The sequence below is a fragment of the Niveibacterium umoris genome (genome assembly GCF_014197015.1).
GTDB classification, from domain to species: domain Bacteria; phylum Pseudomonadota; class Gammaproteobacteria; order Burkholderiales; family Rhodocyclaceae; genus Niveibacterium; species Niveibacterium umoris.
This window is the reverse complement of record NZ_JACIET010000002.1, coordinates 1,076,287-1,132,770: the sequence shown is the minus strand read 5'-3', so window position 1 is coordinate 1,132,770 and position 56,484 is coordinate 1,076,287. Positions and strand designations below refer to the sequence as shown.

Here is a 56,484-nt window from a genome sequence, read left to right as displayed (position 1 = left end):
GGTCGCCGCCCGCATCGCACGCAGCTTCGACCGCTGGCGCAAGTTCGACACCCAGCGCCAATCGCTGGCGCGCATGGCGCTGGTGCGCGTGCAGGGCCATGACAAGCTTTCCCGCGATGTCGCCGAGATCGTCGGCAAGGCGCTGGAAAGCTGATCGACGCCGACGCGTCGCTGCAACACGAAAGCCCCGCCCGGGTCACCGGAGCGGGGCTTTCTCTTTCAGATCGCCAAGGGCGCTTTGGCCCCGCCGTTCACTTTCCGTACCACGCCTTGAGGATGTCCGGCAGGCGCACCGACCACGCAGTCTCGTCGTGAATGCCACCGGCGATGACCTTGCAGGTCGGCGTGAAACCACCGCTCTGCAGCGCCGCACACATCTGGCCTTCGCTGCTGACCATCAGCGCCGGCGTGGTGTAGGACAGCTGTTCCGCGTCGCCGACGTCGACATACACCGTGGTCGTTGACGCAAATGCATTGCCCGGCGCGGCGACGAAATCCCGCAGGTGCTGGCCCTGCATCGGATCATCCAGCGCCACGAGCGAGAAGGCGGCAAGCTTGCCGAACTTCTCCGGGTACTTCGCGCCGGTGTAGAGCGTCATGTAGGCACCCATCGAGCTGCCTGCAAGACCGGTGTTCGCCCGATCGGTGAGCGTGCGGTAGCTGCTGTTCACCAGGGGCATCACCGTACCGACGATCCACGCCGCATGCTGGTCGCCGCGCGCGGTGATGGCGCCAAGGGTCGGGTGGGTCCAGTTCCAGCCGGTGTATTCGGCATAACGGTTCACCGCATCGCCGGCGTTGTCGATACCCACGACGATCACGCCGTCGGTCTGGCCAGCCTTGAACATGGCTTCGAGCGTTTCGTCGACCTGCCATTCCTTGCCGAAGCCGGACGTCTTCTTGTCGTACAGGTTCTGCGCGTCGAACATGTACAGCACCGGGTAGCGCTTGGCGGGCGCGGTCGCATAGTCCGGCGGCAGGTACACGCGCAGCTTGCGCGTCACGCCGGGCGAGACCTCGACGTCCTGGAAGCGCACATCGCCAGTCACAGTCGGTGGGCTGCCCAGGCTGCCGCCTTCCAGATCGGCCCATTTGGCAATCGTGAGCTTTGCAAGCGTGTGCACGCCATCCGAAGTGAGCGTGCGGTTGGGCACGTCGTAGCGATTGGCGTCGACTTCCACCTTCTTCCAGTCACCGCGGGTGAACTTGAATTGCTGGCTGTCACCCACTTTTGCGAAAGGCACCTCGACCTGCAGGGATCCGTCGCAATTGGGCTTCAGTTGCCAGGCGGTGTCGCCGGGCTTCCACCCGTTCATCGTACCGGCGATGAAGACGGCATCGGCTGCGGGCTGATTCGCCGGCAACGAGGTCACGCGCACGATCATGTTGCCCGCTGTGGTCGGCGTATCGCTGACAACACAGGCCGGCGGATCGCTCTTTACCGGCGTCGCGGGGGGCTCCGCTCCGCCCGAACCGCAAGCGCCGACCAGCGCGCTTAGCCCGATCAGGCAGAATGGTCCGGCAATTCTTCTCATGTTTGGCTCCTCATTGGCATCGACATTGTTGTAGTAGTGCAGTCAAGCCCTGCATGCTATTGACCCGCCTACGACGATGACATAGAGGAATTTTGCGGCAACCTTTCCATTCTTCTCATGCGCGAGATCATCGAAGTCGGCCCCGCGTGTCGCGAGCGCTTTCTCGATCAGCAGCAGTTCCCGGAATTCGGGGATGCCGGCATCTGGATCGGCGGGCTCTCGGAACTGCGTGATCACCACCGCATCGATCGCCAGTTCTCTGGTCGCGCGATGCTCAGCTTTGCGCTGGACGGGAGTTCTCGTTTCATGATCGGCGACACCGCCGGACACCTTTGCGCGGGTGAAGCGATCTTCATACCGCCCGAAGTGCGCTTCAGCCTCACGCTCGATGAAGGCGGTTACCGCGACAGCGCCTGGATCATCGTCGAGTGGACGCCAGCCTGGCGTGAGCTCGCAGCGCTGCCGTGCCATTTCAGATGGCCCGACGGCCGCCGCTTCGCAGGCGCACTCGAGGCTCTGCATGCAGAACACTTCACGGCGGCCGGCTCGCGCCTGCGCATGCTGCTGATCGAGCAGTGCCGCGAGTACATGCTGCGCGAGGCGCGACGCATGGCGGGCGGCAAGCGCCGCGACGCGCTGGTCGACACGCTGCTGGTCGAGGTACTTAACGATCTCGCGCGGCCGTGGACGCTCGACACCTTATGCCGTCGTGCCGGCCTCTCGCCGGCGCAGTTGAACCGGCGTTTCCTCGCCCAGTGCGGCGAGCCACCCATGGCACGGATTTCGGCGCTTCGCCTGCAACGTGCTGCGCTGCTGCTGAGCAGTTGTGATCGGGCGATCGGGTCCATTGCCGAGTCGGTTGGATACCCGAACGCGTTCCACTTTTCCACCGCGTTCAAGGCGCGTTTCGGCGAATCGCCGAGTCAATACCGCCACAGGAACAGTGGCGCGTCGGGGCACTGAGCGCGGCCCCGGCCGCGAGCGAGGCGAGCCCTTCAGCGCGGCAACTCGCGACCTTCGATGTGGGCGGCAAGGCGTTTGAGCTGCAGCCCGAGCACGTAATCGACCGGCTTGGCCAGCGCGCCGAGGCCTTCAGGCGCGTAGCCGCCAAAGCGGCTGCGCAGCGTGATCAGCGTCTCGCCGTCTTTCGCCGCGAATTGCCAGTCGATCAGCCCGCTCAGGCCCATGCCCTGCATCGGGCCGAGCGCACCGCTCATGCGCAGCAGCTTCCCCGGCTGGACGAAGATCACACGTGCATGTTCCACCTGCGCGTCGCCGGAAATTTCGCAAAAGCACCCGCCCGCCCGCGCATTGATGCTCAAGGCATCCGCCCTGCCGAACCAGGTGTGCTCCGGGTGCCACCAGCGCCCCACCTCACTGGTCAGCGCTTGCCAGGCCCGATCCGGGCTCGCCGCCACACTGGCGGTCTGCACGACGGTGAAACCGCGCTCGGCGCTGTCGATGATCTCGGCGCGAGCGGGGATCGCCAGCAACACGCCAATCAATGCAAGCAAGCGGATCATGCGGTGCTCCCGCGCGGACGAGGTACACGCAATGTAGGCGCGGAAGCGCTCTACGGCAACCCGCCGCTCGCGCGAATGGCATGCCCGGCGGCGCGCGCCGGAAGAGTGACGAGCGCGCTGCTGTAATGGGCGGCGGCGCGCTGGTGACGGTCTGGATGCTCGTCTAGACTGCAGAGCACGCAGCATCCTCGGGAACGCCCAACCTTGCAGAGCGCGCACCAATCCGTCTTCCTCGTCTTGATGCTGCTCGCCCCGTGCAGTGAGGCCGGCCCGTCGACGCCCGCGCCACTCTACTTTGGCGTTTCAGAGGCCTGGGCGATGCCGTTTGGCGAGATCCAGACTTCAGGCGGGCGTACCGCGCTGGTCGGCGGCATCATGAAGGCGTGGCAGGAAGCGCTCGCCGCTGAACTCGGGCGCAGCGCTGTCCCGGTGATCCTTTCGCGATTGCGCGAGGAACAGCGTGACCCCGGCATCCACATCGATGTGCGCTGTTTCACCACGCCAGAATGGGTCACCGACGCAAAGGCGCGCTATGACTGGCCTTCCCCCTACATGACCATCGAAGAGCGACTGGTGGGCGCAAGCACCAGCCCGACCGTGCAAACGCTGGAAGACCTGCATGGCAAGTCGGTCGGCACCGTGCTGGGCTACCACTATCCGCTGCTCGATCCGCTGTTTGCGAGCGCCCGCATCACCCGCGACGACGCTCCCAACGAAGCCGCGGCCGTACGCAAGCAACTCGCCGGCCGCGTCGACTACACGGTGATGCGAACGATCGACCTGGCTTACCTGCAGCGCATCGATCCGAATGCGCGAGCGCTGCGTGCGTCGTCGCTGCTCATCACGCGCACCTCGGTGTATTGCGCCCGCAGCAAGTCTGCGACGATCTCGCTGGAGCAACTGGAACGGGCGCAAACCCGATTGCTCGGTCGCGGCGCCTTCGAGCGCATCCTTGCCGACTATCGCGTCGCACCCGAAAAGTAAGCCCACGCAGCGCCGCCCACCAGGCGGGCGGGCACTCCCGGTCCGGCGGACACATCAGTATCGAACCGCAATACGCGAACGCTCAAGGAACGCTACGCCGGCGGCAAGGCTCGCCCGACGCCGACAGGTGCGCAAACATCGCAGCGTCCCATTCCTCACGAGCCCGCCATGCATGCCCGCCGCCTAGTTCTGTTGCTGATCCCCTTGCTCTTTGCTCAACTCACCGGATGCGCCAGCCTGTGGCACAACCAGGACACGCACGCGCAGTCCGGCAGCGCGGTCGAGTACCTCTTCCCCGATGCCAAGCAGTCACCCGCCCTCGCCCCGGGAATGACTACGCTGCCGGTGCCGGTCAAGGTCGGCATCGCTTTCGCGCCCCCCGGCCAATGGGGCGCCGGCTTGCCGGAACAGCAGAAGACGCTGTTGCTGGAAAAGGTGAAAGGCAACTTCGCGAGCCTGCCCTATGTCGGCAAGATCGAAGTGATTCCGTCGTCCTACCTGCGCGCCAAGGGCGGCTTCGCCAATCTGGAGCAGGTGGCACGCATGTTCGATGTCGACGTCGTTGCACTGGTCTCGTACGACCAGGTGCAGTTCGTCGACAACGGCGTGCTGTCGATGCTGTACTGGACCATCGTAGGCGCCTACGTGATACAGGGTGATCGCTACGATGTGCAGACGATGGTGGACGCCGCGGTGTTCGATGTCGCCAGCCACAAGCTCTTGTTCCGCGCGCCCGGCACGAGCCGCATCAAGGGCAGTTCGACGCTGGTCAATTTCAGCGAGGCTTCGCGCGATGCGCGCAGCGCCGGCTTCAACGCCGCGGTGGATGACCTGATCCCCAATCTGAAGGGCGAACTGGAACGCTTCCGCGCACGGATCAAGACCGACAGTACGGTGCAAGTCGTCAACCGCCCGGGCTATAGCGGCGGCGGGGGAATCGGCCTCGGCGGCGTACTGATTGCCGCCGGCCTGCTGATCCTGATCGGGCTGAGTCGACGTCCGTGAGCGCTGCAATCCGCCTGCCGTACGTCAGTGTCGCGCTGGCGGGCTGTGCACTCGCCGCCCTTGCGCTGCCCGAAGGCTTGCAAGACGCATTGGCGCTGTCGCGCGCGCCCCTCACCGGCGGCGCATTGTGGCAACTGTGGAGTGGCCACCTCATGCACTTTGGCGCCACCCACGCGTTGACCGACCTGCTCGCGCTCTGCTGTGCCGCGGTGCTTGTCGAAGCCGATCTCGGCAGCCGCCGCACGCTGCTGCTCTACTTCGGCGCAGCGCCGCTGATCTCGCTGACGACACTGCTGGCCGCGCCGCACCTCGTCGCCTATCGCGGCGCCTCAGCCCTGGCGGTGACGCTGTGTTTTGCGGCAGCGGAGCGACTGTGGCGGGACCGCCATCTGCGTGCGCCGCTGCTACTCATTGCAGCGGCGTTCACCGCCAAACTGGCGTGCGACGCCTGGGGTTTGCAGACCGATCTCAGCGGCCTGCCCGCAGGTATTGCCGTTGCCTGGCAGGCGCATGTCGCCGGGGCCGTGATCGGGCTGATCCTCGCCCTCATTCCGCAAGTGCGGCGGCGCGCGCCGAACGCTACGGCATGATTTCGACGTAGTCGTACACCGGGCAGTCGAGAATTTCGCGCTGCAGTGCGTCTGGCAGCGCTGCGTACCACTCGGCGACAGGGTGGCGGTCAATCGCCTGGCCGAGATGTCGCACCAGCTCACAGACCGGGTCGGTGATGCCGCTGCGCCAGGCCTCGTCCTTGCGCACATAGCCCATCCACAGATTCTTCATGCAGTTGCCGCGGCACCACGCCTGCGCTTCGCAGCGACCGCAGGGCATGTCGGGGTGCTGCTGCAGCGGGCTGGGCACGAGCCAGTTCTCGGTGAGGTCCCCCATCTGCATGTCGGGCAGGTGCATCAGATCCGGGCACGGGAAGATGCGACCGTCCGGCATCACGTTGAGGATGTGCGATGAGACGCGACACTGCGCGCGACCATGGTGGCGTTCATCAACGAGTTGCGGGAACAGCTTGTTGCGCACGATGCCCATCAGCGGGATCACCGGCAGCAAGGCGTCGGCATCGCGGAAGAAGCGCGCCACCAGATCGTCGAGCACCGCCTTGCGGCGTATCAGCGCTGCGTCGCCATAGGCGTGATCGGCAACGAACTGGAAGTAGAGGTAGTCGAAACGATCGAGCAGCGCTTCGATCTGCGCGAGGTCGATCTCGTCGCTGGACCAGGTCATGCGGGCGGTCAACGAACCGCCGACCCGTGCATGCACACGCTCGACATTGCGCATCACCTGACGATAGATGCCGCGCCCGCGATAGCCGTCGGTGACCTGTTCGCCACCGTCGATCGAGACCAGGATGTTGTCCAGTCGCCGCAGCACCCATTCGGGCAGATCGTCGAGCAGGGTACCGTTGGTCTGCAGCTGGAAGCGGAAGTGCGGGTATCGCCACATCACCGCTTCCATGAATGCGCGGTTCAGGGTCGGCTCGCCGCCGTAGAAGGTGACGTAGACGTCCTTTGCACCAAGGTGTGTTTCGATGAAACGGTGCAGCGTGTCGATGTCGTACTCGACCTTGCCCTGTGAGCCGAGTACGTCGCCTTCACTGATCGAGCAATAGCTGCACTTGAGGTTGCACTGCAGCGTGGTCAGCAGTTGCAGTTCGACGCGCGCGCCGACGATGGGCGCGGCCGCCACGACACGGTCTGGCCGGCGGACAAGGGAAACAGGCTGGAAGGACATCGCGGGAAACACACGTTCGGAGGGAGCAGGATTCTTGCCGTGCTGTGCCAGCGCCGTATGGAGCAGGGTCAAACACCTTGCAGTTCGTCGTACTCCGGGCAAAGAAAAAGCCGGCCCTCGGGCCGGCTTTCGTGTTGCGAACGCTGCGCTTACTCGACGCCTTGCGCGTGCAGGTATTCGTCGTAAGTGCCACGGTAGTCGACGATCTCGCCGTTCTGCTTGATCTCGATGATGCGCGTCGCCACCGAGCCGACGAACTCGCGGTCGTGCGAGACGAACAGCAGCGTGCCGTTGAAGTCCATCACGCCCGAGTTGAGCGATTCGATGGATTCCATGTCCATGTGGTTGGTCGGTTCGTCGAGCAGCAGCACGTTCTTGCGCTGGAGCATCAGCTTGCCGAAGAGCATGCGGCCCTGTTCGCCGCCCGAGATCACCTTGACCGACTTCTTCACGTCGTCGCCCTTGAAGAGCAGACGGCCAAGCGTGCCGCGGATCAGCGTCACCGCGTCGTCGCCCTCGTAGCCGCCTTCGCGCACGTAGCCGGAGATCCAGTCGGTGAGGTTCTCGCCACCGGCAAAGTCGTCGGCATGGTCCTGCGCGTAGTAGCCGAGCTTGGCCTTTTCCGCCCACTTCACGCTGCCGAACTGCGGCTGCAGCTGGCCCATCAGCAGCTTGAGCAGCGTGGTCTTGCCGACACCGTTCTCGCCGATGATCGCCACCTTGTCGCCAGCGTCGATGGTGATCGTCAGGTCGCGGATGATCGGCTTGCCGGGTTCATAGGCGAAGCTGAGCTTTTCGACCTCGACCGCATGGCGGTGCAGCTTTTCCTTCTCGTCGTAGTCGAAGCGGATCCACGGATACTGGCGGCTCGAGGGCTTGAATTCCTCGATCTTGATCTTCTCGATCTGCTTGGCGCGGCTGGTGGCCTGGCGCGCCTTGGACTTGTTGGCCGAGAAGCGGCGCACGAATTCCTGCAGCTCGGCAACCTTTTCCTTCGCACGGGCGTTGTCCTTGGCCTGCTGCTCGCGCGCCTGCTGCGCCGCTTCCATGTAGTCGTCCCAGTTACCGGGGTAGGTCTGGATACGGCCGTAGTCCAGGTCGGCCATGTGGGTACAGACCTGGTTCAGGAAGTGGCGGTCGTGCGAGATGATGATCATCGTGCTGTTGCGGTTGTTCAGCACGCCTTCCAGCCAGCGGATGGTGTTGATGTCGAGGTTATTGGTCGGCTCGTCGAGCAGCAGGATGTCGGGGTTCGCGAACAGTGCCTGGCACAGCAGCACGCGCAGCTTCCAGCCCGGCGCGACTTCGCTCATCGGCCCGGTGTGCTGCTCGGTCGGGATGCCCACGCCCAGCAGCAGCTCGCCCGCACGCGCCTCGGCGGTGTAGCCGTCGTACTCGGCGAAGTGCGCCTCGAGTTCGGCGGCGTGCATGTAGTCGTCTTCGGTGGCCTCGGGGTTCGCGTAGATCGCGTCCTTTTCCTTCATGCAGGCCCACATCTGCTCATGGCCCTGCATCACGACGTCGATCACGCGCTGGTCTTCGTACGCGAACTGATCCTGGCGCAGGAAAGCCATGCGCTCGCCGGAGTCGAGTGCGACGTTGCCGGACGAGGGCTCCAGCACGCCGGCAAGAATCTTCATGAAGGTCGACTTGCCGGCCCCGTTGGCGCCGATCAGGCCGTAGCGGTTGCCGTCGCCAAACTTGATCGAGACATTCTCGAACAGCGGCTTGGCACCGAACTGCATGGTGATGTTGTTTGCGACGAGCACGGCAGGAATCCTTCGAGCATCGCGGCCGGGAATCGGCCGCGGAAAAAAGCCGGCAATTGTACCCGAAACCGGAAAACATCCACTAGCTCAATGACTTGCGCCCCAAGGACTTGCTGCCGGCGGCGCTGGCGTCGCGACACGTAAATGGGCGGCCACACGGCCGCATGCGTGCGCGGCCCCACGCTTGCCGTGCAGTGACCGATCGGCCCGCGCGCCGCTCAACCGAAAAAGAAAAGGCCCCGCGATGCGGGGCCTGATTCATCGCCCGGGGACAGCGCTTACTTCGCGATCGTGAAGACAACGAAGGACTGGGCCGGCACGGTGGCGCTGAATGTGCCGCCCGTCGTCGCTACGCCGCCAACGCCGCTCGCCGGCCACGCCGCCGCCACGCTCGCGCTGGCCGGCAGACCGGTGAAGTTCACATTCGCCGCCGACGTGCCGTAGTTGATCGCGACCAGGGCCATCTCGTTGGTCGCAGAACGGGTGAAGCTCATCGTCAGCCCGCTCGACTGCGGATTGTCGTAACTGCCCGAAGCCAGCGCCGGATGCGCCTTGCGCATCGCAATCACCGCCTTGTAGAAATTGAGCAGCGAGTTCGCATCCGCCTGCTGGGCCGCGACGTTGTTGGTGGTCGAATTGCTCGACAGTGCGCGGAACGGCGTGCCACTGGTAAAGCCAGCGGTGGCGGAATCGGATGTCCAGCTCATCGGCGTGCGCAGCTTCCAGTCGCCCGACAGGCTGCTGTTGTTCGCCATGCCGATCTCTTCGCCGTAGTAGATGAAGGGCACGCCGGGTTGTAGCAGATAGGTCGCGGCCGCCAGCCGGTATTGTTTCTGGTCCCCATTCACCTGGGTCCACAGCCGGTCGCCGGCGAAGGCATCGTGGTTCGACACCATCGTCGCAATACCCAGCGGGGCGCTCGAGAAGTAATTGGCGACCACCGTTACCGCGCTGGTGCTGCTGCCCTTTGCGGCACTCACGATGTCGTAGTTGTGACCGAACGCGAAGGCGCTGCCGCACGCCGTCGAGGCACTGAAGCCCACCGGGTCGATCGGCGCCTCGCACACCATGTAGCGGTTTGCATAGCCACCCAGCATCGTATGCACGTCACCCATGATCGTGTAGTTCTCGGGTTGGCCCTCCCAGGCGTTGGGCCCGTTCTCGACCAGGTTGCCGACGGCGTCGAAACGGAAACCGTCGACACCGCGGTTGAGCCAGAAGCGCATGCTGTTCTGGTGGTAGGCGATCACGTCCGCGTTACGCAGATTGAAGTCCGGCATCTGGTCCCAGAATCCGGCGAAGTAGTAACCGGTGCTGCTCGACTTCCACGGATCACTGCCGTAGATGCTCCAGCCGCTCGGCTTGGTGCTCTGCCAGATGTACCAGTTGCGCCGCGTGCTGTCGGTCGCGCTGCTCGAATTGATGAAGAGCGGGTTCTTCGCGCCACTGTGATTCATCACGTAGTCGATGATCACGCCGATCCCGCGGTCGTGCGCGGCCTTGATGAAGGCATCGAAATCCGCCAGCGAGCCATACTGCTTTTCGATCGCGCGATAGTCGGTGACCGCGTAGCCATGGTCGTTGTCCTGCGACTGGGTCACCGGCATCAGCCAAATGCCGGTCACGCCCAACTGCTGCAGGTAGTCGAGCTGCTGCGTCAGACCCTTGAGGTCGCCGATGCCGTCGCCGTCGCTGTCCTTGTAGCCGCGCACGTAGATCTCGGCGAACGGGCCCTGTTTCCATGTTGCAGGCAGGGGCGAGCCGGGGTCGTTCTTGGCCACCGCGGAGACGTCGGCATCGCCGGAATTCGTCGTCGTGCCGAGCCCGGCGAAACCGCCGCCGCCGCCACACGCGGCCAGCGCCGCAACCAGGGGAATCAGGGAAAGCCATTGCCTGCGGGACATCACGCACCTCGGACTGGGAACAGGGTAGCCGCACATGCTACGCCTGTCGGCGCGACACGCCGCTGTCTTCGGCGGCCAGACGGCTGTCCCGGGCGACCAGCGGCATCGCGGTAGAATTGGGCCATCGCGCAAACCGGACTGCACCATGACCTTCCGCTCCCGCCTCGCTGCCGCCTGGCAGTCGAACAACTCACTGCTGTGCGTCGGGCTCGACCCTGATCTGAACAAGTTTCCGGCGCACCTGAAGGGCCGCCCGGATGCGGTGTTCGAATTCTGCCGCGCCATCGTCGACGCGACTGCCGACCTCGCGTGCGCGTTCAAGCCCCAGATTGCCTACTTCGCAGCGTTGCGCGCAGAAGATCAGCTCGAAGCGCTGATCGAACACATCCACGCCAGGCACCCGCAAGTACCGGTGGTGCTGGACGCCAAGCGCGGCGACATCGGCGCCACCGCGCAGCAGTACGCGCGCGAAGCCTTCGAGCGCTACCAGGCCGACGCGCTGACGGTGAACCCCTACATGGGTTTCGACTCGGTCGAGCCCTACCTGGAATGGAAGGACCGCGGCCTGATCGTGCTGTGCCGCACCTCCAACCCGGGCGGATCAGACCTGCAGTTCCTCGAAATGGCGGGCGGCCGCAAGCTCTACCAGCATGTTGCCGAACTCGTCGCGACCAAGTGGAACCCGCATGGCCAGGCCGCGCTGGTAGTCGGCGCGACCTTCCCGCAGGAACTCGCGGATGTGCGAGCGATCGTCGGCGATCTACCGCTGCTGGTGCCGGGCATCGGCGCGCAGGGCGGCGATGTGGAGGCCACCGTCAAGGCCGGCCGCACGGCCGATGGCAGCGGGCTGATGATCTCGTCGTCGCGCGCGATCCTCTACGCCGGCCAGGGCGAGGATTTTGCCGAGGCCGCGCGCGCCGTGGCGCTCGCCACCCGCGACGAGGTGAACCGCTACCGCGGCTGATCGGCGGGGTCTTCGAGGCCTCGCGCCCGCAGAAAAGCAAACGGGCCACAGCGTGCAATGCCGCTGTGGCCCGTTTGTTTCTGGCGCGTGGCTCAGGCCGCCTTGGGCATACGACGCGGCCCGCCGACAAGGCGCCGCGCACCGCGCCACAGCATCCGCAATCCCAGCAGGGCCACGATCGCCTCGCCCAGGGTCACGACGAAGGCGAGGAAGGCATTGCCACGCGCTTCACGCTCATGGAACTTGCGCAGCGCCGAATCGCGCTTGATCTCGATCGAGTCGTAGAAGCTCGGAATCACAAGCAGCGTGAGCAGCGTCGAGGTAATCGTGCCGCCAATGATCGCCACCGCCATCGGGCGGTAGAACTCGCCGCCCTCGCCCACGCCGATCGCGACCGGCAGCATGCCGGCAATCAGCGCAAAGGTGGTCATCAGGATCGGGCGCAGACGCTTGCGGCCCGCCATCATCAAGGCCTCTTCGCGGTCGACGCCTTCGCTTTCAAGCTTGCGTGCGGCATCGAGCAGCAGGATCGCGTTCTTTGCCACCAGCCCCATCAACATGATCACGCCGATCAGGCTCATCAGGTTCATCGTGCCGCCGGTGATCAGGAGCGCGAGCACCACGCCGATCAGCGACAAGGGCAGCGACAGCATCACCGGCATCGGCGCAGTGAAGGAGCCGAACTGGATCACCAGCACGAAGTACATCATGCCGATACCCGAGAGCAGCGCGATCAGCATGGCACCGAACACCTCCTGCTGGTCCTTCGACGCGCCGCCCAGCTCCAGCCCGTAGCCGGGCGGGAAGGCGATCGACTTGGCAAGTTTCATCGCGTCTTCGGTCACCTCTCCCGATGAGCGCCCCTGCGCATTGGCCGATACGGTGACCATGCGCTTGCCATCGATGTGCTGGATCTTCGAGGGCCCCTTGCCAACCGTGATCGTCGCGATCTGGTCGAGTGGCACCACGGCGCCACTGCCGGCCACCGCAATCGGCAGGCGTTCGATGTTGGCGGCATCAACCCGGTCTTCCGGCGCGAGCCGCACCGCCACATCGCGCGTTTCGCCGGCCGGGTCGACCCAGTCGCCCACCTCGACCCCGGCAAAAGCCACGCGCAGCGCCTGCGCAGCGTCGTTCGCGGAGATCCCCAGCGCGTTGGCCAGGCCGCGATCGAGTTCGATGCGCAATTCGTCCTGCGGGTCCTGCTCCGACAGGCCGACATCCACCGCCCCCGGCACCTTGCGCAAGCGCGCCATGAAGTCGTTGGTCAGCGCCTGCAGCGTGCGGGCGTCGGCACCGTGGAAGCGGATCTGAACCGGCTTCTGCGCGCCGTTGTTCAGGTCGTCGAGCACCACGTATTCGGCCCCCACGAGTCGCTTGAGCTTGATGCGCAGATCACTCGCGATCTGCTGTGCGGAGCGCTTGCGGTGCGAACTCTTGCCGATGTCGATATAGATGCGGCCGCCGTCGGGCGTGACCTGGCTGTTGGTAGCCACCGCCTCGGGGATCGTGCGCGCCAGCACGGCCGCGCTTTCCAGCTTGCGGCGCGCGTACTCCAGGCTGCTCGAAGCCGGCGTGCGCACATCGACGGCGATCACCGGGTTATCGGACGCCGGCAGGAAGCTCGATCCGCCGAAAGCCACCTGCAACGCGATCGCCGCGACAAAGCTCAGCGCTGCAAACGCGAACATCCAGGCGCGGTGGTGCAGCGCCCAGGCGACCACGCGGCCATAGCGCTCCGACTGATGGTCGAACCACACGTTGAATCGCTCAAGCTTCTTGCCGAGGCCGCGCTTGGGTTGAAGGTGGTGCCCCGCGGGGTCGCCCCAGTAGGCCGACAGCATCGGGTCCAGCGTGAAGCTGATGAACAGGCTCACCAGCACCGAGGTGACGACGGTCAGGCCGAAGGGCCGGAACCACTCGCCCGACATGCCCTGCATGAAGGCCACCGGCACAAACACCGCGACGATCGAGAAGGTAGTCGCCGCCACCGCCGGGCCGATCTCGGCCGTACCGCGCAGCGCGGCCGTCATGCGGTCCTCACCGGCTTCCATGTGCCGCACGATGTTCTCTCGCACCACGATCGCATCGTCGATCAGCACCCCGATCGCAAGCGAGAGCCCGAGCAGGCTCATGAAGTTGAGCGAGAAGCCGCACAGCCACACCGCGATGAACGCCGCGATCACCGAGGTCGGCAGCGACAGCGCGGTGATCAGCGTCGAACGCCAGGAATTGAGGAAGGCGTACACCACCAGCACGGTGAGGCCCGCGCCGAAGATCAGCGCATGCACCACGTTGTTGAGGCTGTCCTGCGCCTCTTCGCCTCCGTCGCGCGTCACCACCAGCGTGGTGCCTTTCGGCAGTTCCTTGCCGACGGTGTCGACCAGCTTGCGCACCTTGTCGGCAATCGTCACCGTCGAGGATTCACGCGAACGGATCACCGACAAACCGACGTTCGGCTGGCCGTTGCGCACCGACATCGAGTCGATGTCGTTGAAGCCGTCGCGCACCGTGGCCACCTGCCCCAGCCGCACGACCTGCTCGCCGCGCCGCTGCACGACGATCTGTTCGAACTCCGCCGGGCGCTCGATGCGGCCGACCAGGCGGATGCTCTGGTCCTGCAGCTCGCCGCGCACCTTGCCCACCGGCGCGGTGGCGTTCTGCGCGCGCAGCGCCGCCACCACTTCCGCCACTGAGATGTTGAAGGCACGCAATTTCTCGGCGTGCAGCAGCACCGACAGTTCGCGCTTCAAGGCGCCGCGCACCTCGACCACCGAGACGCCGGGAATCGCGCGGAAACGATCGGCCAGCTGATCCTCGGCGTAGCGTGAGAGTTCGGCATGCGTCATCGTCGAGGACGAGAGCGCGAGTTGCATGATCGGCTCTGCCGAAGGATCGACGCGCTCAAGCACCGGTTCACGCATTTCCACCGGCAGCTTGTAGCGCACCGAGGCGATCGCGTTACGCACCTCGTCGGCCGCTTCGATCAGGTTCTTGCTGAACTTGAAGATCAGCACGATCGTCGCGTGGCCTTCTGCGGCGGTGGAACGTACCTCGTCGATACCGGCGATGCTCTGCAAGGCCTTCTCGACGCGGTTGATGACCTCGCGCTCGACCGAATCGGGCGAGGCACCAGGGTACGCGATGCTGACCACCAGCACCGGCGGCTGCACATCCGGGATCTGGTTGACGCGCAGCTTGTTGAGCGCCAGCAGGCCGGCGAACATCAAGGCCAGGATGATCACCACCATCGCGATCGGGCGGCGGATACTGAAATCGGACAGGAACATGGCGGGGCGGCTCGAAGTGGTTGTGGTGGGGACGTCTTACTTCGCGACCTTGGCCGCCACGCGCTCAAAGGCCTGACCATCGACCAGCCCGGAACTCGGTGCGCGCAGCACTTCATCGCCTGCCGCAAGCCCGCTGCGCACCACCCACAAGCCACTGCGGGCATCGCGTTCGCCCAGCGTGAGGGCCACCTTCGCCAGCTTGTCGCCATTGATGCGCCAGGCGTACACGTGGTCAGCCTCGCGCACCAGCGATGCCTCCGGCAGCATCGGCACGGCTTCGCCCGACGTCACCACCTGGCCCTCGGCGTACAGGCCGGCCACGCGCGGCACATCGCCTTCCACAGCCACTCGCACTGACACCTGGCGCGTGACCTCATCGGCGCTCGGCGCAATGTGCTGCAGACGACCCGAGAAGGTCGCCCGTTCGGCACCTGCGACACGGAAGTGAACCACCTGGCCGGCCTTCAGATCGGCCACCCGCTCGACCGACACCAGACCTTCAAAGCGCATGCTGGCCGGGTCGATGACCTTGAGCAGCTCCTTGCCCACCTGTGCGGTGTCGCCTGCAGAAACCTTGCGGTCACTCACGACGCCATCGAAGGGGGCGCGCACTTCGGTGCGCTGCAGCTGCTGGCGCGCAGCGACGACCCGCGCACGCGCTGCGGCCAGATCGCTCTGCGCCTGGTTGCGGCGTGCCTCGGCGTCTTCCACCGACTGGGTCGAACTCATGCCCTGCCCCTGCAGCGTGATCAGCCGCTTGAACTGCCGCTCTGACTGATCCACCGAGCGCTCGGCGGCACGCGCCGCCTCCTCGGCCGACGACAGGCTGTCGCGGATCGAGGTGTCGTCCAGCCGCACCAGCAATTCGCCACGGCGCACCACATCACCGTTGTCGCGCAACACCTGCAGCACGGTGGTGGAGACCTCGGCACGCAAGTCGGCGCGGCGCTCGGGCTGCAGCGAGCCGGTCAGCACCGGGCCGCCCGCGTGCAAGGCGCTTTCCACACGGCGCACGTCTTCGGCCGCGATTAGCAGACGCTGCGCCGCCGACTGCTTTGCAGCCGCTGCGGCGTCGTTCTTGTTCGGGCTGCAGGCGGCCAGCGTTGCACCCAACAGGGCTGCAGCAAGGAGGGCAACGAAACGCGACATTGGAAACACTCCGGGGCGTGACTTCATTTCGGATTCAGACTACGGGCAGGATGATCAACCCCGCGAGGATACCGTTACCCCTCGCGGGCTTTATGGCAATTGCCACATAACGATACATTGGCTTTGCAGCGGCCGTCCGCGCCGCGCCGCCAGGCACGTGGCCGGACGATGGCGTTCTGGCGCGCGCCGGCGCACCATCGGGTTTCCGCTTCGCGTCAACTAGGAGTACGCCCATGCGATCACGCTCGATCGGCCTCGCCCTGCTGTTGCTGCTGGGCCTAGCGCCCGCCTTCGCCCACGCGGAGATGAGCCCGAAAGAAAAGGAGAAGGAACGCGCCACGATCCGCAAGGACGTCAAAAGCACCTTGAACAGGCTCTACAGGAGCCAGCCATCATCGAAATCGACGATCGCCGGTGCGGCCGGTTACGCGGTCCTCAACAACTTCGGCATGAAGATCCTGGTCGCTGGCGGCGGATCCGGCAAGGGCATCGCCTACGACAAGTCGGGCAAGGAAGTGTTCCTGAAGATGGTCGAGGTTCAGGCCGGCCTCGGCATGGGCGTCAAGAAGTTCTCCCAGGTCTGGGTGTTCCGGGATGAAGACAAGCTCAGAAAGTTCATGTCCGGCAGTTTCGAAACCTCGGGCCAGGCCAACGCGACGGCAAAATACAAGCGAAGCGGCGGCGCCTATGCCGGGGCCTTTGCCGTCGCCGACGGCGTGTGGATCTACCAGCTGCAGGGCGACGGCCTGGCGCTCGAACTCACCGCCAAGGCCACCAAGTACTACCGTTACGACGAATTGAATTGAGCCCGGCGCAAGACTGCAACGGGGGCCGCGGCCCCCGTTTTCGATCTCAGCGCAGCTTGCCCTTCAGACTCAACGCCATCACGACGCCGCCGATCAGGATCATCGGCAGGCTCAGCCACTGCCCCATCGACATGTGTCCGGCGAGCAAGCCGAGGAAGTCATCCGGCTGGCGCGCGAATTCGGCGATGAAGCGGAACGCGCCATAGCCGATCAGGAAACTTGCGCCCATGAACCCGACCGGGCGCGGCTTCTTCGACAGCAGCCACAGGATCACGAACAGCGACACCCCCTCAAGCGAGAACTGGTAGAGCTGCGAGGCGTGGCGCGGCAAGGCACCGAGTTGCGCAAGCTGGGTCATGAGCGCCGGGTCGAGCAGCGCAGCGGCGCGGTCTTCGTTGGCCGCCTGCGGAAACGCCATCGCCCACCAGGCATCCGGCGAAGTGATGCGGCCCCACAACTCGCCGTTGATGAAGTTGCCCAGGCGCCCGGCGGCGAGACCCAGCGGCACCAGGGGTGCCACGAAGTCACCCACTTGCAGGAAGCTGCGCCCGGTCTTGCGGCCGAAGAACCACAGCGCAACCAGAACGCCGAGGAAACCGCCGTGAAAGCTCATCCCGCCCTGCCAGACCGCGAGGATCTCGCCAGGATGGCTGAAGTAGTAGGCCGGCTTGTAGAACAGCACATAGCCGAGCCGCCCCCCCAGCACCACGCCCAGCACGCCCCAGAACAGCAGATCGTCGAGGTCCTTCTCGGTCCAGCCGGTGATCGGACCGTTCTTCGCCCGCCACTTGCCCAGCGTGACGAACATGATGAAGGCCGCCAGATACATCAGCCCGTACCAGCGCACCGCCAGCGGGCCCAGAGAAACGGCGATCGGATCGAACTGCGGATGAACAAGCATTGAAAGACGTCCAGTTTCGCTAGAATTAAGTGTTTACGTCGGATGCGAGGCGGTGCGACCCACCTCAGGTTTCCGGCCGCCGCATCGCGCTGACCGCCGGACATCCCCGGCGCTCGGCACGAAGGCAGCCGAGCCCGCGTTCCGGAAAGGCTGAATTGTATCGGGGGAAGTGCGACACGCACCGCCACCGGGCGCGACATGCGCCATCTTTCGGAGTGAACCCATGCCTGCCTATCGTTCCCGCACCACGACCCACGGCCGCAACATGGCCGGCGCGCGCGCCCTGTGGCGCGCCACCGGCATGAAGGACGGCGACTTCGGCAAGCCGATCATCGCCATCGCCAACAGCTTCACGCAATTCGTGCCCGGCCACGTCCACCTCAGGGACCTCGGCCAGATGGTCGCGCGCGAAATCGAAGCCGCCGGCGGCGTCGCCAAGGAATTCAACACCATCGCCGTCGACGACGGCATCGCGATGGGCCACGGCGGCATGCTGTATTCGCTGCCCAGCCGCGACCTGATCGCCGACTCGGTCGAGTACATGGTCAATGCCCACTGCGCCGACGCGCTGGTGTGCATCAGCAACTGCGACAAGATCACCCCGGGGATGCTGATGGCCGCGCTGCGGCTGAACATCCCGACGGTGTTCGTCTCCGGCGGCCCGATGGAAGCGGGCAAGGTCACGGTAGCCGACCCGGCCGGCCAGAAGGTCATCAAACTCGATCTGGTCGATGCGATGGTCAAGGCGGCCGACAAGAACATCTCCGACGCCGAGGTCGAAGAAGTCGAGCGTTCGGCCTGCCCGACCTGCGGCTCTTGCTCGGGCATGTTCACCGCCAACTCGATGAACTGCCTCACCGAAGCGCTGGGTCTGTCGCTGCCGGGCAACGGCACCATCGTCGCGACGCACGCCGACCGCAAGCAGCTGTTCCTGCGCGCCGGGCGCCTTGCGGTCGAGATTGCACGCAAGTACTACGAGCACGACGACGCCTCTGTGCTGCCGCGTTCGATCGCGACCTTCGAAGCCTTCGAGAACGCGGTGGCACTGGATGTCGCGATGGGGGGCTCGACCAACACCGTGCTGCACCTGCTCGCAGCAGCGCACGAGGCGCAGGTTAACTTCACGATGAAGGACATCGACCGCATCTCGCGCAAGGTGCCCTGCCTGTGCAAGGTCGCGCCGATGACCGACAAGTACCACATCGAGGATGTGCACCGCGCCGGCGGCGTGATGGGCATCCTCGGCGAGCTCGCGCGCGGCGGACTGCTGCACCGCGAGTGCCACACCGTGCACAGCAAGACGCTGGGCGGCGCGCTCGACACCTGGGACGTGATGCACGCGCACGGCACCGATGTGTTCAACTTCTACCTCGCCGCGCCCGGCGGCGTGCCGACCCAGGTTGCCTTCAGCCAGGACAAGCGCTTCACCGAACTCGACCTGGATCGCACCGCCGGCTGCATCCGCGACGTGAAGAACGCCTACTCCAAGGACGGCGGCCTCGCCGTGCTGACCGGCAACATCGCCGAAAAGGGCTGCATCGTGAAGACCGCCGGCGTCGACGAGTCGATCTGGACCTTCACCGGCACCGCCATGGTGTTCGAAAGCCAGGAAGACGCGGTGGAGGGCATCCTGTCGGAAAAGGTACAGGCCGGCCATGTCGTCGTGATCCGTTACGAAGGCCCCAAGGGCGGCCCCGGCATGCAGGAGATGCTCTACCCCACCAGCTACCTGAAGAGCCGTGGGCTGGGCAAGCAATGCGCCCTGCTCACCGACGGCCGCTTCTCCGGCGGCACCTCGGGCCTGTCGATCGGCCATGCGTCACCGGAAGCGGCGATGGGCGGCGCGATCGGCCTGGTGCAGGACGGCGACACGATCGAGATCGACATCCCGAACCGCCGCATCCACTTGGCGGTCAGCGATGAAGAACTGGTGCGCCGGCAGGCAGCGATGGAGGCGCTCGGCGACAAGGCCTGGCAGCCCGCCAACCGCGTTCGCCACGTGTCGCAAGCGCTGCAGGCATATGCCGCGATGACCACCAGCGCCGATACGGGCGCGGTGCGCGATCTCACACAACTCAAACGCTAAGCGCACAGGGCCACGCCGAAAGCGTGGCCCTTCTTGTATCCGGCCCCGCCCCGATGTTTGTTGTCACCGAAGCATGAAACCCGCCACCCACGCCACCGCGCTGCGCACCCAGCAACTGCTCCACGAAGCCGGCATCGACGTCACCGTCGTCGAATTCGAACAGCCCACCCGCACCTCGGCCGAAGCGGCCGCCGCCATCGGCTGCAGCGTCGCCGAGATCGCCAAATCGATCGTGTTTCGTGGCGCCGAAAGCGGGCAGGCGATTGTCGTGGTCGCAAGCGGCGACAACCGGGTGTCGGAAGAAAAAGTCGCCACGCTGGTCGGCGAAAAGCTCAAACGCGCCGACGCCGATTTCGTGCGCAGCGCCACCGGCTACGCCATCGGCGGCGTCGCCCCGCTCGGCCACGCGCAGCCGGTACGCCTGCTGCTCGACGCCGATCTGCAACGCTTCACCACGGTCTGGGCGGCTGCCGGCACGCCCTTCACCGTATTCCCCCTCGCCCCCACGCAACTCGCCACCCTCACCGGTGTGCCGTGGAGCGATATCCGCGCCGGCTGATCACACAAGAAAACGAGACAACGCGTAATGAAAACTGTCGCCCTCATCGCCCACGACGGCAAGAAAGACCAGATCGTCGCCTTCGCCCACACCCACCGAGACCGGCTCGAACGCTGCAAGCTGCTCGGCACCGGCACCACCAGCAAACGCATCCGCGAAGCCACCGGCCTCGCGGTGCACGGCCTGCTCTCCGGCCCCCTCGGCGGCGACCAGCAGATCGGCGCGATGGTCGCCGAAGGCCGCATCGACCTCGTCATCTTCCTGCGCGACCCGCTCACCGCGCAGCCGCACGAACCGGACATAGCGGCCTTGATGCGGGTGTGCGATGTGCATGATGTGCCGCTGGCGACGGGGCTCAACAGCGCGCATCTTTTGACGGTGGCGATATTGTTGGATGAGGTGGCCTGAACGAGGTACGAGTGGGGCTGCTTGGCAGCCCCACATCCGCAATGCATGGCAGCGCACACCTTCCAACTCCGGAAAAGGCTTTCTGGCTGCGCAGCCAGAAAGCATGTCAATGCGCCTTGAACCCCACGGCCCCGTCAATGCGGAGCTCGACCCACTGACGGGGCTGCTGAATCGCCGGGCAGCCACGCACTTGCTCGATCGCTTCACGACGGATGCCAGCGCGAACGTGCCGTGCTCCCTGATCTTGTTCGACCTCGATCACCTCCATTACGCAAACCAGCGCTTCGGCCACGAAACGATAGATGTCGCACTTAACGCGGTTGCGTCGCTGATCACCGCGCGCCTGCCGACCGCCAGTTACGCCGCTCGCTTTGGCGGCGAAGAGTTTTTGATCCTTCTGCCGGGTCTATCCCTTGCGCCAGCGTACGCGGCCGCCGAAGCAGTGCGTCAAGCGGTGCAGGACTTCAGCTTCACGCCCATGGATTTGCGGCTTACGATTTCGGCCGGCGTTGCGTGCAGCCCGACGAAGCCGACCTGGACAGCAATGGACTTGCTTATGCTCGCCGACATGCGCCTCTGCGTCAGCAAGAAGCGTCTCGTGCGTTCAAGAAACACCGTCTGGGCCGGAAGACTGCCATGCGAATGGGCTGCGCAGCATGACGAGTTCAATGACTGGCCGGCGTTCGACATCGCCCCGGACTACTGAGTCCCGTAGGCTGGGCTGAGCACAGCGAAGCCCAACGTTTCTTCTCGCGATTGGCAGTGTCGCATTGCCCCGATTTGTCCCTTCAAGCCGGGTCCCGCCCCGGCGGGCGTCTTACTTTCTGGCAACAGCACCAGAAAGTAAGCAAAGAGTGCCGCCCGGCGTTCGCGGTCAGTCTCTGCGCGCCTGACTTCCCTCGCGTGCTCGCAAAGTAGCGCGGCTGCGGAACTCGGCCCTGCGGGCCTAAGACAGTCCTTGCCGTCGGCGCTACGCGCCGATCCCCCGACCTCGCTGCGCCACTCGGCGCTCTCGACGGGACCCGAAGTTAAAGCCGTCGTTTGCGCAACGCTTGTGTGTTAACTGCAGCCTGGATGCGGCGCAGTGGAATCCCGGGAGAGGGCCACCACATGTTCAACCGCGCTTTCCTGATTGCACCAACCCCAAAACGTCGACGCCTTTCAAACCCCCTCTGAAACGCCGAGCAGCACAGGGGCGCCGGGTTCCGACGTGCGCAGCACGGCGGGGCCGAGGACTGTCCGAGCACCGAGCGTAGCGAGGGCGAGTTCCGCAGGCCCCCGGCGTTCCGAGCAGCGCAGGGCACCCCTTGCGCAGCAAGGGGCGTTGAAGCGGGGGCCGTTTCTTTGGTTACTTTCTTGTCGGCACAAGAAAGTAACCCGCCCGCCGGGGCGGGACCCGGCTTGACCGGACAAACCACCACAGCGCGACTCGACCCATGGAAAACCAAGCACTGACAGTTGCTCTTCGCACCAAAGCGACTCCCGCCCGACCACCGCAACGCCCAAAATCCGCCGGGCTCGCAAGCAAGAAGCCCTAGCGAAGATCCTTCAAACTGCTCAACACAATCTCCCGTGTGTTCGAGATTTCGGCAATCACGGCATCGTTGTCGGCTTCGCTCTCCTGAAGCTGCCCGACATGCACCTCCCACTGGTCGTGCAGCTTGTGCGCTTGCCTCTGGACGCCATCGGGCATGACCATCGCGAGATCTTCGATCAACAGGATCTCGCTCCAGCCGGCGATGGTGTTTCCCCTGTTGCCGTCCGGCGCGTAGTGCGCATAGTTGGCGACCAGTTGAAGCGCCGCCAGATCCTTGATGATCTCGAAGCCGGCTGCCCTGACATTGCGGTTGCGCTCGCTCATTTCATTGCGCCAGGTGTTGTACCAAAGCGCCGAAAATGCGACGAAAAGACTGGTCAGCGGCAGGATCAATTCGCGTATCTTCGCGGCCATGGGTCGGCCCTCGCTTGATGGAGTGCGTTGAGTGTCGGCGAGACATGCACCGCAGCGTGGTGTCGTTTCCACCCGAGCCCGTACTGCTCGAATCCCCAGATCTCGTCCGCGAGTCAGGTTCAGGATTCGGCGCTACGACGAGGAATCTTTGCCCTTCACCCGCCTGCATGCCCGTCGCAGCACCACGATCTGCCGCCCGAACTGGCTGCATCCGTCACACATCGCGAGGTGGAACTTCAGCCCGATGCGCTCGCGCAGTTTGAGGTCGGCGTCCATTTGCCGTGACAGCAACTCGGTGGCCTTCTTGCAGCTGATCATGTTGCTCACTCAGTTGGGTGTGCCGTGATACCACTGGGTCTCAAGACAGGCGCGCAGGGCGAGCCGTGCACGGTGCAAGACCACAAAGCAGTTAGTCGAACTGATGCCGGTTTCCTTACAGATTTCATCGGTCTCGAAATCCAGCAGTTCCCGCATCGAGAAGACGCGCGCGGTGCGCTCCGGCAGGCGATCGAGGCAGGCTTCGAACACGGTCCAGAACTGCGCTTGTTCGAAGGCGTCTTCCGGATCGCGCCAGCGGCCCGGCGTGGCGGCCGACTCCCAATGCCCGTGCTGATCGAACAGGGCGTCCATCAGTTGCGCGTCTTGCTCATCCCCGCTTGAGATCTCGCTGAGCGAGGGTTCGCGTTCGCGCTTTCGAACCAGGTCGATGATCTTGTTGCGCAAGATCGTGAATACCCAGGTCTTGACGCTCGATCGGTTCTCGAACGATTTCCACGCCTGCATCGCGGCAAGGAGGGCATCCTGAACCGCGTCTTCGGCGAGCGCCCGGTCGCGCACATGCAGGCGCGCGAATCGCACCAGGTCCGGGCGCAGTGCCTCCAGCAGGTCGAACGACATACCATTGCCGTCCATCATCGCGATCTCCCTTGGTGCCGATCGGCCTGGTCAAAAGAGCGTGCCGCAACCGGCGCCGCCATTGGTGCAAGAGTCTAATCGTCGCGGCACATATCGGTGCGGGTAATGCGTTTGATCCACCTGCCGCGCATTGCGACTTGAGATGTCGGGTGCGCAATCGGCCTTGCAGGCAGGCTCTGGACGCGCCTGCAACCCAAGCATCCGGTCGACGACACGACCGCCATCGCGGCGAGCGTGCTCGACGGCCCCTGTTGCTCACTCCCCCGCAGTCAGATGTCGCCCGGCACGGCACTCCGCTGGCAGAATGGGATACGTATCGCCCCGTCACGCCGAAGGCCGCACTATCTTTCCGCAAAGGAACCGAGATGCCGCATGCGCTGATCGCCTGTTCGCACACCTTTACCCGAAGCTTGGCGCGTGCTTGCGCGCTGGTTGCCGCGTTCGGCTGCGGGCTGGCGCTGCCCGCCGGCGCGTCTGCGCAGACAGCCCTGAAGAGGATCGATACGGTGGCTTTCCAGCGCACCGTGCAGGCGCTGGCCAAAGAGATGCTCGTGCCGGGCGTCGTCGTATTGCTGCGTACGCCAAGAGGCAACTTCGACTACCGCTATGGCACCAGCGCACTCGGTGGCATGGAGCGGGTGACGACCAGCCAGCACATCCGCGTCGGTTCGAACACCAAGACCTGGGTGGGCACGGTGATCCTGCAGCAGGCGAGCGAAGGGCTGTTGCGGCTCGACGATCCGATAGCCAAGTATCTTCCCGACGTGCCGAACGGCGAGCGGATCAAGATCGAGCATCTGCTGAACATGCGCAGCGGCTTGTTCAACTATTCCGAGACGCTCGAACTCAACGAAACACTGGATCGCGAACCGGGCAAGTCATGGAAGCCCGACGAGTTGCTCGCGATCGCGTTCAGACACAAGCCAAACACCTATTTCGAGCCCGACACCGACTTCCACTACTCGAACACGAACACCGTGCTGCTCGGCCTGCTCGCCGAGAAGCTGGAACACGGCAAACCGCTCTCGCAAATCCTGCAGGACCGGCTCTTCAAGCCACTCGGCCTGAAAGACACGCTGTTCCCCGACACCCGTGACAACACGCTGCCAACGCCGTATGCGCGTGGCTACATGTACGGCGACAACGTGTCCACGATGCCGCCGCATCAGGCGCTGCCTCAGGACGCGCAGGACAACGCGCGGCGCGGCGCCCTGCTGCCCACTGAGCAGACAACGGTGAATCCCTCCTGGGGATGGGCAGCCGGCGCCGGCATTTCCACCGCCGACGATTTGCTGGTCTGGGTGCGCGCGCTGGTCGAAGGCAAGCTCCTGCCGCCGGCGATGCAGAAGGCACGCCTCGACAGCGTGCGCCCGATCCAGGGGGGTGCACAGTACGGGCAGGCCATCGCCAGGTTCGGCCCACTCTACGGCCACACCGGCGAGCTGCCGGGCTACAACAGCTTCATGGGGCACGACCCGCAGAACAAGGTCACGCTGATCGTATGGACCAACCTCGCCCCGTCGATGACCGGGAAGGATCCGGCCACGACGATTGCGAAGGCGGTAATCGAGCAGCTGTATCCGGCCGCCAAACCGCCGGCCCCCTAGTCACCGCCGACCCGGGGCGCGGCCGCTGAATGGCGGACCCGGGCGCCGATGGAAGACACGTTTCATGACAATGTTCTCGAACGGACCACTACACACCCGCCCGCGTGCTGTCTAGACTGGCATGGTTGGTCGGACGGAGAACCCACATTAAATTCCGCTGCCTGCTCACCTGGTGCCTTGCGCTATTGCTGACGTCCTGCGGAGGCGGCGGATCGGACTCTGCGCTGCCTCCGCCCCCGGCGACCGACACGGTGACGATCGAGCGCATCGTCGCGACGCCGAATCCGAGCGGGCTCGCTTTCGGCTTCTGGGAAGACTACGACCGCCAGGCGGTGACGCTGGAACTGCTCGGCAAGCGGCCCACCAGCCGCGCCGGATTCGACGCCTGGGCGAAGATCGAGACGGCACCTGGAACCTATGATTTTGCGGCGTTCGACGCTGGCAGCGGGCGCATCTACCAGCAGATCCACCAGTACGGCGAGACAATCTTTGCCGCGATCAACATCAGCTTCAGCGACGAGATCACGCCTGGGAAACGCACGATCCCCGGCTTCTACCCGGGCCGCATCAGCGACCCGACGACGCGCGCCGCAGCCAAGCAGTTCCTGCGCGCCTATGTGCAGCACATGCTCGCGCTGGTTGGCCGATTCACGCTCACGATCGACTATGAGATCGTCAGCAATTACCGGCTCAGCGCCCCCGGCAGCGAAGCGCGTGCCGCCGAATGGGGTGCCTGGTATGTGGAGGCCGCCGCCGTGGCGAGACAGGCTGCCGCCGATGCCGGTAAGGCAGACTGGTTGCGCCTGCAACCGATCGTGAACGGCAACCCGTTTGATACCGGCAATCCGATCGGGCTCGGCCCGGCGCACAACCCGTGGCTCATCAATGTGGTTGCCGCCTCGGATGCGCTGGCCCTGGACACCTATCACAGCGACCCCGGGGTGCCGGCGAGCGACCCAAAGCGCACGCTGGACATCATCAAGTTCTGGCTCGACAACTATGCTGGCACCAAGGATGTCGTGGTCACCGAGAACGGGTTCACCACCATCACCGAAGTCGACCCCACCATCACCCGCGCTCAGCGCGACTGGAAGAACACCGGGACCGAAGCGGAGCAAGCGGCGTACTTCCAGAGCCTGTTCGAGCAACTGAAGTCAGCCAATCTGCCCGGCGGCGCCTTCCGCAACCGGCTACGCTCCTTCAACATCTGGGCGATTGCAGACAATGTGGTCAAACCCGTCGGCAACGAAGACCGCTATTTCGGCCTGATCCGCGATGACGGAACAGCCAAGCCTGCGGCGGCGATTGTGAAGAGTGCAATCGGGTGGTTCGAATCTGACCCGGTGATGCGGCCGTGGAATCCCGCCGGCGTCGGCACCGACGTCAGCGCCGCCTTGAAGGCCGGCAATGCGAATGTCGCCCTGGGCTATCGTAACGGCGACGACTTCGACTTTCTGCGCTATCACGACAGCTCACTCGCCGAGGCAAGCCACTACACGCTCGAGATCAGCCTCGACGCCCCGGCGAGCCTGATCATTTCGATCAATGGTGCAAAGTGGTTGCTCCAGAACAGCCAGAGTGCCCTCACGCTCGACGTGACGCCCTACTGCAAGCCGGGTGCTGCCAACACCATCTACATTTATGTCACCGACAGCGTGTTTCCGTCGGCCCGCACGGTGCGTCAGGTGCGCCTGGTGCATTCCTGAGCACGACCCGCGCGGCCCCCGAGCGCACACGCCGACGAGACCTCAGAGCTTGTAGGCCTCGAGGCTGGCCGACAGTTCCTTGAGGTAGGCGTCGACTTCGAACAGGCGCTCGGTCAACTGCGTGACTTCTTCGCCTGATTTGGCGTATTCCTGCTGCAGGGCCAGCACGCCGTTCGCGACCTCGTCGAGCGATTGGGTCTGCGCTTCGGAGTCGGTGACCAGTTGCTGCAGCAGCTCGCGCCCGTGCCGTGAGCTCTGCGCCAGTTCGTCGCTGGCGGTGCGGATCTGCGTGGCGCCGGTGATCGCCTGTTCGGCGGCACCGAGGCTCTCGTTGGCGCGGCTTGAAAGCGCGTTGAGGCTGCCCAGCAGGTCATGGCTGACCTTCTCGATTTCCGATGCTGCGCGCTGGCTCTGCTCCGAGAGCTTGCGCACCTCGTCTGCGACCACCGCGAAGCCGCGCCCGTGTTCGCCGGCCCGCGCTGCTTCAATGGCGGCATTGAGCGAGAGCAGGCGCGTCTGCTGCGCGACCTGGTCGATCAGGTCGGTGGTCCTGACCACCTGGCCGATGTTGGCGTCGAGGAATCCGAGCACATCGGTGACCTCACGCATCGCGCCGGACAGCGATTCGAGGTGGCCGAGGGTGGACAGCGCTGACGCGGTCGCACCGTCGACCGAGTTCAAGGCATTCTCGACCACGGCGGCCGATTCGCGGGTGCGCGACACCACGTCCGCCACACGGGCGCGGATCGCGTCGAGTTCGCACTGTGCGTGCTGCACACGCCCCTGCTGCACCATCGCGCGCGCTTGCGAAGATCGTGACAGCTCGCGCACCGAGTCGAACACGCCATCAAGGCGCTGATCGAGCGTCTGCCAGCGGCCGACACGTTCCTTGAGCCCTTCGAACATGCGTGCGAACGAAGCCCCGAGACTCGTGGAATAGCGCGCGTCGACACTGAAACTCATGCGCAGGTCGCCATCGGCGATGTCCTGGGCGACCTTGGCCAACGCCGCCGGCTCGCCGCCGACCGCAGCGAACAGTTGTCGCGAAGTGCGCCATGCGAAGACGCCGATGCCGCCGGCGAGAACGATGAGGAACAGTGCGCCGGCAATTTCGTAGACCCGGATGGTCTTCGCGAATACCTGCTGTTCTCGCGTCGCCGCTTCACCCGCCGCCTTGTTGAGGGCGTCGGCGTTGGCAGAGAGGCGGCCGAGCGTAAGTTGCAGCACCGGCAGCATGAACTGCGCGGCCTCGTTCTGCCCCTTCTCGACAGCCGGGATGATTTCCTTCTCGACCTTGGTGAAGACTGCTTCCGACAGCGCTTGCTGCTGCTTGAACAACTCGGCGATTTTCGGGTCAGCCAGTATCGGATCGCGCGACCATTGCTGCACCGCCTGATCAAAGCGACCACGACTCGCCTTGTAGCGCGCGACCAGCGGCGCGACGTCGCCGGACGATTCGACCAGCGCGAAGGTGGCGTTGATTGCCTCGAGCGGATAGAGCGCCGGTGGCACCACGCTGGCTTCGAAGTTGCGCGTGCGCACCACCGAGTCCACCGAGCCGCCAACCCGGTTCAGCGCGACATAGAGGATCACCACGCTGGCAAGCATGCCCACCACCGACACCACGGTGAGTAGCAACAAGGCCCGCCTGATCTGGATATCCCCTGCAAGCCCCGGCTTGCGCCCCAATGCATTCATGCCGCCTCCTCACGCCTTGCCGTGACCACTACTTCAGCGCAGTCAAGTCGCCAGCTCGTCACATTTTCATGTGCGTCTGATTGCGTTTTTGTGACGGTAACGTTGCGGTGTCACACGGGCCGTTAGCGCCCCCGACTGGCCCGGTTTCGGACCCGGCGCGCGGCTTGCTAGGCCAGACAGGCCATGCCGCCCACACTCGATACCTCCGCAGCGCCCGTCCAGCGCGTCATCAAGATCCGTCGCGACTACAACAGCTGGGTCGCGCGCGAGACGATGGAGGACTACGCGTTGCGTTTCACGCCGCGCAGCTTCCGCCGCTGGAGCGAGCTGCGGGTCGCGAACACCGCCTTCGGCGTGGCGTCCTTTCTGGTGCTTGAAGCAGTCGGCGCCACCATGTTGGTGCAGGCGGGCTTCATCAATGCACTGTTCGCGATCATCGCGACCGGGCTGATCATCTTCCTCGCCGGCTTGCCGATCAGTTTCTACGCGGCCCGCTATGGGCTGGACATGGATCTGCTCACGCGTGGTGCAGGCTTCGGCTACATCGGCTCGACCATCACCTCGCTGATCTACGCCTCATTCACCTTCATCTTCTTCGCGCTCGAAGCGGCGATCATGGCCTACGCGCTGGAGATGGCCTTCGGCATCCCGCCAGCGTGGGGCTATGTGCTCTGTGCGCTGGTCGTGATTCCGCTCGTCACGCATGGCGTCACCACCATCAGCCGCCTGCAAACCCTGACCCAGCCGCTATGGCTGCTGATGCTGGCGCTGCCCTTTGTCTTCGTGCTGTGGCAGGAGCCGACGGTACTCGCCGGCCTCGCGAGCTATGCGGGTGCGAATGGCGCAGGCGGCAGCTTCAGCGTGCCGCTGTTCGGCGCCGCGCTCACCGTGGGCATCGCGTTGATTACGCAGATGGGCGAGCAGGCGGACTACCTGCGCTTCATGCCGGAGCGCACCGCAGCCAACCGCAGGCGCTGGTTCGCCGGCGTGATCGTCGGCGGCCCCGGCTGGGTGGTGCTGGGCGTGGCGAAGATGCTGGGCGGCGCGCTGCTCGCGTGGCTCGCGCTGCGCAATGCGGTGCCGGCGGACAAGGCGGTCGACCCGAACCAGATGTACCTGATCGGCTTCTCGCATGTGTTCGCCGCACCGGGCTGGGCACTATGGGCAACGGTGATCTTCGTGGTGATCTCGCAGCTCAAGATCAACGTCACCAACGCCTACGCCGGCTCGCTGGCGTGGTCCAACTTCTTCGCGCGGCTGACGCACAGCCACCCCGGCCGCGTGGTGTGGATGGTGTTCAACACGCTGATCGCACTGATGCTGATGGAGCTGAACGTATTTCAAGCGCTCGGGCAGGTGCTGGGGCTGTATTCCAACATCGCTATCAGCTGGATGATGGCCGTCGTCGCGGATCTGGTGATCAACAAGCCGCTCGGCTTGTCGCCCAAGAGCATCGAATTCAAGCGCAGCCATCTGTACGACATCAACCCGGTCGGTGTCGGCACGATGGCGATCGCCTCTGCGCTCTCGATATCAGCCTGGGTCGGCCTGCTCGGCGCCGCCCTGCAGCCATTCGCCTCCTTCCTGGCGATCGGCGCCGCACTGGTCTGTTCGCCGCTGATCGCGTGGGCAACCGGCGGCAAGTACTACCTCGCACGCAAGGCCGAAGTGCGCAGCACCGGCGCGCATCGCTGCTGCATCTGCGACCGCGAATACGAGTCGGACGACACCGCCCACTGCCCCGCCTACCAGGGGCCGATCTGCTCGCTATGCTGCTCGCTCGATGCGCGCTGCAACGACCTGTGCAAGCCGCAGGCGCGACTTTCGTCGCAGTGGAACGGGCTGTTGCAGCGCGTGTTGCCGCGCGCGGTGCTGCCCTATGTCGAGACCGGGCTGGGCCATTACCTGCTGCTGATGGCCGGCATCGTGCCCTTCCTCGCGCTGCTGATGGGCCTGCTGTACTACCACGAGTGGGTGGTCGTCGGCAGTCAGCATGCCGCGCTGCTGCCGCATCTGCAGCAGAGCTTCATCAAGGCCTTCTCGGCGCTGCTGCTGGTGAGCGGCGTGGTGGCCTGGTGGATGGTGCTGACGCACAAGAGCCGGCAGGTCGCGCAGGAAGAATCCAACCGCCAGACCGCCGCGCTGATGCAGGAGATTGCCTCGCACCGCCGCACCGACGAACAACTGCAGAAGGCGCGGCAGGTCGCCGAACAGGCGAACCAGGCGAAGAGCCGCCATATCACCGCGATCAGCCACGAGTTGCGCACACCGCTCAACAGCATTCTCGGCTACGCGCAGATCCTTGACGGCGACGAATCGATTCCGGCGCACCGGCGCCAGGCGGTATCAGTGATCCGGCGCAGCGGCGACCACCTGCTCTCGCTGATCGAAGGCACGCTGGATCTCGCGCGCATCGAAGGCGGCAAGCTCACGCTCGACATCCGCCCGCTCGACTTCCCGGATTTCATCGCGCAGATCGTCGGTATGTTCGAACTGCAGGCGCGCAACAAGGGCCTCGCCTTCCACTTCGAACAACTCGGCGAGTTGCCGCCGGTGGTGCGGGCGGATGAGAAGCGGCTGCGCCAGATCCTGATCAACCTGCTCGGCAACGCGGTGAAGTTCACGCAGCGCGGCGAGGTGCGTTTCCGCCTGCGCTACCAGCGCGAGATGGCGCTGTGCGAGATCATCGACAGCGGCCCCGGTATCGCCCCCGATGAGATCGAGCACATCTTCGAGCCCTTCGCACGCGGCAGCGCGGCGAGCCAGGGTGGCGCCGGCGGCACCGGGCTCGGCCTGACGATCACCCGCATGCTGACCGACCTGATGGGCGGCGAAATGTCGGTGACCAGCACGCCCGGCGCCGGCAGCAGCTTCCTTGTGCGGCTCTTCCTGCCGCAGGTCCATGGCATGCAGGCCGCGCGACTGCGGGCCGACACGGTACGCATCGGCTACGTTGGCGTGCGGCGGCGGATCCTGGTGGTGGATAACGAACGGGTGGATCGCGAGTTGCTGGTCAGTCTGCTTGCGCCGCTCGGTTTCGAGGTCGCAGATGCCGCGAACGGCTATGAGTGCCTGGAACGTGCACCGCTATTCAAGCCGCATCTGGTGTTCATGGACCTTGCGATGCCTGGCATCGACGGCTGGGAAACCCTGCGCCGCCTGCGCGCGCAGGGCTGCGACGCGCAACTCGCTGTACTTTCCGCCAACGCCTTCGACCGCGGGCTCGACAACGACATCGCGCTGCCGCCCGAGGACTTCCTCGTCAAGCCGCTGCGGGTGGAAGATCTGCTCGACTGGATCGGCCACCGCCTGCAACTCGAATGGGTCAGCGCGCCGCGCAAGGAATCAGCCCCTGAATCCGTCCCCAACGCTGGCGCCCCGCTCAGCTATCCGCCGGAAGCGGCGCTGCGAGCCCTGGAGAGCGCCGTCTCGCTGGGTTACCCGCGCGGTGTGCTTGATACGCTGGCCGGCATCGAGCACGCCGACCCGGCTTACGCCGAGTTCGTGCGCGTGATGCGGGGCCTCGCGCGCCAGTTCCAGTTCGAACCGATGCAGGCCATCATCCGCAAGGGCCTGCAAACCGCAAACAGGGAGACTGTCCGTGCCGATGCCTGAACGCGCCGGCGTCGTGCTGATCGTCGACGACATCCCGGAAAACCTGTCGCTGCTGCATGACGCGCTCGACGAGTCCGGCTACACCGTGCTGGTCGCCACCAACGGGCAGGATGCGCTGCTGCGCGCGCGCCAGAGCGCGCCGGACGTGATCCTGCTCGACGCGATGATGCCCGGCATCGACGGCTTCGAAACCGCGCGCCGGCTCAAAGCCGACTTCGCGACGCAGGCGATTCCGATCGTCTTCATGACCGGGCTTACCGAGACCGAACATGTCGTCGCGGCCTTTGCCGCCGGCGGCGCCGACTATGTGACCAAGCCGATCCGCCCGCAGGAAGTGCTGGCGCGCATCGCCGCCCACCTGCAGAACGCCCGCCAGATGCGGCAGGCACGCAGCGCACTCGATGCCTTCGGCCAGGCCACCGTGGCGGTGCGCGCGAGCGACGGCAAGCTGGTCTGGCAGACGCCACTGGCGCGTCAGTTGCTCAACGCCTATTTCGGCACCGAGCGAGATGCAACCCCGCCACGCCTGCTCGAATGGATTGCCGCCGCCGACGCGGCGCGCCGGGAAGGGCGAGAACACCCGACGCTGCTGGTCGCGCAGGGCAGCCGGCGCCTGATGTCCACGTTTCACGACCAGACGGGCGACGACGAATGGCTGGTCGTGCTTCGCGAAGAGAACGACGGCTCCGCGATCGAATCCCTGATGGCGGCCTTCCGCCTGACCACCCGCGAAGCCGAAGTGCTCTACTGGGTCACGCAGGGGAAGACCAGCCCCGACATCGGCACCATCCTTGGCAGCAGCCCGCGCACCGTGAACAAGCATCTCGAACACATCTTCGAAAAGCTCGGTGTCGAAACCCGCACTGCGGCCGCCAACATGGCGATGGGCCGCATGCGGGCGCGCCCCGATACGGCCGGCGCCTGAAAAGCAAAAAGCCCCGGTGATGCGGGGCTTTTGCGTTCGCGCGACGGCGCGGGGATTACTTGGCCGGCTTGGCTTCCGGCGCTGCAGCGGGCTTGGCTTCGGCCGGTTTGGCTTCGGTCTTCGCGGCCGGCTTGGTTGCTTCGGTCGGCTTGGCGGCGTGCTGCTTGTGCGTGGTCTTCTTGCTTGTCGCGGCCGGTTTGCTCACCGGCGTGGACTGGGTGGCCGCCGGTGCATCGGCAGCAAACACGCCAGCGGCAAAGGTCAGGGCGCTCAGGGTCAGAATCAGCTTTTTCATGGTCAGGCTCCTCGGGGTTTGTAGGCTGCCTTCCGTCTGAAGGCATGGCTGCATTCTGCGATCCCACCCCTTAAGCCTGACTTAGCGCGGATTAAGCCGGACTTAAGCGGTACATCAGCGATCGCCAGTGGCGAAGCACCCCGAGCACGTTCTGCACGACTGCGCTACGCTGAGCCTTCGTCTCTCACCGGAGGTCGCGCCATGTCTTGCCGCCCAGGCTTTCGCGCTTGCGCATCGCCGCTGCTGGCCTTGCTGCTCACCGCCTGCGGCAGTGCGCCGCCGAGCACGCTGCGCGCAAGCATTCCAGTCACCACCGGCTGGTTCGATGGCCGGCCGGTGTATTACCTGACGACGGACATTTCCGACCCGGCGATGGCCGCGATGGCGAAGGTCAACCTCGCACCCCGCATGGCCAACGCGATTCCGCCGGCAGACACGCCCGGGCGCAGCGCGATCGACCGGGTCTACAAGTTCGACCCGCCGGTGCAGGCCAGCGTGCTGCCCTCGGCACCGGAACCCTTGGGGGCGACGAGCCGCAGCACCGCCTACTCGCCGATCTGGCGCGTGTGGCTGGTGCGCTGGAAGCCCGGCGCGACGCCACGGGTGCTCCGATCAGAAGCGGATGTGCTGGCGGCCGACGACGCCGGCGAGATCCAGCTGAGCGTCACCGACATCATCGTCAATTGCCCGGTCATCGGCTACGACGGCCATTGGCTGCCCGGCGTCGAACCCTGACTCCGACTCCCGATTTGCTCCGGTAAACGCAAAAGCCCCGGCAGAACCGGGGCTTTCGCTGAAGCGCGATTGCGCCAGACTTACTTGGCCGGTTTGGCTTCCGGCGTCGCTGCGGGCTTGGCTTCAGCCGGCTTCGCGGCAGGCTTGGCTTCGGTCGTCGCGGCCGGCTTGGTTGCTTCGGTCGGCTTGGCGGCGTGCTGCTTGTGGGTGGTCTTCTTGCTTGTCGCGGCCGGTTTGCTCACCGGCGTGGACTGGGTGGCTGCCGGTGCATCGGCAGCGAACACACCAGCGGCGAAGGTCAGGGCGCTCAGGGTCAGAATCAGCTTTTTCATGGTCAGGCTCCTCAGGGTTTGTAGGCTGCCTTCCGTCTGAAGGCATGGCTGCATTCTGCGAGCCCACCCCTTAAGCCTGACTTAGCGCGACTTAAGCCGGAATTAAGCGCGCCGGGATCGATCCGAACGTCGCATTCAGGCCGACGCGGGAGGCTGCGGAAACGCCATGTTGTCGGTGAGCACCGGATGCTGCGGGTCACACTCGCCAACCACCGCGTTGATCAGGCGCCGCGCGATCGACAGGCGGTGCGGCAATTGCGGCAGCGCATCGAGCGCGAACCACTGCGCATCGACGATCTCATCGGGCTGGCATGCGATCTCGCCGCCAGCCCAGTCAGCGACGAACGCCACCATCAGCGAATGCGGAAACGGCCAGCCCTGGCTGCCGAAGTAGCGCAGATTGCAGACCTCGACGCCCACCTCCTCGCGCGTCTCACGACGGATGCATGCTTCCAGCGACTCGGAAGGCTCGACGAAGCCCGCGAGCGCGCTATACATCGTGCCGGGGAACTTCGCGCCATGCGCAAGCAGCAGCTCGCGCCCGCCGGGTCCATCGCGTTTGACCAGCACCATCATCGCCGGCGCGATGCGCGGATAGGCACTGTGCCCGCAAGCCGGGCAGGCACGCGCACGACCACCGTCGTGCGCCCGCATCTCGGCCGCGCAGGCGCCGCAGTAGCGGTGCGTGCGGTCGAACTCGAGGATCTGTTGGGCACGACCGGCAATTGCGAGCAGATCGTCGGGCAGCCGGTTGAAGAGGCGCCGAACTGGCTCCGCCACAAGGCCCACCGGCAATTCACGATCAGCGATCGAGGCGACCCAGCAATAGGCGGCGCCTAGCTTGCCGACGCAGCGGCACTCGGTCGTGACAACTCCCGACGCACGGAGGACGGCGCCATCCGGCAGCACGCAGGCCGGTGACGCCTCTTGAACGAGCAGCGCCGAATCCTGAAAGACAAACCAGAGATCCTCCGGCAGCGGCGCGCGGTCGCACGACCATAAGGGTTCAAAGTCGGCAGGCAGCAACATGGCTTCGTGAACGGAAACGGGGCCCACAGCATAGCGTGAGCCCCGTTTCTCGTACCGGGAACGACCTTGGCGTCGCTTCCCGATACCGCCTCAGCGCAGTGCCGACCGGCGGCGTGCGATCGCCCCGATCATGCCGATGCCGCACAGCATCAGCGTCCAACCCGAGGGTTCCGGCACCGCTGCGGTCAGCAGCACCAGCGATTGGCCAGCGGGGGGATAGCGCGTGGTCAGGATCTGGCCCTGGTCGTTCAAGGCAGAGATCAGGAACGGCGTGCCGTACTCGCCTTCGCCACCGACGAATTCGCCCACGCCCTAGTGCCAGAACACCAGGCGCGAGTTCGAAATGCTGTCCGAGGTGATGCCATTCCAGACGCCGCCCAGCACGTTGCAGTTTGCGTTCACTTCAAACGCACTCGAGTGGCAGTACCCCGCTGCGCCGAGCCTTCGTCTCCGGTGCGCATGCGGTCACATCGGGGCGCGAGAATTGGCGGCGAGCATGAGAGCACCCGCCGTGCAAAGGCTACCGCGCCTCGTAATCGGCCGCTTCGGCGATCACCACGCGCCCTTTTCCCGAAGCTTTTGCACGGTACATGGCGGCGTCGGCAGCGCGCACCAGCCCGTGCGCGTCGGTTTGAATCGTCGACGACAGGGCCACCCCCACACTGGCGCCTACCTTGACCGTTTCAGTGGTCAGATGCACCGGCTCCGAGATGGTGCGAAGTAGCCGCTCGGCCAGCGCACGGGCTTCATCGGTACCGTCCGCGATGCTGGCAATCAGCGCAAACTCGTCCCCGCCCAGTCGCGCCACCAGATCCCCCTGACGCAATGCCCGGTTCAGGCGCTGCGCGATCACCTTCAGCAAGGCGTCTCCGGTGTCATGCCCGAAACTGTCATTGACCGCCTTGAAGCCATCCAGATCGACGAACAGCACCGCCAGCGTGCCGCCTTGCGCATGACGCCGCGCAAGCTGTTGATCGTAGGCACGCCGGTTTGCAAGGCCGGTGACGGTGTCGGTCAAGGCCGCATCGCGCAAGGCATCCGATTCCGCGCGCGCGGCAGAAACGTCCTGCGCCACGTACACGATCGATGGCGCACGCCCGGCACGCCCCACCGCTGTGCCGGACAACAGGAGCCAGGTATTGCGCGTGCTGTTGCGCACCCGTGCCTCGACGTTCTTCAACCCGGCTTGCGCCCCGGACATGTCGAGCAGCTGATCGAGCGGGGTGCCGATCACCACGTTCCGTGATGGTTCGAGCAGACCCATCATGGCGGCGTTGGCGTACTCGACAAGACCTTCCGAGTTCGCCACGAACACCGGAACTGCGACCTTGTCGATCGCTGCGCTGCGCCACGCAGCCAGGCGACGTGCTTCAAAGAACTGGCGGAGCGCACGCTCTGCAAGGAAATGGCCGGTGATCACGAAGGCCGCCGCCGGGAAGGCCGCACTCGAATAGGCCACAACATGAAACCCCACCGGCACGCCGCTGACAGCATGCAGCGCGAGTGGCGCCACAGGCAGCACTACGTTGAGGGTGACGTTGACCCGCAGCGGGAAGACGAAACTCACAACCGGGGCCAGCAAGTAGAAGAACATGAAGCCCGGCATCCCCAGCAGCGCACCGTTCGCAATCCTGTCGTGCACCACGCTGAGCAGGATTTCGATCAGCACCGTGCAGAGCGCGGCAAGCCAAGCCCCGACATCGCTGCGCTCATAGAGCTTCACGCTCAGCGGCACCACCAGGCTCAGCAAGACCATGGCGATCCGCAGCCCCAGGGTATCCATCGCATGCGCCGGGTCGACGCCCCATTCCCAGCTCCACATCGCCGCAGTGAGCGCGGGCGTAAACAGCGCGGCGTGGAATGCCAGGCTGCGGAACTGTGCATATTTGTCGGCGAGGAAGGCGTCCGGAAAGCGCTCGCTCATGGGTTCGTTCGTATTTGTATCCCTCACATAACGACGCGAAGGCCCGCTTCCTTGAGCACCTCGCTGACCGCATGCTTTGCAGCGAAAGGCCTCTCGGGCACCTACGCAATCTGACGTATTCCTCGATCGGGGCGCCGGCCCTAATGTGGCACCGCAGCATCCCACTGACCCCGTGACCCCAACTGATTCGAGGAAGAGCGTCCATGAGCACCCGTCGCAATTTCGTGAAAATGACTGCAATGTCCGCCGCGCTCGCCGTGTGCGGATTCACTTCGCTGGCCGCGCAAGCCGCCGACACCATCAAGGTCGGCATCCTGCACTCGCTGTCCGGCACGATGGCCATCTCGGAAACGGCGCTGAAGGAAACCGCGCTGATGGCGATCGAAGAGATCAACGCCAAGGGCGGCGTGCTGGGCAAGAAGCTCGAGCCGGTGGTGGTCGACCCGGCCTCGAACTGGCCGCTGTTCGCCGAAAAGGCGCGCCAACTGCTGTCGAAGGACAAGGTCGCGGTGACCTTCGGTTGCTGGACCTCGGTGTCGCGCAAGTCGGTACTGCCGGTCTACAAGGAACTCAACGGCCTGCTGTTCTACCCGGTGCAGTACGAGGGTGAAGAACTTGAGAAGAACGTGTTCTACACCGGCGCCGCGCCCAACCAGCAGGCGATCCCGGCGGTGGAATACCTGATGAGCAAGGACGGCGGCGAGGCCAAGCGCTTCGTGCTGCTGGGTACCGACTATGTGTACCCGCGCACCACCAACAAGATCCTGCGCGCCTTCCTCAAGAGCAAGGGCGTCGCCGATGCGGACATCATGGAGGAGTACACCCCCTTCGGGCACTCCGACTACCAGACCATCATCGCCAAGATCAAGAAGTTCGCCTCCGAGGGCAAGAAGACCGCGGTGGTGTCGACGATCAACGGCGACTCCAACGTGCCTTTCTACAAGGAACTCGGCAATGCCGGCCTGAAGGCGACCGATGTGCCGGTCGTGGCCTTCTCGGTGGGTGAAGAGGAACTGCGTGGCGTCGACACCAAGCCGCTGGTCGGCCATCTGGCCGCGTGGAACTACTTCGAGTCGATCAAGAACCCGACCAACGCCGCCTTCATCAAGGCCTACCAGGGCTGGGCGAAGAAGAACAACCTGCCGAAGGCCGACACGGTCGTGACCAACGACCCGATGGAAGCCACCTACATCGGCATCTACATGTGGAAGCAGGCGGTCGAAAAGGCCAAGAGCACCGACGTCGACAAGGTCATCGCCGCGATGGGCGGTCAGAAGTTCAAGGCGCCGTCGGGCTTCGAGGTCGAGATGGACCCGAAGAACCACCACCTGCACAAGCCGGTGTTCATCGGCGAAGTGAAGGCCGACGGCCAGTTCAACGTGGTGTGGAAGACCAAGGGCCCGATCAAGGCCCAGCCGTGGAGCCCGTACATCCCCGGCAACGACAAGAAGAAGGACGAGCCGGACGCACAGTAAGCCCGGCCCATCCCTGAACGCTGCACCGCACTGCGGTGCAGCCCTCCCGGCCGGTTCGCCTCTCGGCGTGCCGGCCGGCACCACGAACACGGAACGGCCGCCCCATGGTCAGACTCCTTTTCCTGCTTGCGCTGCTCGCGCGCCTTGCCTGGTCACCGGCCTGCGCAGCGCTCGACCCCGCCCAACTCGCACGCCTCGGTGCAGACGATTCTGACGAGAAGATTGCCGCGATCGCGGCCCTCGCCAGCGGCGACCCCGAAGCGGTACTGCCGATCTTCAAGGCGCTGTCGGAAGACGCCCTGTTCGTCGCCGGTGACAAGCTGGTGCGTCTCGACGGTGAAAGCTACATCGATGTGGCGACCGGCAAAGCGCTGACCGCGGCACCCGAGAACGCCGAGGCGGTCAGCATCAACAACCGCGTGCGTCGCACGCTGGACGCCGCGCTCGCCGGCCTGCGCCTGTTCGCCAGCGAACGCGAGGTGCGCCTCACCGCTGCAAAGGACGTGAGCGCCAACGCCAGTGCAGAGATCCTGCCGCTGCTCGACAAAGCCCTGGCCAAGGAGTCCGACCCACATATCAAACAATTGCTGGTGCTCGCACAGGCCAAGGCCAACCTCGGCGCCGACGATGCCGGCGCGCGCCTGAAGGCGGTCAAATCGCTCGCCGACAGTGCCGACCCGGCCGTGCGCCAACTGCTCGCCGCCATGCTCGACAAGAGCAGCGGCAGCTACAAGGAAACCGATGAAACGGTGCGTATCGCCGCCGTCGCCTCGCTGACGCAGATCGAACGCCGCATCGCGATCGGTGAGAACCTCGGCCGCATCTTCACCGGCATCTCGCTCGGCTCGATCCTGCTGCTCGCCGCGCTGGGGCTCGCGATCACCTACGGCGTGATGGGCGTGATCAACATGGCGCATGGCGAGCTGCTGATGGTGGGCGCCTACACCACCTGGGTGGTGCAAGGCCTGTTCCGCAGCTATGCGCCGCAGTGGCTTGATGCCTACGTGCTGGCGGCGATCCCGCTCGCCTTCGTCGTCGCCGCACTGGTCGGCGTGGCGATGGAACGGCTTGTGATTCGCCACCTCTACGGCCGCCCGCTGGAAACCCTGCTCGCCACCTGGGGCCTGTCGCTGGTGCTGATCCAGGCCGCGCGCGTGATCTTCGGGCCACAGAACCAGGAAGTCGCCAACCCCAACTGGATGAGTGGCGGCATCGAGCTCTATGCCGGCGCCATGCTGCCGCTCAACCGCATCGCGATCATCGGCTTCGCGCTGTTCGTGCTGCTGATCGTGTGGCTGATGATGCAGAAGACGCGGCTCGGCATGTTCGTGCGCGCCGTGACGCAGAACCGCCCGATGGCCGGCTGCGTCGGCGTGCCGACACGGCGCATCGACACACTGGCTTTCGCGATTGGCTCCGGCATCGCCGGCCTCGGCGGCGTCGCGCTGTCGCAGATCGCCAACGTCGGGCCCGACATGGGCCAGGGCTACATCGTCGACTCCTTCCTCGTCGTCGTGCTCGGCGGCGTCGGCCAGCTCGCCGGTGCGGTGTGGGCCGCGCTCGGGCTGGGCATCGTCACGAAGTTCCTCGAAGGCTGGGCCGGCGCGGTGATCGCGAAGATCCTCGTGCTGCTCTTCATCATTGTGTTCATCCAGAAGCGTCCGCAGGGGCTGTTTGCCCTCAAGGGCCGCTTCGTCGAGAGCTGATCATGCGCACGCCACTGACCCTTCGATTCCTCACAGCCATGCCACGCAGCGGCTGGATCGCACTGGCGCTGTTCGCCCTCGTCGCCTGGGTGCTGGTGCCGGCCGCACACCTCGCGCTGCCCGAGGGTCACCCGCTGCATGTGTCGGACTACTTCGTGACGCTGACCGGCAAGGTGCTGTGCTACGCGGTGGTGGCAGTGGCGATGGACCTGATCTGGGGCTACGCCGGCATCCTGTCGCTCGGCCACGGGCTCTTCTTCGCGCTCGGCGGCTACGCCTTCGGCATGTACCTGATGCGGCAGATCGGGCGCGACGGCAGTTACCACGCCGACTTGCCGGACTTCATGGTGTTCCTCGACTGGAAAGCCCTGCCCTGGTACTGGACCGGCAGCGACAGCTTCCTCTGGGCGCTGGTGCTGGTGGTTGTGGTGCCGGCCGCGATTGCGTGGGTGTTCGGCTACTTCGCCTTCCGCTCGCGCATCAAGGGCGTGTATTTCTCGATCATCACGCAGGCGCTCACCTACGCCGCGATGCTGCTGTTCTTCCGCAACGAAACCGGTTTCGGTGGCAACAACGGCTTCACCGACTTCAAACGTATTCTCGGCTATTCGATCACCGCGCCGGAAACCCGGCTGGTGCTGTTCGGCCTCTCGGCGCTGCTGCTGATGTGCACGCTGCTGCTCGGCCGCTACCTCGTCACCTCGAAGTTCGGCCGCGTGCTCGCCGCGATCCGCGATGCCGAGTCGCGCGTGATGTTCATCGGCTACAACCCGCTGCACTACAAGCTCTTCATCTGGACCCTCTCGGCCGTGCTGTGCGCGCTGGCCGGTGCGCTGTACGTGCCGCAGGTAGGCATCATCAATCCGGGCGAGATGAGCCCGGCGAACTCGATCGAGATTGCGATCTGGGCTGCGGTCGGTGGCCGCGGCACGCTGATCGGCCCGGTGCTCGGCGCCTTCACGGTGAGCCTCGCGAAGAGCTGGTTCACCGTGAGCTTCCCCGAGTACTGGCTGTTCTTCCTCGGGCTGCTGTTCATCCTCGTCACGCTCTACCTGCCGGAAGGCCTGGTTGGTCTGTGGCGGCGCGTTCGCCACACACGCGATACGACACCCGCCGCACCCAAGGCCGTCGCGAAGGCTGCGCACGCCCCCGCGAGCACCTCCACCCACAGCACCCCGCCCGACGCTGCCGCCGCTGAAGGAGCATCCGCATGAAAGTGGGCACCCTCGAACACGCCGATCCAACCCAGCGCGAACAATGGGAAGACGGCGCGCCGACCGGCCGTGTGATGACGCCCGGCGAGCTGGATCTCTCGCACAAGGTCATCCTCTACCTTGAAGACATCACCGTCAGCTTCGATGGCTTTCGCGCCCTCAACGCGCTGACGCTGACGATCGACGCCGGCGAGCTGCGCTGCATCATCGGCCCCAACGGCGCCGGCAAGACCACCATGATGGACGTGATCACCGGCAAGACGCGCCCCGACGCCGGCCGCGCCTTCTTCGGCCAGACGATGGATCTGACGCGTATGCGCGAGCCGGAGATCGCGCATGCCGGCATCGGCCGCAAGTTCCAGAAGCCGACCATCTTCGAGCAGCACACGGTGTTCGAGAACCTCGAACTCGCGATGAAGACCGACAAGCGCGTGTGGCGCAGCCTGCTCGCGCAACTCACCGGCGAGCAGCGCGACCGCGTCGCGGAAACGCTCAAGCGCATCCGCCTCACCAGCGAGGCCGACCGCCCCGCCGGCCTGCTGTCGCACGGCCAGAAGCAGTGGCTGGAGATCGGCATGCTGCTGATGCAGGAGCCGCGCCTGCTGCTGCTCGACGAACCGGTGGCTGGCATGACCGACGAGGAAACCGAACGCACTGCGGAACTCTTCGTCTCGCTCGCCGGCGAGCACTCGCTAATGGTGGTCGAGCACGACATGGCCTTCGTCAAGGCGCTGGGCGGCAAGGTCACGGTGCTGCACGAAGGTAGCGTGCTGGCCGAGGGCGACCTCGAAACCGTACAGAACGACCCACGCGTGATCGAGGTCTATCTTGGCCGCTGATCGCCCGGCGCACCGGCTGCCCCCCTCTGCCGCTCCGGCGCGCGGCCTGCTACGCTACGCGCATGGTTACCGGCACCGGCAAGTTCGATTACTTCCTCTGGCGTACCTCGCTGAAATGGCAGGAGGCGGTCGCCGCTGCGACCGCGGTGATCGAGCGCTGGAACACCCTGACGCCGTTCGTGATGACGCTCGACAAGCGCGATGCGGTGTGGATCGTGCGCCACGGCTCCACCGCAGCGCCCTTCTTCCAGTTGCGCGAAGACTCGCTGCGCGGCTCGGTGCCGCGCGTCGGCGATCCACTCGCCGCGCTGCTGCTGCTGTGTCTGGTGCGGGCGCACGGAGACGCCTTCCGGCTCACCTTCACCGACGGTCAGCCGATCGACGCGGCCAAGCTCGATCCGAACGAGCTGGCGTCGCTGCTGCCGCACGCCAACCATGCCGTGTTCCGCAAGTTGCTGATCGCGGGCAGCGAAGCACCACCGCCCGCCGCGCCGACCACGCCACCGGCCGCCTGATCCCGGTTTTTCCCAACGCCCGCCAGCCGCGCCCCGCGCAGGCCGGTGTGCGCCATCGCCCGTATCGCGGAGCCTGACCATGCTCACCGTCTCCAACCTGAACCAGTACTACGGCGGCAGCCACATCCTGCGCGACCTCTCTTTCGAAGTGCCGACCGGCAAGGTCACGACCCTGTTGGGCCGTAATGGCGTCGGCAAGACCACGCTGTTGAAGACACTGATGGGCCTCGTTCCCGCGAAGACCGGCACAGTCCGCTTCTGGGATGCCGACCTGACGCGCAGCCCCTCGCACGCCCGGGTGCGCGCCGGTATCGGCTATGTGCCACAGGGCCGCGAGATCTTCCCGCGCCTGACGGTGGCCGAGAATCTGGAGATGGGCCTCGCAGTGAAGCCCGCCAGTGCGCAGGTACCTGAACGCATCTTCGAGATGTTCCCGGTGCTGCGGCAGATGATGAAGCGCCGCGGCGGCGACCTCTCAGGTGGGCAGCAGCAGCAACTCGCGATCGGTCGAGCATTGGCCGCGGGGCCGAAGCTGCTGATCCTTGACGAACCGACCGAAGGCATCCAGCCCTCGATCATCAAGGACATCGAACGCGCCATCCGCGCCCTGGCCGAATCCGGCGAGATGGCGATCCTGCTGGTCGAGCAGTACTACGATTTCGCGCGCTCGCTGGCCGACCAGTACATCGTGATGGAACGCGGCGAAATCGTGATGCGCGGTGAAGGCAAGAACATGGACGCGGACGGCGTGCGCGAGCGGCTGTCGGTGTAGCCCGAAGGATTAGCACGCAGGCAGCGAAACCCCGGCGGACACCACTTGACCAAATTTGCGATCAAGTGAATTCATCATTCGATGGAAAAGCTTTTGTGTGATGCAACAAGGACTTGCGTACAGTACGTCTCAGAGAAAGCGCATTGAGACGACGAAGGAGAACGCAACATGATGATGCTTGCACTGACCGTTCCGCTGGTGATCCTCGCTGCCTGGCCGAAGCACGACGACATCGCCGAGTTCCTCGAAAAGCTCGACAAGGAACAGCGCGCACAGTAAGCGCGAATGCCCCGAAGGACGGGGACACGAATAAACAGAAAGCCCGCTTTTCAGCGGGCTTTCTTTTGGTTCCGTTCTTGAGGCAGCCGCCTCCCGGAACCGGGGTTTGCGTGCCAGGCACGCGGGCGACACGGAGTCGCCGGGGGCTGTGCCCCCACTGGCCCTCGAAGGGCCGCATCTTGAAGTGCTACGCCTTGACGTTGATCACTCGTCCGATAGTCTGTCCATTGAGATTCGTCGTCTGGGCGACCTGCTGAGCTTGCTGAGCCTGTTCCGGGCGCTCTTCTGCCCTCGCACGCTCCGCTTGCTGCGCCTGACGGGCAGAGGCGGCTTCCCTAGCCTGAGTAGCCTGCTGCGCATCGGGTGTCTGGACGACGCTCCCCGAAAGGGGACTTACCTCCATTGACCCTCCTTCGCTGAACCGACCGATACGAAGTCATCGGCCTAACTGCAATATAGGCGTCACATTGGATTTGTGCAGGGGTACGACGTGCCTCGCAGTTATAAAAAGTGTGTCATCCAGTAAAATCGCGCCGGTGAGTACCGAAATGAACCCCAGCAACGCCCCGGAAGCCTCGCCGCTCGGCAAGGCCGTGGCCTATTGCGACCGCTATGCGCCAGAGCTTCTGTTCCCGATTCCGCGTAGCGGCAAGCGCGCCGAAATCGGCATCGGTGCCGACCTGCCCTTCACCGGGCACGACTTGTGGAACGCCTACGAGTTGTCGTGGCTGAACCCGCGCGGCAAGCCGGTCGTCGCGATCGGCACGCTCACGGTACCGGCGGCGTCGCCGAACCTGATCGAATCAAAATCATTGAAGTTGTACTTCAACAGCTTCAACCAGACGCGCTTTGCAACGCTCGCCGAAGTCGAGGCGACGATCGCCCGCGATCTTTCCGCGGCCGCAGGCGCATCGGTCACCGTGGCGCTCCAGACGCTGGACCAGCGCCCCGCGCGCCCGCTCGGCTACCCCGAGGGCGTGCTGCTCGACACGCTCGACATCGATATCGACACCTACGAACCGGCACCGCTGTTGCTGACGGCCGGCGGCCCGGTGGTCGAAGAAACGCTGTACTCGCACCTGCTCAAGTCGAACTGCCTCGTCACCGGGCAACCCGACTGGGGCATGGTGGTGATCCGCTACAGCGGCCCGGCCATCGACCGCGCCGGCCTGCTGCGCTACATCTGCTCCTTCCGCACCCACAACGAATTCCACGAGCAATGCGTGGAGCGCATCTTTGTCGATGTCACCCGCCAGTGCCACCCGCAACGGCTGGAAGTGTGGGCCCGCTACACCCGGCGCGGCGGCCTCGATATCAACCCCTGGCGCGCCAGCGAAGCCCTGCCCGGGCCGGGCAACCTCGGCGAGATCCGGCAATAGCCCACGAGCCACGCACCAGTCTGGTGCCGCAATAATCCACATCGATTAGCACAGCACCGCGCCGGTGCCCACTCGCCCGCGCCCGGTGCGGATGGGCGCCCACGCGCCTGATATCCGGACGTCGCCTTCCGGTGGCCCGAGTTTTGCTCAAGCCCGGGTATGCGGGCGAACACCCAATCCTTGCAGAGAGCAGACCAAATCGACTGCGTGCCGGACGTCGCCACAGGCGGCGCCGGCCACGCGGCATCCCCGCATGGGTGGCGAGCCCGACTCGCCCTGGGTTTTGAACGCCGCGACGCGCGCAGCGTCCTGATCCGCCGCGAACACCTCGGCCCACTGCGGGTGCAGAAGGCGCTCTATCCGGAAGGCGACGCGGTCAGCCACGCGATCCTGCTGCATCCGCCGGCAGGCATTGCTGGCGGCGACTCGCTGGCGATCGACGTGTCGGTGGGCGAAGGCGCCCACGCGCTGCTGACCACTCCGGGCGCCGGCAAGTGGTACCGCGCCGACGGCCGTCCGGCCGAGCAAAGGATTCAGCTGAGCGTCGCCGACGCGGGCAGCCTCGAATGGTTGCCACAGGAAAGCATGGTCTTCGACGGCGCCGACGGGAATGCAACGCTGGACGTGCAACTGAGCGGTAACGCGTGCTTCATCGGCTTCGATCTGTGGTGCCTGGGCCGCCGCGCGCGCGGCGAACGCTTCACGCACGGCCGCATGGACACCGCGATACGCATCGCACGTGACGGTCGCCCTGTCTTTGTCGAACAGGCACGGCTGCGCGGCGACGACCCACGCCTTGGCTCGCGTGCGGTGCTCGGCGGCGCCAGCGTCTTCGGCAGCCTGCTGGTGGCTGCACGCGACATCGACGCCACGCTGGTCGAAGCGTGCCGTAATGAAAGCCCCACGGCCGGGTTAGGCGCCGTCACCCGCCTGCCCGGCCTGCTGGTGGCCCGCTACCGCGGCGACGACGCCGAGGCCGCGCGCCACTGGTTCGCCGCCCTCTGGGCCATCGTCCGGCCGGCACTGCTGAACCGCCCGGCCTGCCCGCCCCGCATCTGGAACACATGATTTCCGCGAGAACCCCATGGAACTGACGCCCCGCGAAAAAGACAAGCTGCTGATCTTCACCGCTGCACTGCTGGCCGAGCGTCGCCGTGCGCGCGGGCTCAAGCTCAACTATCCGGAGGCGGTCGCCTTCATCTCGGCCGCGATCATGGAAGGCGCGCGCGACGGGCGCACCGTCGCCGAACTGATGAGCTACGGCACCACGCTGCTCGCCCGCGACGACGTGATGGACGGCGTACCCGAGCTGATCCCCGAGATCCAGGTCGAAGCCACCTTCCCCGACGGCACCAAGCTCGTCACCGTGCACCACCCGATTCCCTGACTCTGCAGACCGACGACCCGCCATGGACGACAAGATCGAACACGCCCGCCTGCTCGCCCGTTTCAAGCTTCAGGTCCGCCGCCAGCTCGACCAGAGCGTCGACCTCGACCGCCTGGTGCAGGACGCCGAATACGCCCGCACCCGGCTCGCCGAAATCGAGGATCTCGCCGACGATGAAGACTTGCTGGTGATGCTGCTGACGCTGCGCGAACAGCTGCTGCCGCGCGCCGTCGCGACTGCACCGATGCCGGCCACGACACCGAGCGCCGCAGCCAAACCGGTCGAATCGCGCAACTACAGATTCGGCGCCCGCGGCGGCTAGCGTATGCAGATCGAGCGGCTGACGCCGAGCACCTTCGCCACCCATCGCGACGCACTCGCGACGCTGCTGATCGACGCCGTCGAGGGCGGCGCCTCGGTCGGTTTCGTGCTGCCGATCTCGCGCGAAACCGCACTGGCATGGGTGGACGGACTCGCCGCTTCGGTCGCAGACGGCTCGCGCATGATCTGGCTCGCGCTCGACGCTGGAAATGCCCTCGGCAGCGTGCAGCTCGAGCTGGCGATGCGCCAGAACGGCCGTAACCGCGCCGAGGTGCAGAAGCTGATGGTGATGCAGACCGCGCGCCGGCTTGGCATTGCCCGCGCGCTGATGGCTACGGCTGAAGACGCGGCCTTCTCCATGCAGCGCGGACTGCTCTTTCTCGACACCGAAGCCGGCTCGCCGGCTGAAGCCTTCTACCGCGCACTCGGCTGGCACTACGCCGGCGGTCTGCCCGAATACGCCTGCTCGCCCGAAGGCGTGTGGGCTGCAAACGCGATTTACTACAAGACCCTGTTCCGGAGGAACGCCGCATGATTCCCGGAGAACTCGACACGCCCGAGGGCGACATCGAACTCAACGCCGGCCGGCCAACGATTACCGTAGTCGTCGCGAATACCGGCGACCGCCCGATCCAGGTCGGCTCGCACTACCACTTCGCTGAAACCAACGCGGCGCTGGATTTCGACCGCGCCGCCGCACACGGCTTCCGTCTCGACATCGCCGCGGGCACCGCGGTGCGCTTCGAGCCGGGCCAGACCCGCACGGTCACGCTGGTCGCGCTCGCGGGCGAGCGCAAGGTCTTCGGTTTCCGCGGCCTCGTGATGGGAGATCTGTAATGGCGAAAATCTCGCGCCGCGCCTATGCGGAAATGTTCGGCCCCACCACCGGCGACCGCGTGCGCCTCGCTGACACCGAACTCTGGATCGAAGTCGAGAAGGACTACACCCTCTACGGCGAGGAAGTGAAGTTCGGCGGCGGCAAGGTGATCCGCGACGGCATGGGCCAGGGCCAGAAGCTCTCGCATGAAGTGGCCGACACGGTGATCACCAACGCGCTGATCCTGGACCACTGGGGCATCGTCAAGGCTGACATCGCGATCAAGGCAGGCCGCATCGCCGCGATCGGCAAGGCCGGCAACCCGGACATCCAGCCCGGCATCACCATTGCGATCGGCGCCGGCACCGAGATCATCGCCGGCGAGGGCATGATCGTCACCGCTGGCGGCATCGACACGCACATCCACTTCATCTGCCCGCAGCAGATCGACGAAGCGCTGATGAGCGGCGTGACCACCATGCTGGGCGGCGGCACCGGGCCGGCCACCGGCACCTTTGCGACCACCTGCACGCCGGGCCCGTGGCACATCGCACGCATGCTCGAAGCGGCCGATGCCTTCCCGATGAACCTCGGCTTCCTCGGCAAGGGCAACGTATCCCTGCCAGGCCCGCTCGCCGAGCAGATCGAAGCCGGCGCGATCGGGCTCAAGCTGCACGAAGACTGGGGCACGACGCCGGCTGCGATCGACAACTGCCTCGCCGTGGCCGAGCAGTACGACGTGCAGGTCGCTATCCACTCCGACACGCTCAACGAATCGGGCTTCGTCGAAGACACCGCCGCCGCCTTCAAGGGCCGCACCATCCACACCTTCCACACCGAAGGGGCGGGCGGCGGCCATGCGCCGGACATCGTCAAGCTCGCCGGCCTGCCCAACGTGCTGCCGAGCTCGACCAACCCGACGCGGCCCTACACCGTGAACACCATCGACGAGCATCTCGACATGCTGATGGTGTGCCACCACCTCGACGCCTCGATCGCTGAGGACGTGGCCTTCGCCGAGAGCCGCATCCGCCGCGAGACCATTGCCGCCGAAGACATCCTGCACGACATCGGCGCGATCTCGATGTACTCGTCGGACTCGCAGGCCATGGGCCGTGTCGGCGAAGTGGTGATCCGCTGCTGGCAGACCGCGCACAAGATGAAGGTGCAGCGCGGCGCCCTGCCGGGTGACGGTGAGCGCAACGACAACTTCCGCGCCAAGCGCTACATCGCCAAGTACACGATCAACCCGGCGATCGCACACGGCATCGCGCATGAAGTCGGCTCGATCGAAGTCGGCAAGCTCGCCGACCTGGTGGTGTGGAAGCCCGCCTTCTTCGGCGTGAAGCCCAGCCTCATCATCAAGGGCGGCATGATCGCCGCGGCCGCGATGGGCGACGCCAACGCTTCGATCCCGACGCCGCAGCCGGTGCACTACCGCCCGATGTTCGGCAGCTTCGGCGGCGCACTGAAGACCTCCGTCACCTTCGTGTCGCAGGCGGCGCTGGACAACGGCAGCGTCGCGAAACTCGGTCTGTCGAAACCGCTGGTGGCGGTGAAGAACATCCGCAGGGTCACCAAGGCCGACATGATCCACAACGACTGGTGCGGCCGCATCGACGTCGACGCCGAGACCTACCAGGTGCGTGCCGATGGTGAGTTGCTGACCTGCGAGCCGGCCAGCGTACTGCCGATGGCGCAGCGCTACTTCCTGTTCTGACCATGGTCACTGTCGCCAACCTTCGCATCGCGCCCGCCGACCCCGGCGCGCCGGCGATCCGCGACCTGATCGCCGAGCTGGACGCGCTGATGCATGCGCTCTACCCGGCCGAGAGCAATCACTTGCTCGACGTCGAAACGCTGCGGCAGCCGCATGTGCGCTTTCTCGCGGCACAGCTGGCCGGCGATGTGGTCGGTTGCGGTGCCTACGTCGCGTATTCGGACTACGCCGAAATCAAGCGCATGTTCGTCGCACCACGCTGCCGTGGCCTGGGCATCGCCCGCCGCTTGCTCGCCACACTCGAAGCCGACGCGGTGAATGCCGGCCTGCCGCTCACCCGGCTCGAAACCGGCATCCATCAGCCGGAAGCGCTGGGCCTCTATGAGCGCGCCGGCTACCGCACACGCCCGCCCTTCGGCGACTACGCTGAAGATCCGCTCTCCGTTTTCATGGAAAAGGCGCTGCATCTGGCGCCCGCTTGAATCATGCTGCTGATCGAATCCCTCTACACCGGCGACGCCACGCCGACCGAAAAACTGGTTCTGAACTTCGACGCCCGCACCAAGAGCCGGCTGCGCACCACACTGGCCAGCGCTGAGGAAGTCGGGCTGTTCCTGCCACGCGGCACGATCCTGCGCGGCGGCGATCTGCTGCAGGCCAAGGATGGCCGCATCGTTGAAGTGGTGTCGGCGCCCGAGTCACTGCTCGAAGCGCAGTGCGCGAGTGCCTTTGAACTCGCCCGCGCCGCCTACCATCTTGGCAACCGCCATGTGGCGGTGCAGGTCGGTGCCGGCTGGCTGCGCATCCAGGCCGACCATGTGCTGGAAACCATGCTGATCGGGCTCGGCGCGCAAGTGCGTCCCGTGACCGCCGCATTCGAGCCGGAGGCCGGTGCCTACGCCCACGGCCACCACCATAGCGAACGCGGCGCCACCGAAGCCAAGATCCACATGATGGCCGGCGCATGAGCCTGAGCATTAGCACCGCCGCACCGGATTCAGACGACGCGCGGGCCTTGCTCGATGCGCTGTCCGACACGCTCGCCGCAATCACCGGCGATAGTGGCCGCAGTAGCTTCGACCCCGCCGACGTACGCGGGCCCGGCGCGCGCTTCGTGATCGCCCGCGACGCGAGCGGTGAAGCCGTGGGCTGCGGCGCCTACCGCCCACTGCAGCCGGGCGTCGCCGAGCTCAAGCGCATGTTTGCGCGCACACGCGGCGGCGGCATCGGACGCAGCCTGCTTGCTGAACTTGAACACAGCGCCGCCGCCGATGGCTTTCGCGAGTTGTGGCTGGAAACCCGGCGCGTGAACCTCACCGCGGTCGCCTTCTACCGCGCCCACGGCTATCGCGAGATCCCCAACTACGGCCGCTACATCGGGCGGCCCGAGGCGATCTGCTTTGGCAAGACACTTGCCTCAATGGAGGCCGCCGCGTGAGCTCGCTCGCCGCGCTGACGCGCCTGCTGCATCTCGCCAGCCCGGCCCTGCCGGTCGGCGCCTTCAGCTATTCGCAAGGGCTCGAGTGGGCGGTGGAGTGCGGCTGGGTCAGTAACGAAGCGCAGGCGCGCGACTGGATCGGCGACCTGATGCGCTATGGCATCGCGCGCTGCGAAGCGCCCGCGCTGGTCGCGATGATGCGTGCCTGGCGCACCGGCGAAGTGAGCGAAGTGTTGCGGCTCGACGCCGAGTTCCTCGCTACACGAGAATCCATGGAACTGCGCGCCGAGACCGTGCAGATGGGCTACTCCTGCGCGCGCCTGCTGCGCGAACTGGAAACCTTGCCGGCCTTCACCCGCCAGGCGCTGACCGGCATCGGCGAACTCTCCTACCCCGCCGCCTGGTCCGCTGCCGCCGCTGCCTGGACCCTGCCGCCGGAAGACGCGATCGTCGCCTACCTGTGGGCCTGGCTTGAAAACCAGGTGATGGCCGCGGTCAAGATCGTGCCGCTCGGCCAAAGCGCCGGCCAACGCCTGCTCGTCGCCCTCGGCGAACCGATCCCCGCGCTCGCACGTGCGGCGATGACGATCGCGCCGGATGAATGGGAGAACTTTACGCCGGGGCTGGCGTGGGCGAGTGCGATGCATGAAGGGCAGTACACGAGGTTGTTCAGGTCATGAACGGCGAGCGTGTTTCTCTTCTTTCGACTTCGGTGCATTTGTCGCCGTGTTGCAGCTTGGCCGTTCAAGCCGGGCCCCGCCCCGGCGGGCGGGGTACTTTCTTTGTACGAACAAAGAAAGTACCCAAAGAAAGTCGCCCCGCTTCAACGCCCCTTGCTGCGCAAGGGGTGCCCTGTGCTGCTCGAAACATCGGGTGGCTGCGGAACTCGGCCCTGCGGGCCTCAAACAGTCCTCGCCACCGCCGCCATGCGGCGGAACCCGATGCTTCTGTGCTGCTCGGCGTTTCAGAGGGGGATCGAAAAGCGTCGACGATCGCCCGTTGCAGGCTGCTCGTAGCCCGGATGCAGGCCGCCGGCCGGAATCCGGCAGGTGCGCTTGAACATCTGGATACGTCCACCCCGGATTCCGCTCTCCGTCATCCAAGCTACGAACATCACACACGCGTTGCTCAACCGATGGTTTTGACTTTGGGTCCCGTCGAGAGCGCCGAGCCGCGCAGCGAACTCGGGGGATCGGCGCGTAGCGACGACGGCGAGGACTGTCTGAGCGGCGGGCGTAGCCCGGCGCGAGTTCCGCAGCCGCCCGATTTCGCGAGCAGCGCAGGGAAGTCAGGCACGCAGTGCCTGACCGCGAACGCCGGGTCGCCTTTTCTTGGTTACTTCTTTTGGCGAAGCAAAAGAAGTAACACGCCCGCCGGGGGCGGGACCCCGGCCAATGCACGCGTGCAGACCATTACCGGCAATCGCGAGCCGCAACTCCAAACCCGTGCGCCACACCTTGGGCCGTGCGAAGCTCAGCCCAAGCAACTCGCCACGTCCGTCTGCGTGGCGACGTCTGTCACATTGAAGAAGCCAAGACCATGACTACCCAACAAGCCCTCCGCGTCGGCATCGGCGGCCCCGTCGGCTCCGGCAAGACCGCCCTGACCCTTGCGCTGTGCCAGGCACTGCGCGAGAAGTACAACATCGCTGTCGTCACCAACGACATCTACACCGCCGAGGACGCGCAGTTCCTCGTGCGCAACGAAGCGCTGGCGCCGGAACGGATCATCGGCGTGGAAACCGGCGGCTGCCCGCACACCGCGATCCGCGAAGACGCCTCGATCAACCTTGAAGCGATCGACCGCCTGAACCAGCGTTTCGCTGGCCTGGAAATCATCTTTGTCGAATCCGGCGGCGACAACCTCGCAGCGACTTTTTCGCCCGAGCTCTCGGACCTCACGCTTTACGTGATTGACGTCTCGGCCGGCGACAAGATCCCACGCAAGGGCGGCCCGGGCATCACGAAGAGCGATCTGCTGGTGATCAACAAGATCGATCTGGCGCCGCTGGTGGGTGCCTCGCTGGAGGTGATGGACCGCGACGCGAAAAAAATGCGCGGAGAAAAGCCATTTGTTTTCAGCAATCTCAAATCCGGGCAAGGACTTTCAGACATCATCGCTTTCATTGAAACCCAGGGCATGCTTGCCCCCGCCTGACTTTCCAAGGAGAACACCCATGCGATCCATCCGCCCCCTGCTCGCTGCCGGCCTTGTCGTGGCATCGGGATCTGCACTCGCGCACCCCGGCCATGAGGCGATGAGCCTCGCCGCTGGTTTCGCCCATCCCTTCGGCGGCGTGGACCATCTTCTCGCGATGCTGGCAGTGGGCCTGTATGCCGCGCGCCAGAACGGCGCCGCGCGCTGGGCGCTGCCAGTGGGCTTCGTGTTGACGATGCTGGCTGCGGCCGGGGTGGCGCAGGCTGGATTTGCGCTGCCGGTGGTCGAGGCCGGTATCGCAGCCTCGGTGCTGGTGCTGGGCCTGATGATCGCCGCGATGGCGCGCCTGCCGCTCGCGGCAAGCCTGCCCCTGGTAATGAGCTTCGCGCTCTTCCACGGCGCGGCGCATGTGGCCGAAAAGGGGGACGCCGGGCTGCTCGCCTATGCCGCCGGCTTTGGCGCTGCCAGTGCCCTGTTGCACCTGGCAGGCTGGCTGGTCGCGCGCCGTGTGCCTGAAACCAGCGCCGGCCGCCGCACCCAGCAGATCGCCGGCTTCGCGCTCGCTGGCGCCGGCGCGCTGCTGTTCGCCTGAACACCCCCCGCCGCAATTGACTTTCCCCGGCCCGCGGCAGGATGCTGCGGGCACTTCTGCCACGGGGGAACACCGCCATGCTGGGCTGGATCGGTCGCTTGTTTGGCCTCGGGCGCAGCACGAGCCCCACACCGCAGATCGAAGCGCAACCCGCGCCTTCAACCGATCCGGCGCCACCGGACGCGGGCCCCTCAGCGCCTGACGATGCACAAACCGAAGGCGCGTTGCTGCAGGAAACCCTGCTCGACCGGCGCCAACGCGCGCAGGCCTACCTCTTCTCGCTGCAAGCAGGCCGTGGCAGCGAGCTGGCGGAGCACTCAGACCGCATCCGGGCCCTGCTCGACGAGGTCTTGATCGGACGCCTGCTGGCGCTGTCGGCCCACTGGCCGGAGACACGCAGCGCCTGGCTGCGGCTGGACCCGGCCAGCCTCACGCACAGCGACCTCCCACGTCTGGCCGGCCTCAATGCAGTGGTGCTGCTTTCCCCGCTCACAGACCTGAGCGCGACGCCCGAACAGGTGCAGCAGATCCGCGCCCTGCAGCGCGGCGGGCTGCGATTTGCGCTGCGCGCGCTCCCGGGGGAAGCCTGGTTCGAGTCGCTGGCCTGGCTGGCCGACCACTTCATTCTCGATTTCTCGCAGGCCGCAGCCCCATTGCAACGCTGTGTGGCGCACCTGAACCAGCACTACCCGTTGGTGCCGCGCGTCGCCCTGCAGGTGGACACGGTCGACGCACTCGACGCGGTGTGGCCGCTTGGATGTGTGCTCGCGGCGGGGGCCTTCGTACATCAGCGCGGCGACTGGCGGGGCCGGCCGATTGCGCCCGAACCGCTGCGTGTCGCAACGCTGCTGGCGCAGATTGGCGCCGACAGCGAGAACCACGAGATCGCCGCGGTGCTCAAGCAGGACATGGCCCTGTCCTACCGCCTGCTACGCTTCGTGAACACTTCACAAGGCGGCCTCGGGCACGCGATCGGGTCGATCGAACAGGCGCTGCTGCTGCTCGGCCGCCAGCAGTTGTACCGATGGCTCGCACTGCTGGTGGTTGCGAGCAGCGAGCGCGAGCCCGGCAACGGGCAAATGGAAGCAGCGCTGGTGCGCGGCCGGATGCTCGAAGTGCTGGCCGAACGCCTGGCGCCCGACGCACGCGATGAGTTGTTCGTGGCCGGACTCTTCTCGATGCTCGACATGCTGCTGCAGGTGCCGATGGAGACCGCGCTGGCGCCCCTTGCGATCTCGCCCGCGGTGCGCGAAGCCCTGCTCTCGCGCAGCGGCCCCTACGCCGGCTGGCTGGCTATTGCGGAGGCAGGTGAGCGCGGCGATCCGGTCTCGCTGTTCGCGGCCTGCCGGGCGATGGCGGTCCCCACTGTGCGCGCAGCGCACGCACGCATGGCGGCGCTGGAGTGGGTGCTGGCGCTGTCCGAACCCAAGGACGACGAGGACTGAGGCGCCGACGCGTTCAGTCGTCGAGGCGGCGGTCCGGCAACTCGTACAACAGGTCCGGCAGCCCCTCTTCGTTGTCCGCAGCCGTGCCTTCGCGACGCAGTTTCACTTCGAAGCCGCGCCGTTCATAAAAGCCGCAGGCGCGTGGGTTGTCTCGGAAGCACCAGAGGCGAACCGGGAAAGGCAGATTGCAAATCGCATAGCCGAGCAAAGCGCTGCCGACGCCGGTGTCGATTGCATCGGGGCGGACATAGAGCTGGTCGATCCAGCCATAGCCGCCGCGCTCGGCGAGCGCACAGAAGCCGACGATGCGCTGCTTGCGTTCGGCCACGATCACGTGCCCGCAAGGAATCAGGTGCAATGCCACCCACTTGCGCACCGACGCTTCATCGTGGGCGAGCGGAATCTGGGGCATGAGTTGCCGGCGCGAACTGAGCAGCACGTCGGCAACCGCCACTGCATCCCGGCTGGTGGCAGCACGAATGTTGAACATGGCAGATCAGACCGTCGCGGCCGCCGCGCGACCGTCGCGCCGCAGCGCCGCCAGGCGCCAGGCGGCAAGGCCGCAGGCCAGCGCGCTGAGCGCCAGCACCAGCCGGGTATCCAGCAGGATCAGCGCGGCGCCGATCAACGCCACCGCGACGTTGGCGAGGCAGAAGGTCGTCGACAGCAGCCCCATCACCGCGCCCTGGCCATGTCGATCAAAGCGCTGCGACCAGTACACCGGCATTGACGTGCCGTACACCGCCAGCGGCAGCCCCAGCAATACGATGACCGCCAGCCCGGGCAGGCGTGCGCCGGTGGCGAGCACGGCAAATCCGGCAGCCGCCAGTGCCGCCGTGGTGCTCGCGGCAGCGAGCGGAGCAAAGCGCGGGCCGATGCGCGGCCACACCAGCGCGCTCATCAGCGTCATCAACAGGCACAGGCCCGCGGTGACCCATGAAATGCCGCTCGGCCCCAGTCGCGCGAACTCGACCAGCCACAGCGGATAGAACTCATAGAAACCGTTGAGGCCGAATGTGAAGGCCAGTTGCAGCCAGAACACACGGCGCACCTCCACATCGTCTAGCAGG

56 protein-coding genes (2 of these 56 cut by a window edge) are annotated in these 56,484 nt (G+C 65.6%); 37 read left to right on the top strand and 19 right to left on the bottom strand.

Going from position 1 to position 56,484, the window contains the following annotated elements:
• A protein-coding gene (gene pepN / locus GGR36_RS17235) for an aminopeptidase N (RefSeq protein WP_183636015.1) crosses the window boundary here: on the top strand, positions 1-154 show its 3' portion. 2,546 nt of this gene lie to the left of the window's left edge; only the last 154 of its 2,700 coding nucleotides appear in the window; the start codon falls outside the window, past its left edge; it ends in the stop codon at positions 152-154.
• Between the two features lie 97 nt (positions 155-251).
• On the opposite strand, the gene GGR36_RS17230 is transcribed toward pepN, so the two are convergent.
• Positions 252-1,535, bottom strand: a complete 1,284-nt coding sequence (locus GGR36_RS17230; RefSeq protein ID WP_183636014.1) for an alpha/beta hydrolase — start codon at positions 1,533-1,535, stop codon at positions 252-254.
• Positions 1,536-1,652: 117 nt separating this feature from the next.
• Between GGR36_RS17230 and GGR36_RS17225 the strand changes: the two genes are divergently transcribed.
• Positions 1,653-2,498: a helix-turn-helix transcriptional regulator gene (locus GGR36_RS17225; RefSeq protein WP_183636013.1), complete on the top strand. Its 846-nt coding sequence runs from the start codon at positions 1,653-1,655 to the stop codon at positions 2,496-2,498.
• 32 nt (positions 2,499-2,530) lie between these two features.
• Here the strand turns inward: GGR36_RS17225 and GGR36_RS17220 are convergent, their stop codons facing one another.
• Positions 2,531-3,058: an SRPBCC family protein gene (locus GGR36_RS17220; RefSeq protein WP_183636012.1), complete on the bottom strand. Its 528-nt coding sequence runs from the start codon at positions 3,056-3,058 to the stop codon at positions 2,531-2,533.
• Between the two features lie 240 nt (positions 3,059-3,298).
• Here GGR36_RS17220 and GGR36_RS17215 point away from each other — a divergent pair, with 240 nt between their 5' ends.
• The 3 genes from GGR36_RS17215 (at position 3,299) to GGR36_RS17205 (ending at position 5,637) form a co-directional block, all read left to right on the top strand.
• Positions 3,299-4,042 carry a substrate-binding periplasmic protein gene (locus tag GGR36_RS17215; protein WP_183636011.1) on the top strand — a complete coding sequence of 248 codons (744 nt, stop codon included), beginning with the start codon at positions 3,299-3,301 and terminating at the stop codon, positions 4,040-4,042.
• A gap of 168 nt (positions 4,043-4,210) precedes the next feature.
• The gene (gene rhlP / locus GGR36_RS17210; protein WP_183636010.1) at positions 4,211-5,047 is read left to right on the top strand and encodes a rhombotarget lipoprotein; all 837 of its coding nucleotides are present in this window, start codon (positions 4,211-4,213) and stop codon (positions 5,045-5,047) included.
• Complete coding sequence (locus GGR36_RS17205) at positions 5,044-5,637, top strand: rhomboid family intramembrane serine protease (RefSeq protein ID WP_183636009.1); 594 nt, start codon at positions 5,044-5,046, stop codon at positions 5,635-5,637. Before rhlP ends, GGR36_RS17205 begins: the two co-directional genes overlap by 4 nt.
• Here the strand turns inward: GGR36_RS17205 and GGR36_RS17200 are convergent.
• The 3 genes from GGR36_RS17200 to GGR36_RS17190 all read right to left on the bottom strand — a co-directional run bounded on the left by GGR36_RS17200 (position 5,627) and on the right by GGR36_RS17190 (position 10,463).
• Entirely contained in the window at positions 5,627-6,790 is a 1,164-nt protein-coding gene (locus tag GGR36_RS17200) for a radical SAM/SPASM domain-containing protein (RefSeq protein WP_183636008.1), read from the bottom strand. The two genes, GGR36_RS17205 and GGR36_RS17200, sit on opposite strands and share 11 nt — an antisense overlap.
• 149 nt (positions 6,791-6,939) lie before the next feature.
• Complete coding sequence (locus tag GGR36_RS17195; RefSeq protein WP_183636007.1) at positions 6,940-8,559, bottom strand: ABC-F family ATPase; 1,620 nt, start codon at positions 8,557-8,559, stop codon at positions 6,940-6,942.
• A 278-nt stretch (positions 8,560-8,837) separates the two neighbouring features.
• Complete coding sequence (locus GGR36_RS17190; RefSeq protein WP_183636006.1) at positions 8,838-10,463, bottom strand: alpha-amylase family glycosyl hydrolase; 1,626 nt, start codon at positions 10,461-10,463, stop codon at positions 8,838-8,840.
• Positions 10,464-10,608: 145 nt separating this feature from the next.
• Here GGR36_RS17190 and pyrF point away from each other — a divergent pair, with 145 nt between their 5' ends.
• Positions 10,609-11,427, top strand: coding sequence for an orotidine-5'-phosphate decarboxylase (pyrF, locus tag GGR36_RS17185; protein ID WP_183636005.1), 819 nt, complete (start codon positions 10,609-10,611; stop codon positions 11,425-11,427).
• Positions 11,428-11,519: 92 nt separating this feature from the next.
• Here pyrF and GGR36_RS17180 read toward each other — a convergent pair whose 3' ends face one another.
• Positions 11,520-14,717, bottom strand: a complete 3,198-nt coding sequence (locus tag GGR36_RS17180) for an efflux RND transporter permease subunit (protein ID WP_183636004.1) — start codon at positions 14,715-14,717, stop codon at positions 11,520-11,522.
• 36 nt (positions 14,718-14,753) lie between these two features.
• Positions 14,754-15,866, bottom strand: a complete 1,113-nt coding sequence (locus GGR36_RS17175; RefSeq protein WP_183636003.1) for an efflux RND transporter periplasmic adaptor subunit — start codon at positions 15,864-15,866, stop codon at positions 14,754-14,756.
• Positions 15,867-16,099: 233 nt separating this feature from the next.
• Between GGR36_RS17175 and GGR36_RS17170 the strand changes: the two genes are divergently transcribed.
• On the top strand, positions 16,100-16,672 hold the full coding sequence (locus GGR36_RS17170) for a lipid-binding SYLF domain-containing protein (RefSeq protein WP_183636002.1): 573 nt from the start codon (positions 16,100-16,102) through the stop codon (positions 16,670-16,672).
• 46 nt (positions 16,673-16,718) lie between these two features.
• Here the strand turns inward: GGR36_RS17170 and lgt are convergent, their stop codons facing one another.
• A complete protein-coding gene (lgt, locus tag GGR36_RS17165) occupies positions 16,719-17,573 on the bottom strand; it encodes a prolipoprotein diacylglyceryl transferase (protein WP_183636001.1) in 855 nt (284 codons plus the stop codon).
• Between the two features lie 223 nt (positions 17,574-17,796).
• On the opposite strand from lgt, the gene ilvD reads away from it, so the two are divergent.
• From ilvD to GGR36_RS17145, 4 genes are all read left to right on the top strand, one after another.
• A complete protein-coding gene (gene ilvD / locus GGR36_RS17160; RefSeq protein WP_183636000.1) occupies positions 17,797-19,659 on the top strand; it encodes a dihydroxy-acid dehydratase in 1,863 nt (620 codons plus the stop codon).
• Positions 19,660-19,732: 73 nt separating this feature from the next.
• A complete protein-coding gene (locus tag GGR36_RS17155; RefSeq protein ID WP_183635999.1) occupies positions 19,733-20,218 on the top strand; it encodes a YbaK/EbsC family protein in 486 nt (161 codons plus the stop codon).
• Positions 20,219-20,245: 27 nt separating this feature from the next.
• Complete coding sequence (locus GGR36_RS17150) at positions 20,246-20,626, top strand: methylglyoxal synthase (protein WP_183635998.1); 381 nt, start codon at positions 20,246-20,248, stop codon at positions 20,624-20,626.
• On the top strand, positions 20,613-21,332 hold the full coding sequence (locus GGR36_RS17145) for a GGDEF domain-containing protein (protein WP_338086713.1): 720 nt from the start codon (positions 20,613-20,615) through the stop codon (positions 21,330-21,332). The genes GGR36_RS17150 and GGR36_RS17145 overlap by 14 nt, the downstream gene beginning before the upstream one ends.
• A gap of 828 nt (positions 21,333-22,160) precedes the next feature.
• Here the strand turns inward: GGR36_RS17145 and GGR36_RS17140 are convergent.
• The 3 genes from GGR36_RS17140 to GGR36_RS17130 form a co-directional block, all read right to left on the bottom strand.
• The gene (locus GGR36_RS17140) at positions 22,161-22,577 is read right to left on the bottom strand and encodes a hypothetical protein (protein ID WP_183635996.1); all 417 of its coding nucleotides are present in this window, start codon (positions 22,575-22,577) and stop codon (positions 22,161-22,163) included.
• Between the two features lie 132 nt (positions 22,578-22,709).
• On the bottom strand, positions 22,710-22,895 hold the full coding sequence (locus GGR36_RS17135; protein WP_183635995.1) for an anti-sigma factor family protein: 186 nt from the start codon (positions 22,893-22,895) through the stop codon (positions 22,710-22,712).
• Positions 22,896-22,904: 9 nt separating this feature from the next.
• Positions 22,905-23,492, bottom strand: coding sequence for a sigma-70 family RNA polymerase sigma factor (locus tag GGR36_RS17130; RefSeq protein ID WP_183635994.1), 588 nt, complete (start codon positions 23,490-23,492; stop codon positions 22,905-22,907).
• A gap of 156 nt (positions 23,493-23,648) precedes the next feature.
• Here GGR36_RS17130 and eutB point away from each other — a divergent pair, with 156 nt between their 5' ends.
• From eutB to GGR36_RS17115, 3 genes are all read left to right on the top strand, one after another.
• Positions 23,649-23,873: an ethanolamine ammonia-lyase subunit EutB gene (gene eutB, locus GGR36_RS22330; RefSeq protein WP_207064522.1), complete on the top strand. Its 225-nt coding sequence runs from the start codon at positions 23,649-23,651 to the stop codon at positions 23,871-23,873.
• Positions 23,858-25,099, top strand: a complete 1,242-nt coding sequence (locus GGR36_RS17120) for a serine hydrolase domain-containing protein (RefSeq protein WP_183635993.1) — start codon at positions 23,858-23,860, stop codon at positions 25,097-25,099. The genes eutB and GGR36_RS17120 overlap by 16 nt, the downstream gene beginning before the upstream one ends.
• 185 nt (positions 25,100-25,284) lie before the next feature.
• Complete coding sequence (locus GGR36_RS17115) at positions 25,285-26,805, top strand: hypothetical protein (RefSeq protein ID WP_221229597.1); 1,521 nt, start codon at positions 25,285-25,287, stop codon at positions 26,803-26,805.
• A 42-nt stretch (positions 26,806-26,847) separates the two neighbouring features.
• On the opposite strand, the gene GGR36_RS17110 is transcribed toward GGR36_RS17115, so the two are convergent.
• On the bottom strand, positions 26,848-28,503 hold the full coding sequence (locus tag GGR36_RS17110) for a methyl-accepting chemotaxis protein (RefSeq protein ID WP_183635991.1): 1,656 nt from the start codon (positions 28,501-28,503) through the stop codon (positions 26,848-26,850).
• A 183-nt stretch (positions 28,504-28,686) separates the two neighbouring features.
• Here GGR36_RS17110 and GGR36_RS17105 point away from each other — a divergent pair, with 183 nt between their 5' ends.
• Positions 28,687-32,118, top strand: coding sequence for an ATP-binding protein (locus GGR36_RS17105; RefSeq protein ID WP_183635990.1), 3,432 nt, complete (start codon positions 28,687-28,689; stop codon positions 32,116-32,118).
• Positions 32,111-33,043: a response regulator gene (locus GGR36_RS17100; RefSeq protein ID WP_183637232.1), complete on the top strand. Its 933-nt coding sequence runs from the start codon at positions 32,111-32,113 to the stop codon at positions 33,041-33,043. The genes GGR36_RS17105 and GGR36_RS17100 overlap by 8 nt, the downstream gene beginning before the upstream one ends.
• 55 nt (positions 33,044-33,098) lie before the next feature.
• On the opposite strand, the gene GGR36_RS17095 is transcribed toward GGR36_RS17100, so the two are convergent.
• Positions 33,099-33,338: a hypothetical protein gene (locus GGR36_RS17095; RefSeq protein WP_183635989.1), complete on the bottom strand. Its 240-nt coding sequence runs from the start codon at positions 33,336-33,338 to the stop codon at positions 33,099-33,101.
• A gap of 201 nt (positions 33,339-33,539) precedes the next feature.
• Between GGR36_RS17095 and GGR36_RS17090 the strand changes: the two genes are divergently transcribed.
• Positions 33,540-34,073 (top strand): DUF7482 domain-containing protein, encoded by a 534-nt coding sequence (locus GGR36_RS17090; protein WP_183635988.1) that lies wholly within the window; start codon positions 33,540-33,542, stop codon positions 34,071-34,073.
• Positions 34,074-34,153: 80 nt separating this feature from the next.
• Here the strand turns inward: GGR36_RS17090 and GGR36_RS17085 are convergent, their stop codons facing one another.
• The 4 genes from GGR36_RS17085 to GGR36_RS17070 form a co-directional block, all read right to left on the bottom strand.
• Positions 34,154-34,405 carry a hypothetical protein gene (locus tag GGR36_RS17085; RefSeq protein WP_183635987.1) on the bottom strand — a complete coding sequence of 84 codons (252 nt, stop codon included), beginning with the start codon at positions 34,403-34,405 and terminating at the stop codon, positions 34,154-34,156.
• A 135-nt stretch (positions 34,406-34,540) separates the two neighbouring features.
• Entirely contained in the window at positions 34,541-35,434 is an 894-nt protein-coding gene (gene nudC, locus GGR36_RS17080; RefSeq protein ID WP_183635986.1) for an NAD(+) diphosphatase, read from the bottom strand.
• Between the two features lie 90 nt (positions 35,435-35,524).
• Positions 35,525-35,743 carry a PEPxxWA-CTERM sorting domain-containing protein gene (locus tag GGR36_RS22145; RefSeq protein ID WP_183635985.1) on the bottom strand — a complete coding sequence of 73 codons (219 nt, stop codon included), beginning with the start codon at positions 35,741-35,743 and terminating at the stop codon, positions 35,525-35,527.
• Positions 35,744-35,954: 211 nt separating this feature from the next.
• Positions 35,955-37,358: a sensor domain-containing diguanylate cyclase gene (locus GGR36_RS17070; RefSeq protein ID WP_183635984.1), complete on the bottom strand. Its 1,404-nt coding sequence runs from the start codon at positions 37,356-37,358 to the stop codon at positions 35,955-35,957.
• A 203-nt stretch (positions 37,359-37,561) separates the two neighbouring features.
• On the opposite strand from GGR36_RS17070, the gene urtA reads away from it, so the two are divergent.
• The 20 genes from urtA to GGR36_RS16970 all read left to right on the top strand — a co-directional run bounded on the left by urtA (position 37,562) and on the right by GGR36_RS16970 (position 55,414).
• The gene (gene urtA, locus GGR36_RS17065; RefSeq protein WP_183635983.1) at positions 37,562-38,833 is read left to right on the top strand and encodes an urea ABC transporter substrate-binding protein; all 1,272 of its coding nucleotides are present in this window, start codon (positions 37,562-37,564) and stop codon (positions 38,831-38,833) included.
• A 104-nt stretch (positions 38,834-38,937) separates the two neighbouring features.
• Entirely contained in the window at positions 38,938-40,539 is a 1,602-nt protein-coding gene (gene urtB, locus GGR36_RS17060) for an urea ABC transporter permease subunit UrtB (protein ID WP_183635982.1), read from the top strand.
• Positions 40,540-40,541: 2 nt separating this feature from the next.
• Positions 40,542-41,753 carry an urea ABC transporter permease subunit UrtC gene (gene urtC, locus GGR36_RS17055; protein WP_183635981.1) on the top strand — a complete coding sequence of 404 codons (1,212 nt, stop codon included), beginning with the start codon at positions 40,542-40,544 and terminating at the stop codon, positions 41,751-41,753.
• Between the two features lie 74 nt (positions 41,754-41,827).
• Positions 41,828-42,592, top strand: coding sequence for an urea ABC transporter ATP-binding protein UrtD (gene urtD / locus GGR36_RS17050; RefSeq protein ID WP_338086726.1), 765 nt, complete (start codon positions 41,828-41,830; stop codon positions 42,590-42,592).
• A 62-nt stretch (positions 42,593-42,654) separates the two neighbouring features.
• Positions 42,655-43,107: a hypothetical protein gene (locus GGR36_RS17045; protein WP_183635980.1), complete on the top strand. Its 453-nt coding sequence runs from the start codon at positions 42,655-42,657 to the stop codon at positions 43,105-43,107.
• Between the two features lie 79 nt (positions 43,108-43,186).
• Positions 43,187-43,879, top strand: a complete 693-nt coding sequence (urtE, locus tag GGR36_RS17040) for an urea ABC transporter ATP-binding subunit UrtE (RefSeq protein ID WP_183635979.1) — start codon at positions 43,187-43,189, stop codon at positions 43,877-43,879.
• Between the two features lie 827 nt (positions 43,880-44,706).
• Positions 44,707-45,537, top strand: a complete 831-nt coding sequence (gene queF / locus GGR36_RS17035) for an NADPH-dependent 7-cyano-7-deazaguanine reductase QueF (protein WP_183637230.1) — start codon at positions 44,707-44,709, stop codon at positions 45,535-45,537.
• A 207-nt stretch (positions 45,538-45,744) separates the two neighbouring features.
• Positions 45,745-46,605 carry an urease accessory protein UreD gene (locus GGR36_RS17030; RefSeq protein ID WP_338086712.1) on the top strand — a complete coding sequence of 287 codons (861 nt, stop codon included), beginning with the start codon at positions 45,745-45,747 and terminating at the stop codon, positions 46,603-46,605.
• Positions 46,606-46,621: 16 nt separating this feature from the next.
• On the top strand, positions 46,622-46,924 hold the full coding sequence (locus GGR36_RS17025; protein WP_183635977.1) for an urease subunit gamma: 303 nt from the start codon (positions 46,622-46,624) through the stop codon (positions 46,922-46,924).
• A 22-nt stretch (positions 46,925-46,946) separates the two neighbouring features.
• Positions 46,947-47,246, top strand: coding sequence for a hypothetical protein (locus GGR36_RS17020; protein ID WP_207064481.1), 300 nt, complete (start codon positions 46,947-46,949; stop codon positions 47,244-47,246).
• Between the two features lie 3 nt (positions 47,247-47,249).
• A complete protein-coding gene (locus tag GGR36_RS17015) occupies positions 47,250-47,780 on the top strand; it encodes a GNAT family N-acetyltransferase (protein WP_183635976.1) in 531 nt (176 codons plus the stop codon).
• On the top strand, positions 47,777-48,082 hold the full coding sequence (locus GGR36_RS17010) for an urease subunit beta (RefSeq protein ID WP_183635975.1): 306 nt from the start codon (positions 47,777-47,779) through the stop codon (positions 48,080-48,082). Before GGR36_RS17015 ends, GGR36_RS17010 begins: the two co-directional genes overlap by 4 nt.
• Positions 48,082-49,782 (top strand): urease subunit alpha, encoded by a 1,701-nt coding sequence (gene ureC / locus GGR36_RS17005; protein ID WP_183635974.1) that lies wholly within the window; start codon positions 48,082-48,084, stop codon positions 49,780-49,782. Before GGR36_RS17010 ends, ureC begins: the two co-directional genes overlap by 1 nt.
• A gap of 2 nt (positions 49,783-49,784) precedes the next feature.
• Positions 49,785-50,264: a GNAT family N-acetyltransferase gene (locus tag GGR36_RS17000; protein ID WP_183635973.1), complete on the top strand. Its 480-nt coding sequence runs from the start codon at positions 49,785-49,787 to the stop codon at positions 50,262-50,264.
• Between the two features lie 3 nt (positions 50,265-50,267).
• Positions 50,268-50,750, top strand: coding sequence for an urease accessory protein UreE (gene ureE, locus GGR36_RS16995; RefSeq protein WP_183635972.1), 483 nt, complete (start codon positions 50,268-50,270; stop codon positions 50,748-50,750).
• The gene (locus GGR36_RS16990; RefSeq protein ID WP_183635971.1) at positions 50,747-51,220 is read left to right on the top strand and encodes a GNAT family N-acetyltransferase; all 474 of its coding nucleotides are present in this window, start codon (positions 50,747-50,749) and stop codon (positions 51,218-51,220) included. Before ureE ends, GGR36_RS16990 begins: the two co-directional genes overlap by 4 nt.
• Entirely contained in the window at positions 51,217-51,900 is a 684-nt protein-coding gene (locus GGR36_RS16985) for an urease accessory UreF family protein (protein WP_183635970.1), read from the top strand. The genes GGR36_RS16990 and GGR36_RS16985 overlap by 4 nt, the downstream gene beginning before the upstream one ends.
• 859 nt (positions 51,901-52,759) lie before the next feature.
• Entirely contained in the window at positions 52,760-53,377 is a 618-nt protein-coding gene (gene ureG, locus GGR36_RS16980) for an urease accessory protein UreG (protein ID WP_183635969.1), read from the top strand.
• 19 nt (positions 53,378-53,396) lie between these two features.
• Positions 53,397-53,969: a HupE/UreJ family protein gene (locus GGR36_RS16975; RefSeq protein ID WP_183635968.1), complete on the top strand. Its 573-nt coding sequence runs from the start codon at positions 53,397-53,399 to the stop codon at positions 53,967-53,969.
• Positions 53,970-54,046: 77 nt separating this feature from the next.
• On the top strand, positions 54,047-55,414 hold the full coding sequence (locus GGR36_RS16970) for an EAL and HDOD domain-containing protein (protein ID WP_183635967.1): 1,368 nt from the start codon (positions 54,047-54,049) through the stop codon (positions 55,412-55,414).
• 13 nt (positions 55,415-55,427) lie between these two features.
• On the opposite strand, the gene GGR36_RS16965 is transcribed toward GGR36_RS16970, so the two are convergent.
• Together GGR36_RS16965 and GGR36_RS16960 are read right to left on the bottom strand one after the other, a co-directional pair.
• Positions 55,428-55,904, bottom strand: coding sequence for a GNAT family N-acetyltransferase (locus GGR36_RS16965; protein WP_183635966.1), 477 nt, complete (start codon positions 55,902-55,904; stop codon positions 55,428-55,430).
• 6 nt (positions 55,905-55,910) lie between these two features.
• Positions 55,911-56,484: the 3' portion of an MFS transporter gene (locus GGR36_RS16960; protein WP_183635965.1), read on the bottom strand. It continues 650 nt past the right edge of the window; only the last 574 of its 1,224 coding nucleotides appear in the window; its start codon lies off the right edge, out of view — the gene reads right to left on this strand; it ends in the stop codon at positions 55,911-55,913.

Coding starts and splice junctions, on each gene's coding strand:
- GGR36_RS17230 (WP_183636014.1), bottom strand. CDS start 1,535: ATGAGAAGAATTGCCGGACCATTCTGCCTGATCGGGCTAAGCGCGCTG.
- GGR36_RS17225 (WP_183636013.1), top strand. CDS start 1,653: ATGCGCGAGATCATCGAAGTCGGCCCCGCGTGTCGCGAGCGCTTTCTC.
- GGR36_RS17220 (WP_183636012.1), bottom strand. CDS start 3,058: ATGATCCGCTTGCTTGCATTGATTGGCGTGTTGCTGGCGATCCCCGCT.
- GGR36_RS17215 (WP_183636011.1), top strand. CDS start 3,299: ATGCTGCTCGCCCCGTGCAGTGAGGCCGGCCCGTCGACGCCCGCGCCA.
- rhlP (WP_183636010.1), top strand. CDS start 4,211: ATGCATGCCCGCCGCCTAGTTCTGTTGCTGATCCCCTTGCTCTTTGCT.
- GGR36_RS17200 (WP_183636008.1), bottom strand. CDS start 6,790: ATGTCCTTCCAGCCTGTTTCCCTTGTCCGCCGGCCAGACCGTGTCGTG.
- GGR36_RS17190 (WP_183636006.1), bottom strand. CDS start 10,463: ATGTCCCGCAGGCAATGGCTTTCCCTGATTCCCCTGGTTGCGGCGCTG.
- pyrF (WP_183636005.1), top strand. CDS start 10,609: ATGACCTTCCGCTCCCGCCTCGCTGCCGCCTGGCAGTCGAACAACTCA.
- GGR36_RS17180 (WP_183636004.1), bottom strand. CDS start 14,717: ATGTTCCTGTCCGATTTCAGTATCCGCCGCCCGATCGCGATGGTGGTG.
- GGR36_RS17175 (WP_183636003.1), bottom strand. CDS start 15,866: ATGTCGCGTTTCGTTGCCCTCCTTGCTGCAGCCCTGTTGGGTGCAACG.
- GGR36_RS17170 (WP_183636002.1), top strand. CDS start 16,100: ATGCGATCACGCTCGATCGGCCTCGCCCTGCTGTTGCTGCTGGGCCTA.
- lgt (WP_183636001.1), bottom strand. CDS start 17,573: ATGCTTGTTCATCCGCAGTTCGATCCGATCGCCGTTTCTCTGGGCCCG.
- ilvD (WP_183636000.1), top strand. CDS start 17,797: ATGCCTGCCTATCGTTCCCGCACCACGACCCACGGCCGCAACATGGCC.
- GGR36_RS17155 (WP_183635999.1), top strand. CDS start 19,733: ATGAAACCCGCCACCCACGCCACCGCGCTGCGCACCCAGCAACTGCTC.
- GGR36_RS17150 (WP_183635998.1), top strand. CDS start 20,246: ATGAAAACTGTCGCCCTCATCGCCCACGACGGCAAGAAAGACCAGATC.
- GGR36_RS17145 (WP_338086713.1), top strand. CDS start 20,613: ATGAGGTGGCCTGAACGAGGTACGAGTGGGGCTGCTTGGCAGCCCCAC.
- GGR36_RS17140 (WP_183635996.1), bottom strand. CDS start 22,577: ATGGCCGCGAAGATACGCGAATTGATCCTGCCGCTGACCAGTCTTTTC.
- GGR36_RS17135 (WP_183635995.1), bottom strand. CDS start 22,895: ATGATCAGCTGCAAGAAGGCCACCGAGTTGCTGTCACGGCAAATGGAC.
- GGR36_RS17130 (WP_183635994.1), bottom strand. CDS start 23,492: ATGATGGACGGCAATGGTATGTCGTTCGACCTGCTGGAGGCACTGCGC.
- GGR36_RS17120 (WP_183635993.1), top strand. CDS start 23,858: ATGCCGCATGCGCTGATCGCCTGTTCGCACACCTTTACCCGAAGCTTG.
- GGR36_RS17110 (WP_183635991.1), bottom strand. CDS start 28,503: ATGAATGCATTGGGGCGCAAGCCGGGGCTTGCAGGGGATATCCAGATC.
- GGR36_RS17105 (WP_183635990.1), top strand. CDS start 28,687: ATGCCGCCCACACTCGATACCTCCGCAGCGCCCGTCCAGCGCGTCATC.
- GGR36_RS17100 (WP_183637232.1), top strand. CDS start 32,111: ATGCCTGAACGCGCCGGCGTCGTGCTGATCGTCGACGACATCCCGGAA.
- GGR36_RS17095 (WP_183635989.1), bottom strand. CDS start 33,338: ATGAAAAAGCTGATTCTGACCCTGAGCGCCCTGACCTTTGCCGCTGGC.
- GGR36_RS17090 (WP_183635988.1), top strand. CDS start 33,540: ATGTCTTGCCGCCCAGGCTTTCGCGCTTGCGCATCGCCGCTGCTGGCC.
- GGR36_RS17085 (WP_183635987.1), bottom strand. CDS start 34,405: ATGAAAAAGCTGATTCTGACCCTGAGCGCCCTGACCTTCGCCGCTGGT.
- nudC (WP_183635986.1), bottom strand. CDS start 35,434: ATGTTGCTGCCTGCCGACTTTGAACCCTTATGGTCGTGCGACCGCGCG.
- GGR36_RS17070 (WP_183635984.1), bottom strand. CDS start 37,358: ATGAGCGAGCGCTTTCCGGACGCCTTCCTCGCCGACAAATATGCACAG.
- urtA (WP_183635983.1), top strand. CDS start 37,562: ATGAGCACCCGTCGCAATTTCGTGAAAATGACTGCAATGTCCGCCGCG.
- urtB (WP_183635982.1), top strand. CDS start 38,938: ATGGTCAGACTCCTTTTCCTGCTTGCGCTGCTCGCGCGCCTTGCCTGG.
- urtC (WP_183635981.1), top strand. CDS start 40,542: ATGCGCACGCCACTGACCCTTCGATTCCTCACAGCCATGCCACGCAGC.
- urtD (WP_338086726.1), top strand. CDS start 41,828: ATGACGCCCGGCGAGCTGGATCTCTCGCACAAGGTCATCCTCTACCTT.
- GGR36_RS17045 (WP_183635980.1), top strand. CDS start 42,655: ATGGTTACCGGCACCGGCAAGTTCGATTACTTCCTCTGGCGTACCTCG.
- urtE (WP_183635979.1), top strand. CDS start 43,187: ATGCTCACCGTCTCCAACCTGAACCAGTACTACGGCGGCAGCCACATC.
- queF (WP_183637230.1), top strand. CDS start 44,707: ATGAACCCCAGCAACGCCCCGGAAGCCTCGCCGCTCGGCAAGGCCGTG.
- GGR36_RS17025 (WP_183635977.1), top strand. CDS start 46,622: ATGGAACTGACGCCCCGCGAAAAAGACAAGCTGCTGATCTTCACCGCT.
- GGR36_RS17020 (WP_207064481.1), top strand. CDS start 46,947: ATGGACGACAAGATCGAACACGCCCGCCTGCTCGCCCGTTTCAAGCTT.
- GGR36_RS17015 (WP_183635976.1), top strand. CDS start 47,250: ATGCAGATCGAGCGGCTGACGCCGAGCACCTTCGCCACCCATCGCGAC.
- GGR36_RS17010 (WP_183635975.1), top strand. CDS start 47,777: ATGATTCCCGGAGAACTCGACACGCCCGAGGGCGACATCGAACTCAAC.
- ureC (WP_183635974.1), top strand. CDS start 48,082: ATGGCGAAAATCTCGCGCCGCGCCTATGCGGAAATGTTCGGCCCCACC.
- GGR36_RS17000 (WP_183635973.1), top strand. CDS start 49,785: ATGGTCACTGTCGCCAACCTTCGCATCGCGCCCGCCGACCCCGGCGCG.
- ureE (WP_183635972.1), top strand. CDS start 50,268: ATGCTGCTGATCGAATCCCTCTACACCGGCGACGCCACGCCGACCGAA.
- GGR36_RS16990 (WP_183635971.1), top strand. CDS start 50,747: ATGAGCCTGAGCATTAGCACCGCCGCACCGGATTCAGACGACGCGCGG.
- ureG (WP_183635969.1), top strand. CDS start 52,760: ATGACTACCCAACAAGCCCTCCGCGTCGGCATCGGCGGCCCCGTCGGC.
- GGR36_RS16975 (WP_183635968.1), top strand. CDS start 53,397: ATGCGATCCATCCGCCCCCTGCTCGCTGCCGGCCTTGTCGTGGCATCG.
- GGR36_RS16970 (WP_183635967.1), top strand. CDS start 54,047: ATGCTGGGCTGGATCGGTCGCTTGTTTGGCCTCGGGCGCAGCACGAGC.
- GGR36_RS16965 (WP_183635966.1), bottom strand. CDS start 55,904: ATGTTCAACATTCGTGCTGCCACCAGCCGGGATGCAGTGGCGGTTGCC.